Origin of the sequence: Polaromonas sp. AET17H-212, assembly GCF_002379085.1 — a bacterium.
Lineage (GTDB): Bacteria > Pseudomonadota > Gammaproteobacteria > Burkholderiales > Burkholderiaceae_C > Polaromonas.
This window is the reverse complement of sequence record NZ_NBZW01000013.1, coordinates 1-55,481: the sequence shown is the minus strand read 5'-3', so window position 1 is coordinate 55,481 and position 55,481 is coordinate 1. Positions and strand designations below refer to the sequence as shown.

The following is a 55,481-nucleotide window of genomic DNA, read 5'->3' as shown; positions in this document are numbered from 1 at the left end:
GAAGGCGGTCGACAAGTTCGAATACCGCCGCGGCTACAAGTTCTCGACCTATGCCACCTGGTGGATTCGCCAGGCGATCACGCGCTCGATCGCCGACCAGGCCCGCACCATCCGCATCCCGGTGCATATGATCGAGACCATCAACAAGATGAACCGCCTGTCACGCCAGCATTTGCAGGAGTTCGGCTTCGAGCCCGACGCCAGCATCCTGGCCGAGAAGATGGAAATTCCGGAAGACAAGATCCGCAAGATCATGAAGATCGCGAAAGAGCCGATCTCGATGGAAACGCCAATCGGTGACGACGACGATTCGCACCTCGGCGACTTCATCGAGGACAGCGCCAACACGGCACCGCTGGAAGCGGCAATGCAGGCCGGCCTGCGCGATGTGGTGAAAGACATCCTCGACAGCCTGACGCCGCGCGAAGCCAAGGTGCTGCGCATGCGTTTCGGCATCGAGATGAGCACCGACCACACGCTGGAAGAAGTCGGCAAGCAGTTCGACGTGACGCGCGAACGCATCCGCCAGATCGAAGCCAAGGCGCTGCGCAAGCTCAAGCACCCTTCGCGTTCGGACAAGCTGCGCAGCTTCATCGATACGCTGTAATCAGCAGCTGCATCAGCCAATGGCGCCTCCATCCCTTGTTGAAAGGGGTGGAGGCGCTTTTTTTGGACCGCTTACCGCTTCACGCCAAGCGTCATCCAGTATTCGCGTGGCACACAGATCCCGATCTCCGTTGGAAAGCCGTCGTGAAAGGCAATGAAGTCACGTCGCAACTCCGCGCGTTTGGCCTCGTCCAGGCTGGCAGCCAGCATCCTGGTCGGCCCATAGCCGACCGAAAAGGTGTTCCACGCGGCCTCCCCGCTGGGTTCCCGGTAATAGGACACGCCTTTCTCGAATTTCAAGTCGAAATTGCCTTCCAGCAATTCCCGAATCCGCTCGGTACGTCCCCACTCGAATGGCGAGGGCGGAGGCGGCGTCGGCGGTGCGGCCATGTACGGCTTCATCACCTGGAACATCTTGAACAGGTTGCTGTCGCTCAGCCAGGTGGTCAGCGCGATGCGGCCACCTTGGCGGGTAACGCGTGCCAATTCGGCGGCCGCGGCTTCGGGCCGGCTGGCAAACATGATGCCGCAGGTCGAGATGACAGCATCGAACTCACCGTCGGCAAAGGGAAGCGCCTCGGCGTCACCCAGCTGGTACTCAATGGTCAGCCCTTCGGCCTGGGCACGCTCTCTGGCGGCTGCGAGCAGGCCGGATGCAATGTCGGCGCCAATCACGTTGGCGCCGCGCTTGGCCACCTGCCGCGAGGTCATGCCCGAGCCAGTGGCCAGATCGAGAATGTGCTCGCCGGGCTTGGGCCCAAGCCGCAGGACGCAATGCGCGATGGAATCGGCGATACCGCTGCTGATCTGGTCGTAGTCCGCCCCGCCAGAACTCCAGACGGCGGCCGGGCGCTGGTTGTGGGCTTGAATCGATGTGTCCATAAAACCTCCAGTTTCTGCTTGCTGAGTTTCACGCTGCCGGGCCAGGCGGGCGCCCGTCAATTCACAGACCGGCCAGTGGGCTGGCTATTTTTTTCTCGGATCGTCTGCCGGATTGACATAGTTGATGCCCCACGGTCCCATGCCGTGAACCTGAACAATGGCTTCTTCCCTGGTCCACGCAAAGTGCTGGGTCCTGGGCGCCATGATCGCGACACTGCCCGCGGACAAGGGATTTGTTTTCGTCGTATCCAGCTTGTCGCCGGTACCCATGTTGAAGGTGCCGGACATCACCGTGACATGCTCAATGCCGGGATGCCAATGGGCGGGAAGCTTGTAATCGGCGGGAAACTTCAGGCGGAAGGTGATGGGCACCGCCTCGTTCAGGGGGCCTTCGATCACCGCAATTTTCACGCCCGGCGGCAACGATGGGACATCCGCCCACTTCAGTTCAGCGGGACTGACCATCATGTGATGCGCCGTCTCCGCCCGGCTTGCGGGCGCTCCCAGGCCGACACCGGCGACAGCAACGGATAGGGCAATAAGTATATTTTTCACTGTGCATTTCTCCTGATCGTGATGGAGCCCCTAAGAAATGGTCGTGCGAGCATCGGCTCCGACAAGCTCGCTTGACATGGTAGACACGGCAGTGCAGGCAGCAAGTCCCGCGCTGCATGCGGCAATAAGCAGACATTTCCTGAAAGCACCTGACATTTGTTTCTTTAAAAATGGTTGAAAAAACCAAACCTCTCCAAAAGCCGTGAGGTTCGGGTACTCATTGCGGTTTGCGGGCGCTCACCAGGCCTGTCAGGCCGGAGAGCAGATCACCGCTTTGCGGGTCAGTGAACCCGCGGTCGAGAAGAATGAACGGAATTTCTCCCTGTGCATGGCCGGTTGTGGTGTTGATGGTCTGTTGACTGCACCAGCAGAGCAATCCGTCGACCTGCCAACAGTGTCTGGCGCCTGCCCGGGCCATGCAATGAAACGCCTGTGAAACGTTGTGAAAAAAACGTGAAACTGTTAGGCTGTTACTGGGCGCCACACCCCTTCGTCACGGCCCTCCTTGTGATTGACACCATGTCGTCTTCCACGCACACATATCGCTTCGATCGCTTTGAAATTCGCCCCACCGAGCGGGCAATTTTGATTGACGGTCACGCCACCGCACTCGGTGCACGTGCTTTTGACATGCTGCTGACACTGATTGAGCACCGTGATCGTGTGGTCAGCGGAAAAGAGCTGATGGATGCCATCTGGCCAGGACTGGTGGTCGAAGAAAACAATCTTCGGCAACAGGTCTCGGCGTTACGCAAAATTCTCAGTCCGCAGGTCATCATCACGATCCCCGCGCGAGGCTACCGGTTTGGAATAGCGCTGGAGGGCGAAGCAACCAGCGTGAATGGAAGCGCTGGCCTTGAGCCTGCCACGCACTTGCCCCACGACCCAGCCCATCCAATGGCGGAAGGTCGGCCGACCATTGCAGTACTTCCGTTCGTCAATATGTCCGGAGACCCAGGCCAGGAATATTTCTCGGATGGAATCACGCAGGACATTGTCACCCGCTTGTCGAAATACCACTGGCTCAACGTCGTGGCCCGCAACACCACCCTGGCCTACAAGGGACTGACCATCGACGTACGTCGTACGGCCCGGGACCTTCGCGCCCACTACGTGGTCGCGGGCAGCGTGCGACGCGCCGGCACCCGGATCCGGGTGACGGCAGAGCTCATCGATGCTGGTACCGGAGATCACAAATGGGCCGAGCAATATGACCGTGAACTTGAGGATATGTTTGTCGTTCAGGACGAGATCACGGAAAACGTTGTTGCTCAATTGGAGCCGCAGATCGGCCTTGCTGAAAGACAAAAGGTAGCGCGCACGGAACCCACCGACCTGAAGGCCTGGGATTGCTACCACCTGGGAGTCGCACATTTCTTCAAGTTCACCGCGCAAAACAATCTGGAGGCGCAACGCCTGTTCCAGAAGAGCCGGGAGATGGATCCAGCTTTTGGCGAAGCCCAGGCCTGGTGGGCGTATGCCACGATTCTGGGAATGATCTACTGGGATACAGAGCCTGCGCGTGATCTGCTTGATGCCGCGCTGGCGGCAACGGAGCGGGCCCTCGAACTTGACGATCAGAACGCAGTCTTTTACATGCTCAAGGCGCGGGTTCAACTGGCGCGGCGCGAATACGACAGTGCGCTGATCGGAAACGAGATGGCCGTCAGCCTGAATCCAACCCTCGCGGCGGCGCATTGCGGCCTCGGCGACACCCTGGCTTACCTCGGTCGTTATGAGGAAGCCAGGGTCAGGTTCGAAAAGGCGCTTGAACTGAGCCCGCGTGATCCCCAGTTGTGGGCGTTCCTGACCTATGGCGCGCTGGCCATGATTTTCAAGCATGACTTTGAAACTGCGGTGAAATGGACCACCAAGGCCAGCGAAATCCCGAACCACCAATACTGGACGGCAGCCCACAAGGCTGTCGCGCTGGGTTACCTGGGTCGGCGTGAGGAGGCCCGCGCCTGCGCTGCCCAACTGGCTGTCGAGAATCAGGGCTTCACGCGTGCCTTTGCGGAGCGCAAGTTGTTCTACCTGAAACAGCCTGTGCATTTGCAGATGTATCTGGATGGCTTGACCATGGCCGGGGTTCGTTAAGCCCGACGCCAGCATCCTGGCCGAGAAGACGGCGATTCCGCAAGACAATATCCGCAAGATCATGAAGCCCATGAAGATCGCCAGAGAGCCGATCTCGATGGAAACGCCAATCGGTGACGACGACGATTCGCACCTCGGCGACTTCATCGAGGACAGCGCCAACACCACCCCGCCGGAAGCGGCGATGCAGGCCGGCCTGCGCGCACTGACCGACCTGCCATGAGCGCTGCACGACATGTCTGAACCCACCGACTTCCTCATCATCGGCGGCGGCATCGCTGCCGCCTCCGTCGGCTACTGGCTGGCGCCGCACGGCCGCGTCACCCTGCTCGAGCGCGAGCCGCAGCCGGGCTACCACTCCACCGGCCGCTCGGCCGCGCTGTTCATGGAGAGTTATGGCACGCCCCAGGTGCGCGCCCTCACCATGGCCAGCCGGGCTTTCCTGCAGTCACCGCCCGAGGGTTTTGCCGACCACCCGCTGCTGGGCCCGCGCGGCGCCATGATGGTGGCTACGCACGGACAGGATGCACTGCTCGCGGCGCACTGGGACATCCTGCGCGCCATGGCGCCGCATGCGCAGCTTCTCGACAGCGCAGGCGCCTGCGCCCGGGTACCCGTCCTGCGTCCCGGCAAGGTGCTGGGCGCGGTGTACGAACCCGACGCCGCCGACATGGACGTGCACGCCATCCACCAGGGTTATCTGCGCGGCTTGCGCCGCGCCGGCGGCCGCGTGGTGTGTGATGCAGAAGTGACCGCGCTGGCACGTATGGGCGGGCTGTGGCGGGCACAGGCGGGTGGCCAGGTGTACGAAGCGCCCGTGGTCCTCAATGCCGCTGGCGCCTGGGCCGACGTGGTCGCCGCCCTCGCCGGCCTGCCCGGCATCGGCCTCGAACCACGGCGGCGCTCGGCCTTCATCTTCGCGCCCCCGGAAGGCGTGAACACGAGCGGCTGGCCCCTGACCGCCGGCGTTGATGAGGACTGGTACTTCAAACCCGACGCCGGCATGCTGCTGGGCTCACCGGCCAATGCCGACCCGGTGGCGCCGCACGACGTGCAGCCCGAGGAAATGGACATCGCCCTGGCCATCCACCGCATCGAGGAGATGACCACGCTGTCCATCCGCCGGCCCACACGCACCTGGGCCGGGCTGCGCTCCTTCGTCGCCGACGGCGACCTGGTGGGCGGCTTCGAAGCGCACGCGCCGGGTTTCTTCTGGGTCGCGGCCCAGGGCGGCTACGGCATCCAGACCTCGGCCGCCATGGGCGAGACCTGCGCCGCGCTGGCGCGCGGCCTGCCCGTTCCCGGACACGTCGCCGCCTTTGGCCTCACGGCCGCCATGCTCAGCCCGTCCAGGTTGGGCAGGGCGGCCTGAACCACGCGCGGTCCAGCGGGGCCAGCGCTGGCCGGCGCTGCATCGGGCTCGGGTTTTCAAGAAAAAAGGCCGTCATCCATTGTGGAATATACGCCAAACGCTATCAATAAGATAGCAAACCCCGACCCCGGAATCCGCTCAGGCGGCAAACTCCTCGGTATCGACCTCGCCGGCACTCTGCGCGCTGTAGCGGTGACCGGTGACGGTGTCCTGGTTGACCAGCGCTTCCAGCCTGGCCAGCAGGCCGGCGTCCAACCGGACGTTCACCGCGCCGAGGTTGTCGTGCAGATGCGCGACGCTGGTGGTGCCGGGAATCGGAACGATGTGCGGCGCCTTGTGCAGCAACCAGGCCAGCGCGAGCTGGGCTGGCGTGCAGCCCGCCTCTAAGGCCAGCGCCTTGTAGGGCGGCAGCAGCTGGAGGTTGGCCGCGTAGTTGCCGGGCGCAAAACGCGGCATGGCGCTGCGGATGTCCTTGGGCTGGAGCGTGCCGACGTCGTGCAGCGCGTCACACAGAAAGCCGCGCGCCACCGGGCTGAAGGCGACAAAGGCCGCGCCCAGTTCGCGGCAGGCCTCGAGCACCGCGATCTCGGGGTTGCGCGTCCACAGTGAATACTCGGTCTGCACCGCCGCAATCGGGTGCACCGCATGGGCCTTGCGCAGCGTGGCGGCCGACACTTCGGACAGGCCGATGGCGCGCACCTTGCCCGCGCGCACCAGTTCCGCCATGGCGCCCACACTGTCCTCGATCGGCACCGTCTTGTCCCAGCGGTGCAGGTAGTAGAGGTCGATCACATCGGTCTGCAGGCGCTGGAGGCTGTCTTCGCAGTTCCTGCGGATGGCTTCGGGCCGGCCGTCGATCACGCGTTTGATACCGTCCTCGAACTGCACGCCGGCCATGCCGCCCTTGCTGGCCAGCGTGAAGCGGCTGCGGTGTCTGGACAGCACCTTGCCGACCAGGGTCTCGTTGGCCCCGAAACCGTAAAGCGCCGCCGTGTCGAACAGCGTGACGCCGGCATCGAGTGCGGCGAGCAGCAGACGTTCGCCCTGCTCCGCCGACGGCGGCGCACCGTAGGCGTGGCTCAGGTTCATGCAGCCCAGGCCAATGGCCGAGACGTCGAAGGGGCCGATGCGGCGGGTTGGCAAGGAGGTGGGCATGGTGTCAGTTCAGTTGCTGTTCCAGGTCGTGCAGCACCTGGTAACACGGCAATACCTTGGCGACACTGGAATTGGGCTCGCGGCCCTCGCGGATGGCGGCGAAGAACTCGCGGTCCTGCAGCTCGATGCCGTTCATGGAAACATCGACCTGGCTCACGTCGATTTTTTCTTCCTTGCCGTTGAACAGGTCATCGTAGCGCGCAATGTAGGTGGCACTGTCGCCGATGTAGCGGAAGAAGGTGCCCAGCGGCCCGTCGTTGTTGAAGGACAGGCTCAAGGTGCAGATCGCGCCATTGGCCGCCTTGAGCTGGATGCTCATGTCCATGGCAATGCCCAGCGCCGGGTGAATCGGGCCCTGGATGGCATTGGCTTTCACGATGGGGCTGCCGCACTGGTAGGCGAACAGGTCCACCGTATGGGCCGCGTGGTGCCACAGCAGGTGGTCGGTCCAGCTGCGCGGCTGGCCCAGTGCATTCATGTTGCTGCGGCGGAAGAAATAGGTCTGCACATCCATCTGCTGGATGTTGAAGCGGCCCGCCGCAATTTCCTTGTGCACATACTGGTGGCTGGGGTTGAAACGGCGCGTGTGGCCGCACATGGCGACCAGCCCGGTCTGCTTCTGCAGGGCGACCACGGCCTGCGCACCTTGGAGCGTGTCGGCCAGCGGGATCTCCACCTGCACGTGTTTGCCCGCCTTCATGCAGGCGATGGACTGCTCGGCATGCATCTGGGTCGGCGTGCACAGAATGACGGCGTCCACCTCCTTGAGCGCCAGGCTGTCGGCCAGATCGGTGCTGACGTGGGCGATGCCGTATTTGGCAGCAACTTCTTTGGTCTTTTCCAGGTCGCGGCTGATCAGCGAGACCACTTCGACACCGTCGATGTTCTTGATGCCGTCGAGGTGTTTGATGCCGAAGGCACCGGCGCCTGCGAGCGCGACTTTGATGGTTTTGGTCATGATTACTTTCCTTGGTGTCCGTTCGCCCTGAGCCTGTCGAAGGGCAAGGCTTCGACAGGCTCAGCCCGAACGGGGGTGTTACTTGTTTTCCAGAATCAGGTGGCCCACCGCGGTGTTGCTGGCGGGCACATGGTAAAAGCGGTGGGCAACCTTGGGCGCGGGGCCGCCGGCCACGTCGGACATGGCGCCGCGGGCGATTAGCCACATCACGAGCTCTATCCCTTCGGAACCGGCTTCGCGCACATAGTCGATGTGCGGCTTGCTGGCCAGGCCTTCCGGGTCGGTGATCAGCTGATCGAGGAAGGCGTTGTCGAATTCCTTGTTGATCAGGCCGGCGCGCGGGCCCTGCAGCTGGTGGCTCATGCCGCCCGTGCCCCAGATCTGCACATTCAGCGGCTTGTCAAAACTCTCGACGGCCTTGCGGATGGCCTTGCCCAGCTCGAAGCAGCGCCGGCCCGACGGCACCGGGTACTGCACCACGTTGACGGCAAACGGGATCACCGGACAGGGCCAGGCCTGCGGCTGGCCGCACATCAGCGACAGCGGCACGGTCAGGCCATGGTCCACGTCCATTTTGTTGACGATGGTCAGGTCGAAGTCCTGCTGAATCACCGACTGCGCAATGTGCGCAGCCAGCTCGGGGTGGCCGATGACCTTGGGCACAGGGCGCGGACCCCAGCCCTCGTCGGCCGGCGTGAACTCGGCGGCGGTGCCGATGGCGAAGGTCGGAATCATCTCCAGGCTGAACGCCGTGGCGTGGTCGTTGTAGACCAGGAAAATCACGTCGGGCGGGTTGTCCTTGAGCCACTGTTTGGAGTAGTCGTAACCCTTGAACACGGGCTGCCAGTAAGGCTCGCTGCTTTTACCCAGGTCGAGGGCCGCGCCGATGGCCGGCACGTGGGAGGTGTAAACGGATGCGGTGATTTTGGCCATGTTCAGGCACTCGCTTTCTGGCCGGCTTTGCCTTGGGGTTGGTGCTGGGCCTGCGCGGTCCCGTCTTCACCGACCACGCGGTTGCCCTCGACGGAGCGGCCGCCGGCAATCATCATGTCGCGGTATTCCTCTTCGGTCATGCCGGTCATGCTGCCTGCCATCTGCTGGAAGCTCTTGCCATCGGTCGCACCGATCTTGGCCAGGAAGTAGATGTTGCCGCCGGCCTTGATGCAGCGGTTCAGGTCGCGTGCCAGCACCGCCTGTTTCTGCTCCTCGGTCATGGGCCACTCGTCAAGGTAGGCGCGTTCATTGGCCTTGAAGCGCTCGCGGTTGGCGGCCTTCATCAGCGACATGCAGAACTGGTTCAGGTGGTAGCCCAGGCGGGATTGCTCGGCATCAAAAATGGTGGTGCCGGGGACGTCGAGGTAGGGTTTTTCGAGTGACATGATCAGTCTCCCCAGTAAAGCCGGGTCGGGTTGTCAACGAGCAGCTTGTGCTGCAAGGCGGGCGTGGTGGCGATATGGGGAATGTAGTCCACCAGCAGGCCATCGTCGGGCATGTGGTTTTTCAGGTTGGGGTGCGGCCAGTCGGTGCCCCAGAGCACACGGTCGGGAAAGGTCTCGACCAGGCGCCGGGCAAAAGGCACCACGTCGCGGTAAGCGTTCTGCTCGCCGTTCAGGGCCGGCGGGCCATTCACGCTGAGCCGCTCAGGACAGCTGACCTTGCTCCAGATGTTGCCGTGCTCGCGCATCATCTTGACGAACAGCTCGAACTCGGGGCCGTCCACCGGCTTGGTTACATCGGGCCGGCCCATGTGGTCCACCACCACCGTGGTCGGCAGCGCGGTGAAAAAGTCGTACAGCTCGGGCAGGTCCTGCGCCTCGAAATACACCACCACATGCCAGCCCAGCGGTGCAATCCGGTTGGCAATCTCCAGCAACACCTCGCGCGGCGTGAAGTCGGCCAGGCGTTTGACAAAATTGAAACGGGTGCCGCGCACGCCGGCTTCATGCATGTCCTGCAGCTCGGCGCCGGTGACGTTGCGGTTGACCGTGGCCACACCGCGCGCCTTGTTGTTCGAGTGCCGCAGGGCATCGACCAGCGCCCGGTTGTCGCTGCCGTGGCAGGTGGCCTGCACGATCACGTTTTTGTCAAAACCCAGGTGGTCGCGCAGGGCAAACAGCTGGTCCCTGGAGGCGTCGCACGGCGTGTACTTGCGCTCGGGCGCATAGGGGAACTGCGCACCCGGGCCGAACACATGGCAGTGCGCGTCCACCGCGCCGGCGGGCAGCTGGAAGCGGGGTTTGGACGGGCCGGCGTACCAGTCGAGCCAGCCGGGTGTCTTGGTGAATTCCATGGTCTTGTCCATCAGTCAGGCTTGATGTTGGCTTCGCGCACCAGTTTTTCGTAGCGCTGGCGTTCGGAGCGAATCAGGGCGGCAAACATCTCGGCGCTGCCGGGCAGCACCTCGCCGCCGACAGCCGTCATGCGGTCGCGCACTTCTTTGGTCTGCAGGGCTTTCTGCACCTCGGCGTGGAGCCGGGTCACGATGGGCTTGGGCGTGGCGGCCGGCGCCACCAGGCCGTACCAGACCGAGGCCTCAAAACCGGGGAAGCCCGACTCGGCGATGGTCGGCACCTCCGGAAAGATGGCCGAACGGTTGGTGCTCAGCACCGCCAGCACCTTGAGCTTGCCGCTCTTCACATGCGGCTGCACTTCCAGTGCATTGACAGCCACCAGCGGCAGCTGGCCGCCGATCACGTCGGTCAGCGCCTGCGAACCGCCACGGTAGGGAATGTGCAGCAGGGAGATGCCCGCCGCACGCTTGAAGAACTCCACCGCCATATGCGGCGTGGAGCCATTGCCCGGGCTGGCGAATGAAATGCTGCCCGGCTTGGCCCTGGCCGCGGCGATCAGCTGCTGGATGCTGGCATAAGGGGCGCTGGCATTGGCGGCAATCACCACCGGCACGCGGCCGATCAGTGACACCGCCACCAGGTCGCGCTCGGCATCGAAGGGTGCGGGCTGGTACAGCGCCATGTTGGCGGCCAGGGCATTGGCCGCCATCATCAGGGTATAGCCATCGGGCTCGGCCGCGATGACCGACTTGACGGCGATGTTGGTGCCGGCCCCGGGCTTGTTGTCCACCACAAAGGTCTGCCCCATGCTGACCGACATAGCCTGGCCCACGGTGCGGGCCACCGCATCGACCGCACCGCCGGCCGAATAGCCGACCACAACCTTGACGGGTTTGGCGGGATAGGGCTGGGCCGACGCCAGCAGCGGGAAGGCGCCGGCAAGCGCGGCCGCGACAAGCGCCATGGACAGCCTGCGCGACAAACAAAGGGTTGCAATGAACATGGGGATGACCGGGTTGAACAGGCAGTTAATAAAAAGCAGAAGGGGGAAAACGAAAAAGCGTTTCAGTCGATGTACTTGAGGCCGGCCTTGGCCAGCGGCTCCCGCATGTTGTACATGTCCAGGCCCAGCACGCCCGCGGCGAGTTTGGCGCGCTTTTCGCCCTCGAGGGCTTCACGGGCTTCGGCCGCGTCAGCCACCGTTTTCACCCATTCGGCCGGCACGACGACCACGCCGTCGTCGTCGGCCACCACGGCGTCGCCGGGGTTGACGTTCACACCCGCGCACACCACCGGAATGTTCACCGAGCCCAGCGTGGCCTTGATCGTGCCCTTGGCGCTGATGCCCTTGCTCCAGACCGGGAAGCCCATTTCCTCGAGCGTCTTGACGTCACGCACGCCGGCGTCGATCACCAGCGCCTGGGCGCCGCGTGCCATGAAGGACGTGGCCAGCAGATCGCCAAAGAAGCCGTCGCAATTGTCGGCGGTGAGGGCCGCCACCACGATGTCGCCGGGCTGGATCTGCTCGGCCACCACATGCAGCATCCAGTTGTCGCCGGGGTGCAGCAGCACGGTCACCGCGGTGCCCGACACCTGCGCGCCCCGGTAGATGGGACGCATGTAGGGCTTCATCAGTCCGACGCGGCCCATCGCCTCGTGCACGGTGGCGGCGCCCAGGCGGGTCAGCCGGGCGACGGCGGCCTGGTCGGCGCGCACGATGTTGCGTTTGACAATTCCCAGTGTGGTCATGATTCGTAGCTCCGTCAATTAAAGGCTTTTGGCCTTGAGGCGCGCGTCGAGGCGCGGAAACACACGGCGCACATTGGCCTCGTAGATCTGGTGGCGGTCTTCCGCGCTGAGGATCTTGCTGGCCTCGATGTAGCGCTTGGTGTCGTCGTAGTAGTTGCCGGTTTCGGGATCGATGCCGCGCACCGCACCAATCATCTCGGAGGCGAACAACACGTTTTTCACCGGGATCACCGTGTTCAGCAGGTCGATGCCCGGCTGGTGGTAGACGCAGGTGTCGAAGTAGATGTTGTTGAGCAGATGCTCGGACAGCAGCGGCTTTTTCAGCTCCTGCGCCAGGCCGCGGAAGCGCCCCCAGTGGTAGGGCACGGCGCCGCCGCCGTGGGGAATCAGGAAGCGCAGCGTCGGGAAGTCCTTGAACAGGTCCGAGGTCAGGCACTGCATGAAGGCCGTGGTGTCGGCGTTCAGGTAGTGCGCGCCGGTGGTGTGAAAGCAGGCGTTGCAGCTGGTACTCACATGGATCATCGCGGGGATGTCGTACTCGACCATCTTCTCGTAGATCGGGTACCAGTGTTTGTCGGACAGCGGCGGCGAGGTCCAGTGACCGCCCGACGGATCGGGGTTGAGGTTGATGCCGACATTGCCGTACTCTTTTACGCACTTTTCCAGCTCGGGGATGCAGGTGGCCGGATCGACGCCGGGCGACTGCGGCAACATCGCCACCGGCACGAAGTGGTCGGGAAAGAGCTGGCTGACGCGGTAGCAGAGTTCGTTGCAGATGGCCGCCCAGGTGGACGAGACATTGAAGTCACCGATGTGGTGGGCCATGAAGCTGGCGCGCGGCGAAAACAGCGTGATGTCGCTGCCGCGCTCTTTCATCAGGCGCAGCTGGTTGGTCTCGATCGACTCGCGCAACTCGTCGTCGCTGATCTTCAGCTCAGCCACCTTGGGCATCATGGCCGGGTCCTTGATGCCGGCGATCTGCCGGTTGCGCCACACTTCCAGCGCCTTGGGCGCGGTGGTGTAGTGGCCGTGGCAGTCGATGATCAATGATTTTTTCATAAAGGTCTCCTGTTCTCGTGTGGATGCAAGGGGTGTCGGTCAGGCGGCCGGGTCCATGCCCTGGCGGCGCTTGGCCTCGGCGGCCTGCGGCGTGTTCATGAAGGCCAGCATGGCGCGCACCGCTTCGGCGTGGCGGGTGCCGCTGCAGACGCCGGCCGAAAAAGTGGTGATGATCTGGATCGCCGGCGGCAAGGCGCCCATCACGGTGATGCCCTCCAGGTGCATCAGCTCGCTCAGTTGCTGAAAGCCCAGCTCGACCTCGCCGCGCGCCACCAGCGAGCCGACCGGCACGCCCGGCGGCGGTGTGACGATGCGGTTCTTGATCTCCTCGGCGATGCCCCAGCGCTCGAACAAGCCGGCCAGCGCCACGCCGCTGGGCCCGGTCGAGTAACTGATGCTGCGCGCGGCGCGCACGGCCTCGCGCAGCGCATCCTCCGTCGCAATGTCGGGCCTGGGCGCACCGGCGCGCACGGCCACGGCGACGCCCGAGCGGACCAGGTCCACCCTGCTGCCGGCCAGCACATGGCCGGAGGCGATCAGCTTGTCGATCGCGTCGGACGCCAGGATCACGACATCAAAGGCCTCGCCGGCCTGCACGCGGCGGGCCGCATCGACGCCGCCCACCGACTCGATGGCCACGCGGCAGCCCGATTGCTGCTCGAAGGCTGCCACCAGATCGGCCAGCACCAGGCGCGTGGCCATGGAGGAAATGCCCTTGATGTCGGTCGTCATGGCAGTCGGTCAGCGTGGGTGGTCATGCCTTTGATTGTGACGACGGCTCCGCCTCGCGCCAAGGCAGCGCGGTTTCTAGCTGATATAACATACCGGCATTGATCGCCGCCTGTTATATCCATTCAGGACAACCCGCTTCCCTTCCCGCCATGGACCTCAAGCAGCTTGAATATTTTGTGCGCGTGGCCGAACTCGGCAGCTTCACGCGCGCCTCCATTGCGCTGGACATTGCCCAGCCGGCGCTGAGCCGCCAGATCCGCCTGCTGGAGGTGGAGCTGCGGCAGAACCTGCTGACCCGCAACGGGCGCGGCGCCATCCCGACGGAAGCCGGCAAGCTGCTGCTCAAGCATGGGCGCGGCATCCTGCACCAGGTGGAGGTGGCCCGCGAAGAACTGGGCGCCGCACGCGGCGCCCTGGCCGGACGGGTGTCCATCGGCCTGCCGCCCAGCCTGTCCAAACTCATCACGGTGCCGCTCACCCGGGCTTTCCGCCAGCAGTTGCCGCACGCCCAGCTGACGCTGACCGAAGGCTTTTCCGTGCTCATGCACGAGGGCCTGCGCGTCGGCAACCTCGACATGGCCGTGCTCTACAACTCGGAGCGCTCGCCCGAGCTGGACATCACGACACTGCACACCGAAGAACTGGTGCTGATTTCCCCCCGGACCAGCAGCAAGCCCGGGGCTGCGAAAAAGGGCAAGGCAGGCAAGCGGCAGCCCATCAGCCTCGCCGAGGTGGCCGAGCTGCCGCTGATCCTGCCCAGCCGCCCGAACGCCTTCCGCATCCTGATTGAGAGCGAAATGATCACGATAGGCCGCAAGCCGCAGATCACGCTGGAGGTGGACGGCCTGAACGCCATCCTGAGCCTGGTCAAGGAGGGCATGGGCCATGCCGTCTTGCCCAGCTACACGCTGAGCAACGTCCATGATCCCGAGCCCTTCCTGCTGCGCAGCATCCACTCTCCGCGCATCATGAGCGAGCTGATGCTGGCGCGCTCCTCGCGCCGCGCCAGCACCGACACGCAGAAAATGGCGATCGAGGTGGTCAAGTCGGTGGTGGTCGAGGCCATCAAGCCTTACGCCTGACCTTGCCCAGACCCATGGCTCCTGGACAGGCGCCCGCAGTCTCCGGAATCCGTCGCTACGGCGCCTTCGGCACAGCGGCCAGCAGGCGGTCTGCGTAGTCCTGCCAGCGGGCGTCCTTGCCCAGGCCGGCAAACACGCCGGCCCTCGCCTGGTCGGCCACCCACTGCTGCTTGTCGGCAATGGCCGAGGCCATAAAGGGCGCGAAGCCGCCGCCGGCCTCGCGCACGGTGTTGGCCGCCTCGCGCATTTCCTCGGCACGGCGCTGGCCGTGCTGCACCACGCGGCTGAAAAAGTAGGCGCCCTGCTTTTCCCAGTCAATGCTGGGGAAGGTTTCAGCCAGCGTCGGCAACACATGGTCTTCCACGCCGTAGGCGCGGGCGGTGGTGTAACTCTCGATCACCAGCGCCTCCAGGCCCTTGATCATCACGCTGCGGCACATCTTGATGGCGCTGGCCACACCGAGCTGCTCGCTGACCGCCTTCGCATCCATGCCCCAGCCCGCCAGCACGCCGGCCAGTTCGGCTGCACGCGCGCCGCCCAGCAGCATGGGCACCCGGATGCCGTAGGGCGGCACCGAGGTCATCACACCGGCTTCGACATAGTGCCCGCCGGCGGCGTCTATCAGGGCCGCGGCCTGCTGCTTGCTGCCGGGTGACGCGGAATTCAGGTCCAGGAAAACCGTGCCGCGCCGGACATGGGCGGCGGCCGCCTGCGCCACGGCCAGCGTGTTGGACGCCGTGACCGCCGAGATGAGCAGGTCGGCCCGCCCGCACAGCTCCGCCATGGACGCACAGGCCGCCACACCGGCCTGCGCCGCATGGGCGCGCTGCGCCTCGCGCACAGCCGGCGCCTCGAAGGTCAGGTCCCAGGCGCTGATGCCCGCCACCTTGTCCTTGAGGCCGGCGGTGAAAACTTTGCCGACCTCGCCATAACCCACCATGCCGATATGTTCAAACTTCACGGATGCTTCTCCTGTGGTTGATGGGTCCGCCTTGTCGCCGACCCGATCGCTTCATGCGCTTCGTTACTGCGTCGGAATCCTGGCGCGCCGGATCACCTCGCCCCAGCGCCTGGTTTCACCGGCCAGCAGTTCGGCGGCCTGTTCGGGCGAGCTGCCGCGCGCTTCGACGTTCAATTCCGCCAGCTTCCTGCGGACCTCCGGCGCGTTGACGGCGGCCACCACCTCCCGGTTCAGCCGCGCGATCACGCCGGGCGGTGTTTTGGCCGGCGCGGCCAGCGCGTTCCAGCTGGAGGCCAGAAAAGTGGGCAGGCCGCTTTCCTTGGCCGTCGGCACCTCGGGCAGCACCGCGGCGCGCCTGTCGCCGGTGACGGCCAGCGCACGCAGGGCGCCGGCCCGGATCTGCGGCAGGATGGGGCCGAGGATTTCCACCGCGGCGTCGATCTGGCCGCCACGCAGGGCCGTGACCACCGCCGGCGTGCCGTTGAACGGAACAATCTGCACATCGGCGCCGGAGCTGATCTTGAACAGCTCGGCCGCCAGGTTTTGCGTGCTGCCGATGTTGATGCTGCCAAGGTTGAGCTTGCCGGGGTTGGCCCTGGCAAAAGCCAGCAGGTCGCCCAGGGTCCTGAATTTCGAATCGGCAGGCGTCACCACGGCGATGTCAAAAAAGCCCAGCGTGGAAACCGGCGCGAAGTCGCGCAGCGCATCAAACGGCAGCGACTTGAACAGGCCCGCACTGACCGCTGTGCCGTTGGACATCAGCAGCAGGGTGTGGCCGTCGGGCTCGGCCCGCGCCACCATCTCGCCGGCCGCCACGCCACCGGCGCCGGGCTTGTTGTCAACCACCACCGGCTGGCCCAGCGACTCGCTGAGTTTTTGCGCCACCGTGCGCGCCGTCAGGTCGGCCACGCCGCCGGCCCCAAAGGGCACAACGATGCGGATCGGCTTGCTGGGAAAGGTCTGGGCCGCAGCCGGCAGGGCCAGCACCAGGAAGGCCAGCAGGCTGCCGGCCAGGCGTTGAAAAATCATGGTGTCCTTGCGATCGTTGGCATCGCGCCATTTTGGTCCATCCGGCGGCGCGGCCGGAGCCGGCCACGGGTTGCGCCGGCAGGGCCATGCATCAAAAGTGCCTCCAGCCCTTGTCTACCGTACGCAACCAGCTATCAATTAAATAGCAGTCCATCCACCCCTCAGGGTCAACGTGCCACGCCCAGCAGTTGCTCGAGCAGTTGCGGCTGGTCGAGCAACTCGTCCGCCGTGCCGGCATGCACCACCGTGCCGCGGTCCAGCACCACCGCGCTGTCGGAGATTCTCAGGATCGCCTGCGGATGCTGCTCGACGATGATGGCCGACAGGCCCTCGTCCCGCGTCACGCGGCGAATCGCCAGCAGCAGCTCCTCGACAATGATGGGCGCCAGGCCTTCGAGCGGCTCGTCGAGCAGCAGCAGGCGCGGGTTGAGCACCAGCGCGCGGCCGACCGCCAGCATCTGCTGCTCGCCGCCCGACAGCTGCGTGCCCAGGTTGCCCTTGCGTTCGCCCAGGCGCGGGAACATCTCGTACACCCGGTCCGGCGTCCAGCGGCCCGGCCGCGCCACCGCGGTCAGGTTTTCATGCACCGTCAGCGACTTGAAAATGTTGCGCTCCTGCGGCACCCAGCCTATGCCGGCGGCTGCGCGTTCATGCGGCGCCATCTTGTGCAGCGCCTTGCCCGCCAGCGTGATGCTGCCGCCGTGCTGGCGCGTGGCGCCGGCCAGCGTGTTGATCAGCGTGGTCTTGCCGGTGCCGTTGCGCCCCAGCAGCGCCAGCGTCTTGCCTTCGTCCAGCGACAGCGAGACGCCCTGCAGCACCACCGCCTCGCCATAACCGGCGCTGAGCTTGTCAACCCGAAGCAGTTCAGTCATGCCGGGCCTCCCCTTTGGCATCTTCGCCATGACCCAGGTAGACCGCCTTGACTTCGGGATCGTTGGCAATCTGGTCCGGGTCGCCCTCGGTCAGCACCGTGCCGTTGACCAGCACCGTCATGCGTGTGGCAAAGCTGAACACCAGGTCCATGTCGTGTTCGATCAGCAGCACCGACACGTCGGCCGGCAAGGCCGCCACGGTTTGCAGCAGTTCCTCGCGTTCGCCGGCCGGCACCCCGGCCACCGGCTCGTCGAGCAGCAGCACGCGCGGCTCGCAGGCCAGCGCAATCGCAATTTCCAGCAGCCGGCGCTTGCCGTAGGCCAGCACGCGGGTCGGCTGGTCCATCACCTCGGTCAAATGAAACTGCTCCAGCAGCTGTGCACAGCGCTCGCTCACCGCGGCGTTGCGCCCCAGCGCCTGCCACCAGCGCAGGCCCAGGCCCTGGTGTTGCGACACCGTCAGCGCCAGCGTCTGCAGCGGGGTCAGGGAGTCGAACAGCTGGTTGATCTGGAAGGTGCGCACCATGCCGCGCTGCACACGCTGGTGCGGCGCCAGTTGCGTGATGTCTTCGCCGAGCAGGGTGATGCGCCCTTCGGTCGGCTGCAGCACACCCGTCAGCAGATTGATCAGCGTGGTTTTTCCGGCGCCGTTGGGACCGATCAGCGCGTGGCGCGCGCCTTGTTGCAAATTCAGCGTGACGTTGTTGGTCGCCGTGATGCCGCCAAAACGCATCACCAGGCCGCTGGCCTGAAGCACGGTCTGTGTCATGCGCCGCCCCGCTTCCGGAACCAGGTCCAGGGCCGCAGCAGGCGCTCGCGCCCGACCAGCACCAGCACCACCAGGAACAGGCCGATCCAGAAGGTCCAGTACTGGGGCGTGATGCTCGACAAGGTGTCCTGCATCAGCTTGAACACCACCGCGCCGACAATGCCGCCATAGAGCCAGCCGACACCGCCGACCACCAGCACCAGCATCACGTCGGCGGAGCGGTGAAAGTCGAACACGTCGAGCGAGGCAAAACCGGTGGTCTGCGCGAGCAAGGCCCCCGCCGCACCGGCCACACCGGCCGACACCGTGTAGACCAGCGCCAGCCTCGAATGCACCGGAATGCCGATGGCCATGGCGCGCAGGCGGTTGTCGCGAATCGCCATCAGCGTGGCGCCGAAGGGTGAATGCACCAGGCGCCGGGCCAGCACAAAAAACACCAGGCCGATACACAGCGAGTAATACGCCGCGGTGCGGCCGGACAGGTCGAACTCGAAGGTGCCGAGCAGCGGCCCCATGAGCACACCCTGCAGGCCGTCGGCGCCGCCGGTCAGCCAGTCCAGCCGGTTCGCCAGCTCCATCAGGATCAGGCCCATGCCCAGCGTGACCATCAGCCGCGTCAGGTCGCTGCCGCGCATGATGGTCAGGCTGCAGATCGCGCCGAGCAGGGTCGAGACGCCGATCGCAAAGGCCAGGCCGACCAGTGGATCGGGCATCACGTGTTTGGCAAACAGCGCCGCGGCATAGGCGCCCATGCCGAAAAACGCGGCATGGCCCAGCGAGACGATGCCGGTGTAGCCGAGGATCAGGTCCAGCGAAATGGCAAACAGCGCCACGATGGCGATCTCGTTGATGATCAGCGCGTGGCTGGACAGCAGCAGCGGCGAGGCAAAGGCCAGCAGCCACAGCACCGGCTCCCAAGGCTTGAGGCGCGAGCTGTGGAGCAGGGATTTTTGGGTCGCGTTGGTCATCACTTGCCCCCCTTGCGCACAAACAGGCCTTGCGGACGCCAGATCAGGATGACGATCATCAGGCTGTAGACGATGAAGGCGCCGAGCTTGGGCATGTAGTACTTGCCCGCCACGTCGGCAATGCCCAGCAGCAGCGCCGCCAGCAGCGGCCCGGTGATGGACGAGGTGCCGCCGACGGCGACCACGATCAAAAAGTAAATCATGAATTTCAGCGGAAAGGTCGGGTCCAGCCCCAGCACTTCGGCGCCCAGCGCGCCGCCCAGGCCGGCCAGGCCCGAGCCGACGGCAAAGGTGGAGAGAAACACCACATTGACATTGATGCCCAGGCCGGCGGCCACGCGCTGGTCATCGACCGAGGCGCGCAGGCGGCTGCCGAAACGGGTACGCGCCAGCACGTACTGCAGCGCAATCGTCAGCGCCGCACACACGGCAATGATGAACAGCCGGTAGTGCCCCATGCCCAGCACCCAGGCGCCGCTGCCAAGCTCGGTGCGGCCACGCAGCCAGTCGGGCAGCTGGATGATCTGCTGGGTCGAACCCATGAAGTAGTCCATGCTGGCCACGGCCATGAAGGTCAGGCCGATGGAAAACAGCACCTGGTCCAGGTGTGGCTTGGCGTACATGGGCCGGTACAGCGTGCGTTCCAGCAGCCCGCCCAGCAGCGCGGCGCCCAGGAAAGCCAGCGGCAGGCACAGCAGGAAAGGCACACCCAGGCGCTGCATCAGCAGCACCGTGATGTAGCCGCCGACCATGGCAAACGCGCCATGCGCGAGGTTGATGAAATTCATCAACCCCATGGTGACCGCCAGGCCGACCGCGAGCACAAACAGCAGCATGCCGTAGGCGATGCCGTCAAAAAGAATGGTCAACATGTTTTGGCCGGATAGTCAGAAGCTGCTTGAAGGAGGCCATTTCAGGAACGCCGCGGAACCGGCTTTGCCGGGCCGCAGGCGTTGCCCCCTGCAAGGGGGGAAACAGGCTACACGCAGTGAGCCTGGATGGGGGTGTACCACTACTTCGTCTTGCCCGGGTCCTTCACGTCCTTGATCGTTTCGAACTCGACGTTGTAGAGCTGGCCGCCGACTTTTTCGACCTTGCGGATATAGACGTTCTGCACGATGTCGCGGGTCTGCGCGTCGATGAACACCGGGCCACGCGGGCTCTCGAAGACCTGGCCCTTCATGGCGCCCAGCAAGGCCTCGCCGTCGCCTTTGCCCTTGGTGGTTTTCAGGGCTTCGTAAATCACGCGCATGCCGTCGTAACCGCCGACGGCCATGAAGTTGGGGCGCAGGCCCTTGTTGGCCTTGCTGAAGGCGTCGACAAACTTCTGGTTCAGCGCCGACTTGTGGGCCGCCGAGTAGTGGTGCGAAGTCACCACGCCCACCGCGACTTCGCCCATGTCGTTCAGGATGTCGTCATCGGTCACGTCACCGGTGGCAATCAGCTTGATGCCGGCCTTGTCCAGGCCGCGTTCGGCGAACTGCTTCATCAGCGCGGAGCCTGCGCCCGAGGGCACAAAGGCAAACACGGCGTCAGGCTTGGCGTCGCGTACTTTCTGCAGGAAAGGGGCGAAGTCGGGGTTGCGCAGCGGCACCCGCACGGCCTCGACCACGGTGCCGCCATTGAAGGTGAAGCGGTCCTTGAAGGTGCGCTCGGCGTCGATGCCGGGGCCGTAGTCGGAGACCAGGCTCACCACCTTCTTGATGCCGTTTTTTGGCGCCCAGTCGGCAATGCCGACGGTGACCTGCGGCAAGGTGAAGCTGGTGCGCACGATGTAGGGCGAAGCCTGCGTGATGCTGGAGGTGGCCGCCGCCATCACCACCATCGGTGTCTTGGACTGCGTGGCCAGCGGCGCGGTGGCAAAGGCCAGCGGCGTCAGGCCGAAGCCGGCCAGCACGTTGACCTTGTCATTGACGATCATTTCCTGCGCCAGGCGTTTGGTGACGTCGGGCGTGCCGGTGTCGTCCTTGATGATCAGCTCGATCTTCCTGCCGGCCACGTTGTCGCCGTTTTGTGCCATGTAGAGCTTGGCCGCCGCTTCAATCTGGCGCCCGGTCGAGGCGAAAGGACCGGTCATGGGAAGAATCAGGCCGACCTTGAAGGTGTTGGTCTGCGCCACAGCGCCGCCTGCAGCCAGGGCGGCAACAGCCAGGGCCAGCGTGCCGAGAAAGATTCGTTTGTGCATGGTCTCTCCAGAGGGTTCGAAAAAAGGGGGCATTCAACAGGTCACCGCGGACTATCCCCCTGCGCGGTCAGATGCGCAAGATGGATTTCCGCCTTGCAGCTATAGCAAATATGCATATCAAGGCCTGGGGGTTGCAGCGTTCAGCCGCGCTTGCGAATCAGCCGCACGCCGGGCATCCGCTCCAGGTCCTGGCTTTGCATGGCTTCGAGCAGGTTGCGCTGGGCGATGCGCGAGTGCTCGCGCATGATGGCTTCGGCACGTGCGCCTTCGCGCCGCTCGATGGCGTCCAGCACCTGGCGGTGCTGGTCCTGCGCCACGATCAGCATGTCACGCGCCTGCGGCGAGTTGGCCTGCGCCACGACAAAACCCGAGGGTGAGGCAAACGGCAGGCTGACGACGCGCTCGAGTTCACGCGTGATCACCGTGCTGCCGGCCATCTCGCTGAGCAGGTTGTGAAAGCGCTGGTTCAGCGTGACGTAACGCAGGAAAGACTCGTCATCCAGGGCCGGCTGGCTCAGCACGCCGTCGATCTGCCCGAGGCAGGCGCGCGCCTCGGCCAGCACCGCGGCGGCCACCCCGCGTTCGGCCGCCAGCCGCGCTGACAACCCTTCGAGCGTGCCGCGCAGTTCAATCGCCTCGGACACATCGCGCTCCGAAAACGTGCGCACCGCATAACCGCCGTTGACCAGCCCTTCCAGCAGCCCCTCCTGCTCCAGCCGCATCAGCGCCGCGCGGATCGGCGTGCGCGACACGCCCAACCTTTCCACAATGGCCAGCTCGGCAATACGCGCGCCGCTGGGCAGCTCGCCGGCCAGAATCATTTCGCGCAGCCGCAGCTGCGCCTTGACGGTCTGGGAGGCACCCGGCTCCTGCGCTTCGGCGGCGGCCAGGGAAATGGTTTTGTCGTTCATCTGGATCTCTTGATGTATACAGTCAACACCTCTTCAGGCTGACTTTCCGGTTATTGCGCGCGAATTTTGCTAAATTTCAAGGCCAATGTATACAACAAATCCATTTTTTTGCATAATCGCCGCCTGAGACGTCCAGCCGTTCCAGGCGGACAGCATCGCCAAAAACCTCTCCACATCCTTCCCTGCCCTCCACCCCTCTTCCTTCCGGACAAGCGTCATGTTTCCCAAAAACACCTGGTATGTTGCCTGCACCCCCGCCGAAATCGACGACAAGCCGCTGGGCCGGCAGATCTGCGGCGAGAGAATTGTTTTTTACCGCGGCCCCGAAGGCAAGGTCGCCGCGCTGGATGATTTCTGCCCGCACCGCGGCGCGGCGCTGTCCTTGGGAACCGTCTGCGAAGGCAAGCTGGTCTGCGGCTACCACGGGCTGGTGATGGAATGCGACGGCAAGGTGGCTTCCATGCCCGGCCAGCGCGTGCAGGGCTTTCCGCGCACGCGCAGCTTTCCGGTGGTGGAGCGCCATGGCTTCATCTGGGTCTGGACCGGCGACGCGGCGCTGGCCGATGAAAGCAGGATCCCCCACCTCGACTGGGCCGACAACCCCGAGTGGGCCTATGCCGGCGGCCTGTACCACATCCACTGCGACTACCGCCTGATGATCGACAACCTGATGGACCTGACGCACGAGACCTATGTGCACACCACCAGCATCGGCCAGAAGGAAATCGACGAAACCCCCGTCACCACCAAAACCGAGGGCGAGAGTGTGGTGACCAGCCGCTTCATGGAAAACGTCATGCCGCCGCCCTTCTGGCGCGCCAACCTGCGCGGCAACAACCTGGCCGACGACGTGCCGGTGGACCGCTGGCAGGTCTGCCGCTTCACGCCGCCCAGCCATATCATGATCGAGGTCGGCGTGGCGCACGCCGGCAAGGGCGGCTACCACGCCGACCCGAAAGACAAGGTCAGCAGCATCGTGGTGGACTTCATCACGCCGGAAACCGAAACCTCGATGTGGTATTTCTGGGGCATGGCGCGCAACTTCAACCCCAAGGACAAGGCGCTCACCGCGCAGATCCGCGAGGGCCAGGGCAAGGTGTTCGCCGAAGACACCGCGGTGCTGGAAGCGCAGCAGCGCAACCTCACGCTGTTCCCGCAACGCAAGCTGCTGATGCTCAACATCGACGCCGGCGGCGTGCAGTCGCGCCGCATCATCGATCGCCTCATCGCGCAGGAACAGGCACCTGTTCAAGCCCAGCAGCAGGCGGCCTGACCATGGACAGTCTTGAAGTCAAGGTCATCCGAAAAACCATTGAAGCCGAGGGCATCACCAGCTTCGAGTTGGCCCGCGCCGACGGTGCGCCGCTGCCGGCCTTCAGCGCAGGCTCGCATGTCGATGTGCAGATTCCCGGCGGGCTGACGCGCCAGTACTCGCTGTGCAACGAGGCCATCGAGCAGCACCGCTACCGCATCGCCGTGCTGCGCGACCCCGCGTCGCGCGGCGGCTCGGTCGCCATGCACGAGGCCGTGAACGAGGGCGACATGATCCGCATCAGTCCGCCGAAAAACCACTTTCCGCTGCAGCACGCACCGCGCACGCTGCTGCTGGCCGGCGGCATCGGCGTGACGCCGCTGCTGTGCATGGCACAGCGGCTGGCGGCCATCCACGCAGACTTCACCCTGCATTACTGCACCCGCTCGGCCGAACGCACTGCCTTCCGCCAGGAGATCCGCGACTCGGCCTTTGCCGACAGGGTGTTTTTCCACTTCGACGCCGGTCCGGCGGAACAGAAACTGGACCTGCCGGCCGCACTGGCCGGCGCCGCCCCCGAACACCAGCTGTATGTCTGCGGCCCCGCCGGTTTCATCGAGCATGTGGTCAGCACGGCCAAGGCCAGCGGCTGGCGCAGCGAGCAGATCCACCTCGAGTATTTCGGCGCGGCGCCGCAGGACACCGCAGGCGACACCGGCTTTGAGGTGAAGATCGCCAGCACCGGCAAAAGCTACACCGTGAGCGCGGCGCAGAACGTTGTGCAGGTGCTGAAAGACCACGGCATCGAGATCCTCACCTCCTGCGAGCAAGGCGTCTGCGGCACCTGCATCACGCGTGTGCTCGAGGGCGAGCCCGACCACCGCGACATGTACTTCACCGACGAGGAGAAGGCGAAGAACGACCAGTTCACGCCCTGCTGCTCGCGCGCCAAAAGCAAAACCCTGGTGCTGGACCTGTAGACCGGCAACCGGCGGCTGTGCCTTAGTATTTACCTTCACCTTCCCCTTCCGCCTGCCTGACTTCATCGACCTCAAAGGAAAAGAGACATGACCCAGCTCCCCGCCCGCTACGACCACGTTGGCAGTTTTCTGCGCCCCAAATACCTGCTGGAGGCCCGCGAGCAGAAGGCCAAAGGCGAGATCACGCCCGAGCAGCTGCGCAAGGTGGAAGACAAGGCCATCACCGAGATCGTCAAGTTCCAGGAAGACGTGGGCCTGAAAAGCATCACCGACGGCGAGTTCCGCCGCACCTACTTCCACATTGATTTTCTCGAGCAGATCGGCGGCGTGAAAACCGACATCCCGGTCACCGTCATCCGGCCCGACGGCACGCAGGAGTTGGCCCCGCCGGTGATGCGCGTGATCGACAAGGTGCGCCACGTGAAAGACATCCAGCTCGCCGACTTCCAGTACCTCAAAAGCCAGGTGAGCGCCGGCAACACGCCCAAGGTGACCATCCCCTCGCCCACCATGCTGCACTTCCGCGGCGGCCGCGCCGGCATCAGCCGCGAGCACTACCCCGAGCTCGACCCCGAGTTCTACCAGGACGTGGCCAATGCCTATGGCGACGAGTTGCGCAGCCTGGCCGCTGCCGGTTGCACCTATGTGCAGATGGACGACACCAACCTGGCCTACCTGTGCGACGAAAAAATGCGCGAAGCCGCCCGCCAGCGCGGTGATGACCCCAACGAGCTGCCGCACCGCTACGCCAAGTTCATCAACCTGGTGGTCGCCCAGAAACCGCCCGGCATGCTGCTGGCCATGCACCTGTGCCGCGGCAACTTCAAAAGCACCCACGCCGCCAGCGGCAACTACGAGCCGGTGGCCGAGGCGCTGCTGAAAGAGATGAACCTCGACGCCTACTTCATGGAGTACGACGACATTCGCAGCGGCGACTTCAAACCCCTGCGCTACCTGCCCAAAGGCAAAACCGTGGTGCTGGGCCTGGTGACCACCAAGTTCGGCACGCTGGAAGACAAGGACGAGCTGAAGCACCGCATCGAACAAGCCGCCAAATACGCCCCGCTGGAGCAACTGGCCCTGTCACCGCAGTGCGGCTTCAGCAGCACCGTGCACGGCAACGACATCGCGGTGGAGGCGCAGCGCGCCAAGCTGCGTCTGGTGATCGAGACGGCGCAGGAGGTGTGGGGTTCGGTCTGACCGGTTCGCCGACTGCCCGATAAAGAAAAGCCGCTGGCAACTGCCGGCGGCTTTTTTTATGTCAAATCGGCCTCTAGCCCAGGTAAAACAAGCATGAGCAGCTATTGTTTTAGTAGCATTTCGACTCAATCTCAAGGCACATTCCGCCCCCAGGCTACAGCGTCTGTCACATCTGTACCTCAAGACCAAGTCCAGCGAGCTTGTCTCACACCGTGAGCTGCTGCAGCCGGGCTCGCACCAACGGCTCCCTGTCAGGTTGACTGAGCAAGCCGGCCAACGCGTTGTTGAAATCGGGGTTGGCAAGCAGTTTGTCGACGCAATCCATCACATGCTGGCGCACATCCATTGCAGCCGTTGATAGTTCTTGCTCCAGCTCTGCCCGCCCTTCAATCACGACGAGTATGTCTTCCAGGTCGTGGCTGGTGTACACATCATTGCGGCCCCTGTCCTTGAAAGCCTCAAATTTGGATGCCAGAAAATACGGCGCAGACAAATGGCGCAGCACCAGCCCCGGAGCCACCTCGGTTTGTACCGCAGCGTCAAACCCTGCGCGATACCAGCGGTTGGCAAAGCCAAGCACCCTTTCGTCCAGGGGCACCAGGTCCAACTGCATGCGCTGCCAGAACCAGCGGAATGGCGGCGTGTTGTCCTCCATCGTCTGCTTGAAGCCCCGTTGCAACAGTTCATCGCCCAATGCGTGGTAACCCGCCAGCGTGGCCACCTCCACAATGCCATCGACATCTTCTGTAGGCCGCACGTCCAGCAGATTGGGGCCAGGCAGCAAAAGACCCGTGGCACATCCACCCACAAACACCACCCGCTCACACAGCGGCCCCAGCGCTTGGGCCATGCCTATCAACAAACCAAGGTTGGGATTAGCCACGCACAGGCCCTTTCAACGGCTTTGGCGCGGATGGGTCAATCAGAGCCTGCAGCCGCTCCATGGCCATGCCGCGCTCGCGCGCGCGGCCTACGCGCAGGGCGTCAAACAGGGCCAGCATTTCATACAGCCTGGCGTCTTGCATGGCCGCAAACGGCACGCTGGGGTGCAGTGGCTCTATGCCAATGCCACGCATGGTGCCATTGGGGTGCGGCCACACGTAATCCTCAGACCCCGGCGCGAATACGCCCGCAAATGCCGGGGCGCTGTGGCTTGTGGGCACACCGATCGTGGAAGGCGTCTTGTCGGCTGCAAAAGCGTATTTGGCGCCATGCAGCGCAAACTCAGCCAGCTGGCGCGCGTGGGGGCGCACCGGGTTATCGGCAGGAGCATCTTCGCCGCTGACCCGCTTGCGCCGGGCCACGCGGTAAATGGCGGCTGGCTCGTGCACCGCCAGCGCGGCCACCTCCGGCGCAAGAGCTTCGTGGTTCTGCACCAGCAGCCCCGCCTGCAAACCACGCTTGATGCAGGCGTGCGCCTCAGAGGCGCTCAACCCCAGCTCTTGGGCCAGCCGCGCATATGTCCAGCGCTGATCGCCCCAAGCCACCAGCTTCAGGGCCACTACAAAGTCTTGAGGCTTGAGCTGCATTAAATTCTATATTCGTGAATTTCAAATTCAGAATGTAAATGATTTACTTGCCCTTGGCAAGTTCACTTCGAAAAATAACCCTCGCCCAATAAACACGGGCACAAGCAGCTATGCATTTAATAGCAAACCATGCGCCGCACGCACGCCCACAGCCCCGCCGGGGCTTCCCGTAGCGGCGGTACGGGCCAGCAAGGCCTGGACGATACTCGGAGCCCATGCTGAACACCCCGAACACCCTGATCACCCGCTTGGCTGCGCACCTGCGCAACAACTGGAAAAGCCATCTGGTTCAACTGGCCCTGCTGGTGGCCATCGTGGTTGCGGTGCAGGCCTGGCAGACGCGGCATGTGCCGGCCGGGCCGGCGCCCGATCTGGCCATCAGCGTCCTGCAGCCCGACGGCACGACGCGCAGCACCACGCTGGCCCAGTGGCGCCAGGCCCACCCCGGCCAGCCGGTCGCCCTGCACTTCTGGGCCGAGTGGTGCCCGATCTGCCGCGCCGAAGAGAACAGCGTCACCCGGCTGGCTCAGGACTGGCCGGTGCTCACGGTAGCCATGCAGTCCGGCCCCGCCGACAAGGTCAGGCAGGTACAGCAACAGCGCCAGTTGCCCTGGCAAACCGCCGTCGATGCGCGTGGCGACCTGACGCGCGCCTTCGGCTTCCAGTCGGTGCCCTCTTTTGTGGTGATTGACGGGCAAGGCCGGCTGCGCAGCGCCAGCGCCGGCTACACCACCGAGCTGGGCATGCGCCTGCGCCTGTGGTGGGTCAGGCTGTTCTGAGCCTGGCCTCGCCAGGGCCGATTTTCGCTCTCAACGCTGCAAGCCAAACCGGCTCCCGGCCCTTATACCCATTGCTCAGGCAGCTATCAAATCAGGAGTAACGCGCGCCCTCAGCCACCCTGCTTCGGGTCGGTGAGCTCCGTGTATTTCTGGCTCGAGCCGCGGGCACTGTCCACCGGGTACTTGCCGGCATTAACGACCAGCTTCAGCCGCGCCGCTTCCAGCAGGTCAATCTGCAGCTTGTCGCAGAGCTGCAGCAGGTACAGCAAAACATCGGCGGCCTCGGCGGCCACCTCGGCCTTTTTGGGTGCGGCCAAGGTGCGGCTCTGTTCTTCCGTCAGCCACTGGAAGTGCTCCAGCAGCTCCGCCGCTTCCACCGACAGGGCCGACGCCAGGTTCTTGGGCGAGTGAAACTGCTCCCAGTCGCGCGCCTGGGCGAAGTCGCGCAGGGACTGGGTCAGGGAGGGGAGATCGTTGTTCATGTCTTGGTATTTCCGGGCCGATGGGCAGGGTCGAATCCTCTCAACAAGGATCAAGCGCATGTTATGCGCTTCAGCACCTGCAGGCCTGTTCCATGCCTTTGAATGGCCGCATTCAGCGAAATTATTCATACAAATAAAACGGCTGTAGCCCAATAAACACGACAGCCAGCAGCTATCCAAACACTAGCGATCGGCAGCCTTCGCCGACAAGTCTGCGGTAAAACCACTCTGCCGGTTGGCCGCTTTGGGCTGGGCCATCAAGGCGCGAATGACATCAATTACTTCGATTAGGGAATTGTCGTGGTGTGAAACGCGCCGCTCCAGCGCGGTCAGTTTGTCCGCGAGCGCTTTGTGGTCCAGCAGCGCTGCACACAATTGCACAAAGACGCGCACCACGTAGACGTTCTGCGTTGCATGTTGGTTTTCTCCATGGATGAAACTCCCATAGTTGAAGTTGGACGCAACTTACATTACTCCCGGTAGACGGATGACGCGCTCAACGCAGCGTACTATGGGCTGTCCAAAAAAATAGCGCGCCAACTAACTACTTTTTAGAACGGTATAGCCTGAGGTATTGAACACGGCTATCGCAAGCGCTCGAATTCGGTCTTTTACGGGACAAGCACAAGGCATACTCACAAAACGCAGCGTAATACCAGCAACTTTTGAAAGAAGTACGTATGGCTTGGCCTGGAGAAAAATTGTTAATCCGCCTTTGGGACACAGTGGAAAAGAGTGGCGTCGGGCTTGCTCAGCCGTGGCAGCTTGCCCGTGTAGCAAAAGCTGAAGCCGCTGCGGTAGGTCACAGAATGGTTGTAATAGCCGCTGCTGAGCAGCGAATCGCGTTTCTCCGCAATCGCAGCGCTGCTCCACCCCAGGAGACCATGTTATTGGGGAATGGTGAATCAAAGTCGGAATTAGATAAGGTAGAGCCAAGTTTTGACTTTGATCTATTTTCTCGCCAAGTGACTAAAGCTCAAACGCTCGAATATCTGCAAAAAGAGGTCAATATTGAAAAAGCCATCGCGCATGCAGAAAGCGTGCTGCAAAACGACTCCAGTGAACCGCCAAACCTAGAGGTAGGACCAGATTGGTTTTTTCGCTGGCGAGATTCGGCTAGCGGCGTGTCTTCCGAGTCGCTCCAACAGCTATGGGGGAATGTCCTTGCCGGTGAGATACGAAGCCCTGGTTCGTTCACTTACAGAACTCTCGATTTTTTGCGAAGCCTTTCCCAAGACGAGGCAAAGCTGATTGAAGCGCTAACATGCACTGTAATAGAGCGCATCAGAATAATTTATGGAAAGTCGTGGCAACCATTGGCGGAGCCCGAGAAAATCCCTAATCAGCTTGGTCCTCCTGAACTCGCTCTTCTTGAAGAACTGGGAGTAGTGGGTGGTTTTTCGTCAATGGGCTATATCGACCAGGCGGAGCCATTTCACACAACAGATGGTCGAAATATTCATCTATTGACATGCGCAAACCGCGGCTTGTTGCTCACAACAGATGACCCAAAAAAAGTAACCGGCCTTGGCTTTTATAGGCTCACCAAATTAGGTGAAAGCCTTATGCAACTGGTACGTGTTGTACCAAATGAAGCCTATCTTTGGAGTCTAGGTGAGTTGCTTGCGCGGGATGGGTTCAAAGTTGAACTTGTCGATGTTATTCACAATTCGAATGGCACCCGAAATGTTAAAAATAGCGTACCAGTACCGTCCCCGGTTTCCGTAACGCCACAAACGTCCTATGGTGGGGACCCGCTCGTTCCCTAGTCACGGGACGGCCGGATCCATCGACGAACTAGCGTGTATTTGATAGCGAAGGTCGTAATCAGTGGTGTGGCGCACCCGCGGGCGATACGATTAACCAAGGCCACTCATCTTTGGATCACTTTGAGGCCGTCAAATCATCTGTTTAAGCTCGCCGCAGAGCCACCCCAAGCCCCCGCGCCACCGCAGGCCGCGCCATCATCCCCCGGTACCACCGCTGCACATGCGGGAAATCCGCCAGATCAATCTTGTGCCGCTCATGCCGCCAGGCCCAGCCGACGATGGCGAAGTCGGCGATTGAAATTTCTTCGCCTGCAAAGAAGGCATGGTCGGCCAGGCGGCGGTCCATCACCCCGTAGAGGCGTTTTGTTTCGGCCATGAAGCGCTCCAGGCCGTAGCGGCGGTCGGCTTCGTTGGTCAGTCCGGCGAAGTGGTGCACCTGGCCGGGCATGGGGCCGAAGCCGCCCACCTGGAACATCAGCCATTCCATCACGGGCACGCGGGCGCGCAGGTCCTGCGGCCAGAACTTGCCGGTCTTTTCGCCCAGGTAATACAGGATGGCGCCGGACTCGAAGACGCTGATGGGCTGGCCGCCCGGGCCGTCGGGGTCGATGATGGCGGGGATCTTGTTGTTGGGGCTGATCTTCAGGAACTCTGGCGCGGTCTGCTCGCCCTTGGTGATGTCCACCACGTGCACCTCGTAGGGCAGGCCCATTTCTTCGAGGGCGATGCTGATCTTGCGGCCGTTGGGGGTGTCGAAAGCGTAGAGCTGGATGGTCATGGGGTCTTGTGTGGTTGGGTGGGTGCGTTCGGTGGGAGGCAGTCTGCCACAGGATGGTGGATGGTGCCTGGGGCGCGGGTGCGGGTGGGGCGTCGAGCTGACAGATACGGCGGTTGGCACGCGCAGCCGGCGCGGCGATACTGGCGCCATGACACGCTGCCTCCCCGCCCTTGCCGCCTGCTGCATCGCCCTGCTGCTGGCCCTTGTCAGCAGCTTGAGCTTCGCCGCGCCGCCGGCCAACGACACGCTGCGCATCGGCTCCAAACGGTTCACCGAGTCCTACATCCTCGCGCAGGTGCTGGCGCAGACGGCTGCGCCGCACACGCCCACGCCGCCTTCGGTGCTGCAGGGCCTGGGCAACACCGCCATTGTTTATGAGGCGCTGCGCTCGGGCAGCATCGACCTGTACCCGGAGTACGTGGGCACCATCAGCCAGGAGATCCTCAAGGGTGATGCGGGCATGACAACGGCGGCCATGAACGCCGCGCTGGCGCCGCTGGGCCTGGGTGTGGCGGTGCCGCTGGGCTTCAACGACGGCTATGCGCTGGCCATGCGCGAGGACACGGCGCAGCGCCTGGGCATCACGTCATTGAGCGATCTGGTGAAACACCCTACCTTGAGACTGGGCCTGTCGAACGAATTCATCGGCCGGGCCGACGGCTGGCGCGGGCTGGCGCAGCGTTATGGCGCGCCGCAGGTGCCGGTGGCGCTGGACCACGGGCTGGCGTATGACGCGATTGCGCAAAAGCAGGTGGACGTGATCGACATCTACACCACCGACGCGAAGATTGGCCACTTGGGCCTGCGCGTGCTGAAGGACGACAAGGCCTACTTCCCGCGCTACGACGCGGTGCTGCTGTACCGGCTGGACGTGCCCACGCGTTTTCCGCAGGCCTGGGCGGCGCTGCAAAAGCTCAGCGGCAGCATCGATGAAAACGCGATGATCGCGATGAATGCGCGGGCCGAGCTGCAGGGCGTGGCGTTTGACGTGATCGCCCGCGACCACCTGGCGGCCAAGGCCGGCGGCACACCCGCCGCAAGCAACACCACAAAAGACCCGAGCCAGCGCGGCTTCTGGGCCAAGCTTTTCGGCCCCGACCTGGCGCGGCTGACGCGCCAGCACCTGGCGCTGACCTTCATCTCGGTCGCGCTGGCGGCGCTGATCGGCATTCCGCTGGCGGTGTGGGTGTTTCCGCACCCGCGCCTGCGCGCGCTGGTGCTGGGCGCCACCGGGCTGATGCAGACCGTGCCTTCGCTGGCGCTGCTGGCCATGCTGATCTCGCTGATGGGCGTGATCGGCACGCTGCCGGCGCTGATGGCGCTGATGCTTTACGCACTGCTGCCCATCATGCGCAACACGGTGGCGGGGCTGAACGAGGTGTCGCCCGGCCTGCGCCTGGCCGGGCAGGCGCTGGGCATGACCTCTGGCCAGCGCATGCGCTTGGTCGAGCTGCCGCTGGCGCTGCCGACCATCGTGGCCGGCGTGCGCACGGCCACCGCCATTGCCATCGGCACGGCAACAATTGCGGCTTTCATTGGCGCGGGCGGGTATGGCGAACGCATCGTCACCGGGCTGGCGCTGAACGACGGCGAGCTGCTGCTGGCAGGCGCCCTGCCCGCCACCTTGCTGGCGCTGCTGAGCGAAGCGCTGTTCGAAGGGGTGGACTGGCTGATGCGACGACGCCGCGCAGGTTGAGGCGATGCAGTTTTTTACAAGCCAAAATAGCCTCCAACCCAATACCTTCGGACGCAAGCAGCTATCAAATCAGGAGCGACGCAGCGCTCCCGGGCCACTTACTGCGGCACCACCCCGGCACTTTTGACGACGCGGGCGTAACGCTTGAGCTCGCTGGCGAAGAACTCTTTCGCCGCTTCGGGCGTGGACACCTTGATGATGTTGCCCTGCTTGGCCATGGCTTCCTTCACCTCGGGCGTGGCGAAAGCCGTGGAGAAGGCGGCGTGGATGCGGCTGACGTTCTCGGCGCTCATGCCCTTGGGGCCCACGGCGGCAAACCAGCCTTCGACCACGTAGAACGGCAGGCCCGCCTCGGCCGAGGTCGGAATGTCGGGTGCGGCCGGGCTGCGCGCCAGCGAGGCAATACACAGGGCGCGCAGGTTGCCCGCCTTGACCTGGCCCGCCACCGCCGGCAGCGCACCCACGCCCCAGTCCACCTGGCCGCCGACGATGTCCTGCATCATCGGGCCGAAGCCGCGGTAGGGAATGTGGGTGGAAAACGTGCGCGTCAGGTCCTTGAAGATCTCGGCCGCCAGATGCAGGATGGTGCCGTTGCCCGACGAGGCGTAGTTGTACTTGCCGGGGCTGGCCTTGAGCAGGGCAATGAATTCCTTGAGGTCCTTGACCGGCAGCTTCGAATTGACCACCAGCACCATGGGGGTGGCGCCCAGCACGGCAATCGGGGTGATGTCGTTGAGCGGGTCGAAGGGCACGGACTTGAGCACGCTCGGGTAGATCACGTGGTTGTTGGAGACCACGCTCAGCGTCTGGCCGTCGGGCGGCGACTTGATCATGGCCGAGGTGCCGACCAGGCCGCCGGCGCCGGGCTGGTTCTCGATCACCACCGTCTGGCCCAGCGCTTTGGACAGCGCCGCGCTGGAGGCGCGGACGATGGTGTCCACCCCCGAGCCGGCGCTGATGGGCAGAATGAAACGTACCACCTTGTCGGACTGGGCATGGGCGGCACCGCCCAGCGACAGGCCTGCGGCGCCCAGGCCGAGGCCGCCCAGGGCGGCCAGGGCGTTGCGGCGTGACAGCATGTGTTGTTCTACGGTTTTCATCATTTGTCTCCTTCTTTGGTTTTGCAATTCACTCACTCTTCAACGGCGGTTCAGGCCACCACGGCCTGGTCCCGCAGCGCGTCGATCTCGGCGCCAGCCAGGCCCAGGCCTTCCAGCAGCTCGCGCGTGTGTTCGCCCAGGCGCGGCGGGTGCAGGCGCACGCCCAGGCGCTGGCCGCCCATGGTGATGGGAAACAGCGTGGTCTTGACGCTCTCGCCGGCTTTCGGGCCGTCGGGCAGGCGCACGTCGGCCAGGCCGCCGGTGGCCAGCAGGTGTTCGTCGTCCAGCAGGTCTTCGGGCCGGCGGATGGGCGCAAACGGCAGGCCGGCTTGTTCCATGATGGCCGACAGCTCGGCGGCGCTGCGCCCGGCAATGCGTTCGGCAATCGTCTTGAGCAGGCGCGGGCGCAGGGCCACGCGCAGGTTGTTGGTGGCGAGTTCGGGCTCGGCTTTCAGGTCGGGGAAACCAAGCACGTCGCAAAAGGTCTGCCACTGCGCGTCGCTGACCGCCGCCAGGAAAATCTGCTCGCCGTCTTTCACCGTGAACACGTCGTACACCGCCCAGGGGTTGTCGCGTGCGGGCATGGGCGCCGGGTGTTTGCCCGTCATGGCGAACTGCAGCATGTGCTGGCCCATGAGGAAAACATTGTTTTCGTACAGCGCCGACTGCACTTCCATGCCCTTGCCGCTGATGCCGCGCTGGATCAGCGCGCCCAGCGCACCAATGGCGCCGAACAGCCCGCCCATGATGTCGTTGACGCTGGTGCCGGCGCGCAGCGGGTCGCCGGGCCGGCCCGTCATGTAGGCCAGGCCGCCCATCATCTGCACCACCTCGTCGAGCGCGGTGCGGTGGTCGTACGGGCCGGGCAGAAAACCCTTGTGGCTCACATAGATCACGCGCGGGTTGACCTGGCTCAGCGCGGCGTAGTCGAGGCCGTACTTGGCCATGGTGCCGGGCTTGAAGTTCTCGGCCACCACGTCGGCGCCGGCGCAGAGCTTGCGCGCCAGCGCGGCGCCGGCCTCGCTGTGCAGGTCGATGCCTATGCTTTTCTTGTTGCGGTTGAACATGGGGAAAAAGCCGGAGCCCGCGCCCAGCAGGCGGCGCGTGCGGTCGCCGTCGATGGGTTCGATCTTGATGACCTCGGCGCCCATGTCGGCCAGCACCATGCCGCAGGTCGGACCCATCACCATGTGGGTGAACTCGATGACGCGCAGGCCGGTCAGGGGTTGCGGTGCGGGGCGGTCAGTGCTTGTCATCGGGAATCCGGTTGGGTTGAAACGGGGATCAGGCCAGCGCGGCCGCGGTATCGGCGGCCTTCATGGTGTTGGGCAGGCCCGCGCGCCACAAGGTGCCGTGCAGGGTCTCGCCGCGGAGCCAGCCGGCAAGCTTTTCGCGCAGCGCGATCAGCTGGTCGAAGTCCTGCCCGGTGGCCACCCCCATGCTGGCCAGCAGGTAAGCCAGATCTTCGGTGGCCACGTTGCCGCTGGCGCCGGGCGCATGCGGGCAACCGCCTATGCCGCCCAGACAGGCGTCGAAACGCGTGATGCCCATCTGCAGCGCGGCATACACGTTGGCCAGGCCGAGGCCGCGGGTGTCATGGAAGTGGCCGCAGTTGAGCTTGTCGCCGGCGACCGGCAGCGTGAGCGCAAACAGCTCCTGCACCATGGCCGGGTCGGCATACCCCACGGTGTCGGCCAGGCTCACGCGGTCCACGCCGGTGTCGAGCACGGCCTTGACGAGGCGCAGCACCTCGGCGGGCGCCACCCTCCCCTGCAGCGTGCAGCCGAAGGCGGTGCTGATGCCGACCTCGATCAGCGTGGACGAACCGGCCGCGTCGCGCGCCGCGCGTATGCGGGCAATCTCGGTCACCACCTCGTCGGGTGTCTTGCGCAGGTTGGCCAGGCTGTGGGCGTGGCTGGCCGACAGCGGCACCAGCATCAGGTCGGCATTGCAGTCGATGGCGCGCTCGGCGCCCTTGAAGTTGGGCACCAGCACCGACACGGCCAGCCCCGGCAGGGTTTTGGCAAAGGCCACCAGCTCGGCGGTGTCGGCCAGTTGCGGCAGCAGGCGTGCCGGCACAAAGGAGCCGACCTCGATCTCGCGCTGGCCGGCGTCGTACGCGCCGCGCAGCCATTCGAGTTTTTGCGCGGTGGGCATCACCTGGGCAATGCTTTGCAGGCCGTCGCGCAGGCCCATCTCGCGAATGATGGCGTGCTGCGGCAACACGGCGCGCGTGACGATGGGTGCAGCCAAGGTTTGTCTCCTGTTGTGGGTCGGATCCGTTGGCCTGCAGTTTAAAATTTCCAGAAAGAAATTTCTTCTCTATTTTGGAACGTGTAAGTTTCCAAAATGGAATATCAAGGCACATCACCATGCGCGACCTGGACCTCACCACCCTGCGGCTGTTTGTTTCCGTCTGCGAAACCGGCAACATCGCGCGCGCCGGCGAAAAGGCCAGCATCGTCGGCTCGGCCATCAGCAAGCGGCTGGCGCAGCTGGAGCAGACCGTGGGTACGCCCATCCTGACACGCAAGCGCCATGGCGTGGAACCCACCGCCGCCGGGCAGACCCTGCTGGAACACGCGCGCGCCATGCTGGCCAGCGCGGCGCGCATCGAACGCGACATGGAGGCCTATGCGGCAGGTGTACGCGGGCAGGTGCGTATCCTGGCCTCGGCCTCGGCCATGGCCGAGTCGCTGGCCGACGACGTGGCGTCTTTCCTGCAACTGCCGGCGCACGCCAACATCCAGGTGGACATGGAAGAACGCGTGAGCCCGGAGGTGGTGCGCGGCGTGCGCGACGGCACGGCCTCGCTGGGCATCTGCTGGGACGCGGTGGACCTGGGGCCGCTGCAGTCACGCCCCTACCGCAGCGACCACCTGTGCATGGTGGTGCCCAAACAGCACGCGCTGGCCCAACGCCAAAGCCTGCGCTTCGAGGACACGCTGGACTACGAACATGTGAGCATGCCGGTGGCCAGCGCGGTACAGGTGATGCTGCAGCGCGCCGCGGCGCGGCTGGGGCGCAGCGTGAGCCAGCGGGTGATCGTTGCCAACTTCGAGGCCGCGCTGCGCGTGGTGCGCGCCGGGCTGGCGATCAGCCTGGTGCCGCGCGAGGTGGCCGAGATCTACGCCGAAGCCTACGGCCTGACCATGGTGCCCATGGCCGAGCCCTGGGCGCAGCGGCGCTTCATCATCTGTTATCGCGATGCCGCGGCGCTGTCACCCTCGGCCCAGTTGCTGGCCGAGCACCTGGCGGCGCACGGCCAGCGCACCTGATGGGGCGCTGCGCGCTGTTTACATGCAAAATCGGCCTCCGGCCCAATAAACACGAGCGCCAGCAGCTATTGAATCAATAGCAGCTTATCAGTCCAGCTTGATGCCGGCCTGGGCCACCACCTCGGCCCAGCGCTTGCGCTCCTGGTTGAAGAACCTGTCCTGCTCGGCGGACGACATGGTCACCACCTCGGCGCCCTGCCCGCTGAGCCGGGCGCGTATCTCCGGGCTGCGGATGATCTTGATGAGCTCGGCATTCAGGCGGTTGACGATGGGCGCGGGCGTGCCGGCAGCCACCAGCACACCCTGCCAGGTGCCGGACTCGAAGCCGGCGATGCCCTGCTCCTGCAGCGTCGGCACATTGCCGATCAGCGGCATGCGCGTGGCCTTGGACACGCCGAGGATCTTGAGCTTGCCGCTCTGCACAAAAGGCAAGGTGGCCAGCATGCCGTTCATCAGCACCTGGGTCTGGCCGGCGATGGTGTCGTTCACCGCCTGGGAGCCGCCCTTGTAGGGGATGTACTGCCATTTCGCCTGGCTGGCCCGCTCGACCGACACACCGGCCAGGTGCGGCGCACTGCCCATGGCGGTGACGGCGAAGTTGAGCTGCGTCTTTTGCGACAGCGCCACCAGCTCCTTGAGGTTGTTGGCCGGCACCGAGGGGTGCACCACCAACAGGTGCGGCGAGTAGGCCAGCATGGTCACGCCGCGCAGGTCCTTGCTCGGGTCGAAAGGCAGCTTGGTGTAGACCGAGGGGCTGATGGCCAGCGCGCCGGTGTCGCACAGCAGCAGCGTGTAGCCGTCGGGCGCGGACTTGGCAACCAGGTCGGCGCCGAGGTTGCCGTTGGCGCCCGCGCGGTTTTCCACAATGACGGGCTGCTTGAGCGCTTCGGACAGCGCCTGGCTGATGGAGCGGCCGATGATGTCCGACGAGCCGCCCGGTGGGTACGGCACGATCAGGCGGATCGGTTTGGCCGGCCAAGCCTGGGTTTGCGCCTGGACGCCGGAAGCGGCCAGGCCCAGGGCCACGGACGATGCGAGAACCTTGCGGCGATTGATGGTCATGTCTTGTCTCCTGAAAAATCTTGTTGAAAACTGCCCGGGCGTATGCCGTGGCCTTATGCCTTGGCGACTTCGTGGTTGGCCATCAGCTCCAGTGCACGCACCAGCGCCGAGTGGTCCAGGTCCTGCATGCCGTTGGCGCTGCAGACCTGCATGAGTTGCGCGGCGCTGGCGGTTTGCGGCAGCGCCACACCGAGGGTGCGCGCACCGCTGAGCGCCAGGCCCAGGTCTTTCTGGTGCAGGCCGATGCGAAAACCCGGGTTGAAGGTGCGCTTGATCATGCGTTCGCCATGCACTTCCAGGATGCGCGAGGCGGCAAAACCGCCCATCAGCGCCTGGCGCACCTTGGCCGGGTCGGCGCCGGCCTTGCTGGCAAACAGCAGGGCTTCGCCGACGGCGGCAATGTTGAGCGCCACGATGATCTGGTTGGCGACCTTGCAGGTCTGGCCGTCGCCGTTGCCGCCGACCAGCGTGATGTTTTTGCCCATCAGCTCAAACAGCGGCTTGACGCGTTCAAACGCGGCGTCCGGCCCGCCGACCATGATGGTCAGGCTGGCGGCCTTGGCGCCGACTTCGCCACCGGAGACCGGCGCGTCGAGGTAGTCGCAGCCGAGGGCATTGATCCTGGCCGCGAAGTCCTTGGTGTCCATCGGCGAGATCGAACTCATGTCGACCACCGTCTTGCCTTTTCCGTTGCTCTTCAGACCGGCAGCGACCCCCTTGTCGCCGAACAGCACTTTCTGCACATCAGGCGTGTCGGGCAGCATCATGAAAATGATGTCGGCCTTTTCCGCCACTTCCTGCGCCGAGGCGCAGGCCACGGCCTGGCCGGTCAGCAGCTCGGCGCGCACCTTGCTGCGCGTGGCCAGGAAGACCTCGTGACCGGCCTTGATGAGGTGTGCGGCCATGGGTGCGCCCATGATGCCCAGACCGATAAAACCCAGCTTGCTCATTTCAAATACTCCTTTATTCGTTAAAAAGATCTGCGGCCCATGCGCCACGATTCAGAGGGCGTAGGCATGGATCCCGGATCGAGTGCGGGATGACAGGCAAAGCTAGTCGAGGTACTTGTCACGCAGGGCCTGCGTGGCCGAGCGGAACACGCCCAGGTCGCTGCCGACGGCCACAAAGGTGGCGCCCATGGCGATGTAGCGGCGTGCGTCGGCCTCCACCGGCGCGAGGATGCCAATGGGTTTGCCGCAGGCTTTGGCGTCCGCAAAAATCGACGCCATGGCTGCCTGCACTTCCGGGTGGCCGGCGTTGCCCAGGTGGCCCAGGCCGGCGGCCAGGTCGGAGGGGCCGACAAAAATGCCGTCCACGCCGTCGAGCGTCGCAATGTCGCGCGCCGCCGCCACGCCGGCGCGGCTTTCAATCTGCACCATCACGCAGATGTGTTCGTTGATCGACTTGAAGTAGTCGGGCACCGAGCCGTAGCGGTTGCTGCGCTGGGACACCGACACGCCGCGTATGCCCTGGGGCGGGTAACGGGTCGCGGACACGGCGCGTTTCGCTTCGTCCACACTTTCGACAAAGGGCACGAGGAAGTTGTAGAAGCCGGCGTCGAGCAGGCGCTTGAGCTCCACCACGTTGTTGGAAGACGGCCGCACCACGGGTGCACTGGCGCTGTCTTTCAGCGCCATCAGTTGCGGGATGAAGGTGGCGATATCGTTGGGCGAATGTTCGCCGTCGAGCAGGATCCAGTCGAAGCCGGCCACGCCCAGCACCTCCGTGGTGATGGCATTGGACAGCGAGGACCAGCAGCCGATCAGTTTCTTGCCGGCCCGCAGGTCGCGCTTGAAGCTGTTGGGGAAGGACTGATAGGGAGTAACTTGGGTCATGAGGAGTTCGCTTTTTTAAGAAGTTGGGGTACGGGGTGATACAGGGGTAAGAGGATCAGGTCAGGTCACCGGTGCCGGGTTGAACAGCACCAGCGCGTTGTGCAGCTTCCAGTGTTCGGCCCAGGTTTTCTTGCGGCCGCTGGCGACGTCGAGCATCAGGTGAAACAGCTCCCAGCCCACGTCTTCGATGCTGGCCTGCCCGTCGGCGATGCGGCCGGCGTTGACGTCCATCAGGTCGTGCCAGCGCCGGGCCAGGTCGCTGCGCGTGGCGACCTTGATCACCGGGCACTCGGCCAGGCCGTAAGGCGTGCCGCGTCCGGTAGTGAACACATGCAGGTTCATGCCGGCGGCCAGCTGCAGCGTGCCGCAGATGAAGTCGCTGGCCGGCGTGGCGGTGTAGATCAGGCCCTTTTGTTTGAGTTTTTCACCGGGCGCGAGCACGCCGCTGATGGGCGCGCTGCCCGACTTGACGATGGAGCCCATGGCTTTTTCGACAATGTTGGACAGGCCGCCCTGCTTGTTGCCGGGCGTGGTGTTGGCGCTGCGGTCGACCTGGCCTTTGTGCAGGTAGGCGTCGTACCAGGCCATCTCGCGGATCATCGCTTCGGCCACTTCCGGCGTGCTGGCGCGTGAGGTCAGCTGGTCGATGCCGTCGCGCACCTCGGTGGTTTCGGAAAACATCACCGTGGCGCCGGCGCGCACCAGCAGGTCGGTGCAAAAGCCCACCGCCGGGTTGGCCGTGACGCCCGAGAAAGCGTCGCTGCCGCCGCACTGCACACCGACCACCAGTTCGCTGGCGGGCACGGTTTCGCGCCGGCGCGCATCGAGCTTTTCCAGGTGCAGCACCGCGGCTTGCATGATGGAATCGATCATGGACATGAAGCCCACATGGTTCTCGGACTGCAGGCAGACCACGTCGAGCGGTGCCTCGGCATTCACGCCGACGTCGGCCACATTGCGCTCGTCAACGATCTGGATGGTGCCCGGCGGCAGCAGGCGCTCGGGCTGCAGCTTCTCGCAGCCCAGGCTCACCACCATGACCTCGCCGCCGAAGTTGGGGTTCAGGCTGATGTTGCGCAAGGTGCGTATCGGAATGATGGCGTCGGGCGCGTCGATGGCGACGCCGCAGCCGTAGGTGTGCTCCAGGCCCACCACGTCATCGACGTTGGGGAATTTCGGCAGCAGCTCGGCCTTGATGCGTTGGACCGCAAACTCAACCACGCCGGCCACACACTGCACCGTGGTCGTGATGGCGAGGATGTTGCGGGTGCCGACCGAACCGTCGGCATTGCGGTAACCCTCGAAGCTGTAGCCTTCCAGCGGCGCCGGTGTCGGCGGCTTCACGGTCGCCATCGGCAGCCCTTCGAGTCCGCGCGCGGCCGGCATCTGCAGCAGGCGCTCATGCACCCAGCTGCCGGCCGCAATGTCCTTGAGCGCATGACCAATGACGACGTTGTAGCGCAGCACCGCGCTGCCCTGCGGCAGGTCCACCAGCGCGAGCTTGTGGCCCTGCGACACGCGCTCGCGCAGGCTCAAACCGTCGGCAAAGGTCGCACCGGGCGGCAGGCCGCCGTCGTTGGCGACGATGGCCACGTTGTCGCACGCATGCATGCGGATGTAGAGCGGATCGGCCATGTTTGAACTCACTTGTACAGCGACGGCAGCCACAGCGAGAACGCCGGCACGTAGGTCACGAGCAGCAGGCAGACGCCGAGTGCGCCGTAGAACGGGGCGATGGAGCGCATCACCTGGCCGACCGAGATCTCGCCGATCGCGCAGCCGACGAACTGCACCGAGCCGACCGGCGGCGTGTTCAGGCCGAGCGCGCAGTTGATCAGCATCACGATGCCGAACTGGATCGGGTCCATGCCGAACTGCATCGCGATCGGCATGAAGATCGGCGTGCAGATCAGAATGGTCGCCGCCATGTCAAGGAAGGTGCCGAGGATGAACAGCAGCACGTTGATCATCAGGAAGATGACCCAGGGCTCGGAGCTCACCGACTTCATCAGATCGCCCGTCAGCTGCGGCACCTCGTAAAGCGCCATGAAGTAGCCGAAGGCGGCCGAGATGCCGATCAGCAGCAGCACCACGCCGGTCGTCTTGCAGGCCTTGGCGCAGGCCTTCAGGAAGTTGTGCCAGGTCAGCGAACGGTAGACCAGCGTCGTGATCAGCAGCGCCCAGGCGACCGCAATGGACGCCGACTCGGTGGCGGTGAACACGCCCGACAGGATGCCGGCGAGGATGATCACCACCACCAGCAGGCCCGGCAGCGAGGCGCCGAAGGCACGCAGGACCTCTGCCCAGCCGGGGAAAGCGCCGTGCGTCGGGTAGCCGCGCCTGACGGCCACGTAGTAGGCTGCGCCCAGGTTGCACAGGGTCAGGATCAGCGCCGGCACCAGGCCCGCGAGGATCAGGCTCATCACGCTGACCGAAGCGATGCCCGAGGTGGCGAGCGTGAAGATGATCATGTTGTGCGAGGTCGGCATGATGGCGCCGACCAGCGCGGCGTGCGTGGTGACATTGACCGCGTAGTCGGCGTCGTAGCCTTCCTTTTTCATGAGCGGAATCATCACCGAACCCATCGCCGACACGTCGGCCAGCGGCGAGCCGGCGACGCCGCCGAACAGCGTGCAACCGATCACATTGCTCATGCCGAGGCCACCGCGTACATGACCGACCAGGCTGTTGGCGAAGCGCACGATGCGGTCGGCGATGCCGCCGTAGAGCATCAACTCGCCGGCGAAGACAAAGAAGGGGATGGCGAGGAAGGAGAACACCTGCATGCCTCCGACCATTTTCTGGAACACCACCGCGACCGGCAGGCCGGCAACGACGATGGTGGCCACCGACGACAGGCCGATCGCGAAGGCGACCGGCACACCGAGCAGCAGCAGCAGCGTGAAGCTCAGGGCAAGTACAGTCAATTCCATGCCGGCTCCACTTTCTGACCTCGCAGCAAGGCGATCACATGTTCAATGGAAAACAGCACGATGAGCACGCCGGCAATCACGAGCGGCAGGTAGTCGACTCCGTCCGGTACCGGCAGCATGGGCTTCTTCTCGTCCCATTTGGCGAGCATCCACAAGCCGCCGCCGTAGACCATCAGCGCGCCAAAGCTGCCGACGAGAAAGTGAATCAGGATTTCGATGCGGCGCTGCCATTTTTCGGGCAGCAGCACCACCAGGGACTCGAGGCCGATGTGGCCGGCGTCGCGCACGCCGACCGCCAGGCCGAATGCGGTGACGAACAGCACCAGCAGCAGGGCCAGTGCTTCGGCCCAGGTCGGCGTGTCATTGAAGACGTAACGGCCTATGACCTGCCACTGGACACACAGGATCACCGCGATCAGCCCGATCACGGCCAGGATCAGGCTGAGCTTGGACAACGCCGCGCAAAATTTCGTGTACATGTTTTTCTCTTCCGCTTGTCGCGACGCTCACCCGCCCTCGCCCCTGCGGAGGAGGGTCAGGGCCTGATCGGCAGGCTTATTTGGTGTCCTGAACCGCCTTGACCAGGCGCTTCATGTCCGGCGTGATCATGAACTTGTCATAGACCGGGCCCATCACGGCCTGGAAGGACTTCTTGTCCACCTCGATGATCTGCGCGCCGGCGGCCTTGACGTTCGCGAGCGACTTGGCCTCCTGTTCGTCCCACTTCTGGCGCTCGAAGGCCACCGACTCCTTGGCCGCGGCGCGAATCATGTCCTGCTCGGCTTTGGGCAGCTTGTCGTACACGACCTTGGACATGACCAGGATCTCGGGCGCCATCGAGTGCTCGGTCTTCGAGTAAATCTTCACTGCTTCGACATGCTTGGCCGTGTCGAAGGACGGGATGTTGTTCTCGGCGGCATCGATCAGGCCGGTCTTCAGGCCGGTGTAGACCTCGCCGTAGGGCATGGGCGTGGCGTTGGCGCCCATGGCACTGACCAGCGCGACCCAGAGGTCGGATTGCTGGACGCGGATCTTCAGGCCCTTGGCATCGGCCACGGTACGGATCGGCTTCTTGGCATAAATCGAGCGGGCACCGCTGTCGTAAAACGCCAGGCCGATGAAGCCCGCAGACTCGCAGCTCTTGAGGATCTCGTCACCGACCGGGCCGTCGAGCGATTTGCGCATGTGCGCGATGGAGCTGAACAGAAAGGGCATGGTCGGCACCTGCGTCAGCGGGCAGATCGCGTTCATCGGTCCGACATTGACGCGCGTGAAGTCGAGCGCGCCTATCTTGACTTGGTCTATGGTCTCCTTCTCGCTGCCCAGCGCCTGCTTGTTGAAGACCTTGATCTTGTGCTTGCCGCCGCTCTTCTTCTCGAGCAGTTCGCTCATGTGCTTGACGGCGGCGACCGTGGGGTAGTCGTCGGCATTGTGCGTGTCGGCCGAGCGGAACTCCGTGGCAAAGCCTGCCAGGGGTGTCAACGCCAGTACCGTGGCCATGCCGAACAATGTTTTTTTGATTCTCATGTCGTCCTCTATCTGGTGGATGGTTGGGAAACTTTTAATGCAGACACGCGGCTTCAGGCAGCCCGCGCACGCCGGGGTGCAGCGCAAACAGGCCGCCGGCCAGCGGCTGGTCAGATAAATCGACGCCTTCGGGGCGTATCGATGTCACGAACAAGGTGTCGAGGCCGGGGCCGCCAAAGGCGCACATGGCCGGCTTCCTGACCGGCACGGCCAGCGACCGGTCCAGCTTGCCTTCAGGCGTGAAGCGGTGCACCAGACCGGCGTCGTTGCCGCAACTCCAGTAGCAGCCGTCTTCGTCGACCGCCGCACCGTCGGGCCGGCCCGGCAGCGCATGCATGTCAACAAACACCCGGCGCCGCGAGGGCGTGCCCGTGGCGGTGTCGTAGTCGAAGGCCCAGATCATCTGCACCGAGGGGTGCGAGTCCGACAGGTACATGGTGCGGCCATCGGGGCTGAAGGCCAGGCCATTGGGGGTGATCAGACCGCTCAGGATCTTTTTCAATCCGCTCTGTTTTTCATAGCTGTAAACGCAACCGGTACGGGCGCCCAGCGACATATCGCGCATCATGGTGCCGGCCACAAAGCGGCCCTGCCGGTCGCAGCGGCCATCGTTGAAACGCATGCCGTCCTGCTCGTGCCGGACCTCGGCCAGGCGTTTGGCCTCGAGCCGGCCGTCCTCATGCAGGCGCAATTCGAACACCCCGCTTTCCAGGCCCGCCACCCAATGCGTGTCGGGGCCGCAGGAGGCGATGCAGGCCAGCATCTCGGGCGCCAGCCAGGTGGTGACCTGGCCGGTCGCGGCCTGCCAGCGGCAGAGCTGGCGCGCCGGGATGTCCACCCAGTAGAGCGCCTGCCCGGCCACATGCCAGACCGGGCTCTCGCCGGTTGCATTGCGGCAGTCCACCAGGAGTTCGGCGCCGTTGCTCATGGCATCAATCGGCAAACGGGCCGGCTTTGACAAAACCGCCGCCCTGGAACTGCACCGCCGGGTCGTCGAGGTCAGGCGCCGGTGTGCGGGCGTACACCGCCTCGCGGAAGATGTCCGAGCTGTCCTGCGGCCGGTAGCCGATGTGGCGGGCGCGGCTGTTGTCCCACCAGGTGACCGCGTTGTCGGACATGCCGAACACAATGCTGTGGCCCAGCACCGGTGTGGTCAGGCAGGCGGTGATCAGCCGGTGCAGGTCGTCAAAACTCAGCCAGGTCGCCAGCATGCGCCGGTCTTTCGGCTCGGGAAAGGAGGAGCCAATGCGTACACAGGCCGTTTCAATGCCGTAGCGGTCAAAGTAAAAGCGCGACAGGTCTTCGCCAAACGCCTTGCTGACGCCGTACAGGCCATCCGGGCGCGCGGGCGCATCGGCGTTGATGGTTTCGCTCTGGCGGTAAAAGCCGGTGACGTGGTTGGAGCTGGCAAACACCACACGCTGGACGCCGTGTTTGCGCGCCGCTTCGTACAAGTTATAGAGGCCCAGGATGTTGGCCTGCAGGATGGGGCCAAACGGCCCTTCGACCGACACGCCGCCCAGATGCACGATGGCCTGCACGCCCTGGACCATGGCGTCGACGGCCGCGGCATCGGCCAGATCGGCCAGCACCACCTCTTCACCCGCGCCGGCCGCGCCGAAGGCGACCCGGTCCGACAGGCGCAGCAGGCTGCAGTTGGCTTTCAGGCGCTCACGCAGGGCCTGGCCCAGGCCACCGGCGGCGCCGGTCAGCAGCAGTTTTTCATGGGCCCGGATGGTCATGCTGTCTCTGGTTGAAAATGGGTGGGTGGCAAACGCTGGACTTTTGCATCAGGTTTGCTAAAGTGGCTTCAATTCAATAAGATATCAGTTATACGTTGTCTGATGACCAAGAATTTTTCATGAGGCAGCAGCCCCTGTCAAGTGTTTTCTGGTCCGATCAAGGCAAACCCCTACCCGAGCAAACCCGATGGAATCGAACGTAACGGCCACCCTTCTTGATGGCGCACCGCGTGTGCGCCGCCCTCGCGGCCTGGTCACCGAAATTGTTGAAAGCCTGGCGGCCAGCATCCGCGCGGGGCAGCTCCAGCCCGGCGACAAGTTGCCCACCGAGGCCGAAATCATGGCCCGCTTCGACGTGAGCCGGACGGTGGTGCGCGAGTCGATTTCCAAACTGCAGGCCTCCGGCCTGGTGGAGACGCGCCACGGCATCGGCACCTTTGTGATCGAGAACCGCGACGCCGGCAACTTCAAGATTGCCGCAGCCGACTTCGCCACGGTGGCCGATGTCATTTCGGTGCTGGAGCTGCGCATCAGCCTGGAAACCGAAGCCGCCGGCCTCGCCGCCCAGAGGAGAACCACGGAAAACCTCGAGGCCATGGCCACGGCCCTGCGAGCTTTCCAGGACTCGATCCACGCGGACTCCGATGCCGTTCCGCCCGACTTCCAGTTCCACATGGAGGTGGCCCGCGCCACTGGCAACCGCCACTTTGCGGACCTCATGACCTACCTGGGCACCATGATCATTCCGCGCACCCGCGTGAACACGCCGCAGAGCGCGCCCGAAGGCCGGCTGAGTTATCTGCAGCGCGTCAACAGCGAGCATGAAAACATCTACAACGCCATTCGCAGCCAGGATGCCGAAGCCGCCCGGGCCGCCATGCGCACCCACCTCTCGAACAGCCGGGAGCGGCTGCGCAGGGGCCAGGCCTTCGAGCCCGCAAACCCACCGGCAACCAGCTGAGCCGCGCTGGGCCGGCACGCCGGCCGGGGCAGAATCAGGGAATTCCCCGAGCGCATTCAGCCTTCCATGTTGTACGATGACTGATCTTTAAACCGCTGGTTGTCCTATTTCCTGCCTTTATGCCTGACGCCCATTCTCCCGCCCCGGCAGCTTCACAAACGCCGCACATCACCCGCCTGCAAGTCATTCCGGTCGCCGGCCATGACAGCATGCTGCTCAACCTGAGTGGCGCGCACAGTCCGTTTTTCACCCGCAACCTGCTGCTGCTGACCGACAGCGCGGGCCGCACGGGTGTGGGCGAAGTGCCGGGCGGCGAAAAAATCCGCGGCACGCTGGAGGACGCCCGTGCCTTGGTCGAAGGCCAGTCCCTGGGCCACTGGAACCAGATTCTGAACAGCCTGCGCACGCAATTTGCCGGACGCGACAGCGGGGGCCGCGGCAACCAGACCTTTGACCTGCGCGTTGCCATCCACGCGGTGACCGCCGTGGAAAGCGCCCTGCTCGATCTGCTGGGCCAGTTTCTCGGTGTGCCGGTCGCCGCCCTGCTGGGCGAGGGCCAGCAACGCGATTCCGTCGCCATGCTGGGTTACCTGTTTTACATTGCCGACCGCCGGCAAACCAAGCTGGCCTACCGGAGCGAGCCGGACGCAGACGACGACTGGCTGCGGCTGCGCCATGAACCCGCGATGGATGCCCGGGCCGTGGTCCGGCTGGCCGAAGCGGCGCACCAGCGTTATGGCTTCAAGGACTTCAAGCTCAAGGGGGGCGTGCTGCGCGGCGAGGAAGAAATCGAGGCCATCGTCGCGCTGTCAGAGCGTTTCCCCGATGCGCGCATCACGCTGGACCCGAACGGTGGCTGGCTGCTGAAAGACGCGGTGCGTCTGTGCCGCGACCGGCAGCGGGAACTCGCCTATGCCGAGGACCCCTGCGGCGCCGAAGGTGTTTTCTCGGGCCGTGAAGTGATGGCGGAATTTCGCCGCGCCACCGGCTTGAAAACAGCGACCAACATGGTCGCGACCGACTGGCGCGAACTTGCGCACGCCGTCACCTTGCAGGCGGTCGACATTCCGCTGGCCGACCCGCACTTCTGGACCATGCAGGGCTCGGTGCGGGTGGCGCAGCTGTGCCAGACCTGGGGCCTGACCTGGGGCTCGCATTCGAACAACCACTTCGATGTGTCGCTGGCCATGTTCACCCACGTGGCGGCTGCGGCACCGGGCCAGGTCACCGCAATCGACACCCACTGGATCTGGCAGGACGGCCAGCGCCTGACAAAACAGCCTTTGCAGATCGTGGACGGCAGCGTGGCTGTTCCCACAGTCCCCGGCCTGGGCGTGGAACTCGACATGGCAGAGGTTGAAAAAGCCCACCAGCTTTACCTGCAGCACGGCCTGGGCGCACGCGACGATGCCATCGCCATGCAGTACCTGGTGCCGAACTGGACCTTCAACGCCAAGATGCCCTGCATGGTCCGGTAGTTTTCCGCTCTGAATTCCGCACTGATTTTCATCACCATAAAAAGGAGACAAACATGAAACGCCGCTCATTGCTTCAAACCGCGCTGGCCTCGGCCGCACTTCTGCCGCTTCTCGGCTCCGCCGCCGCCTGGGCCCAGGACAAATGGCCGTCCAAACCCATCAGCTACATCGTGCCCTTCCCGGCCGGCGGCACCACCGACATCCTCGGTCGGCTGATCGGCCAGAAGCTGGGCGCAGCGCTCGGCACGACCATCGTGATTGAAAACAAGGGCGGTGCCGGCGGCAGTGTCGGTTCGGAAGTGGCCGCGCGTGCACCAGCCGACGGCTACACCCTGCTGGGCGGCACCATCAGCTCACACGCCATCAATGTGAGCCTGTACCCCAAGCTCGGCTACGACCCGATCAAGTCCTTTTCACCGGTGGTACTGATCGGCTCGAACCCGGTGGTGCTGATCGTCAAGGCGGACAGTCCCTACAAGACCTTGCAGGACGTGTTGGCTGCGGCGAAAGCCAAGCCGAAAACCATCTCCTCGGCATCGGCCGGCAACGGCACCTCGCAGCACATGACGCTGGAACTGCTGGGCTTCAAGTCGGGCACGCAGTTCGTGCATGTACCGTACAAGGGCAGCGGCCCGGCCATCCAGGACGTGATCGGCGGCCAGGTCGACATGATGTTTGACACCACGGTGGTGGCCGGCCCGCACATCCAGAGCGGCAAGGTACGCGCCATCGCGGTGAGTTCGGCCAAACGCCTGGAGTCGCTGCCCAACGTGCCAACCATTGCCGAGTCCGGCGTGCCCGGCTTCGAGGTGGTGTCCTGGCAGGGCATTTTTGTGCCGGCCGGTGTACCCAAACCCATCATTGACCGGCTGCACGCGGAGATCATGAAGATCCTGCAGACCCCCGAAATGCAGGACCGGCTCAAAAGCCTGGGCATGCAGCCTTCCAGCATGACGCCTGACCAGGTGGCTGCCTTCCAGAAGGCTGAAGTCGAAAAATGGGCGCAAGTCATCAAGGCCGCCGGCATCAAGCTTGAGTAAACCGATTCAGCTACGCTTGGGGTCATGAACCCCTCGCCCACACCGCTGCATTTCTACTTCGACTTCATCTCGCCCTTCGGCTACTTTGCGTCACTGCGCATCGAGCCGCTGGCGGCGCAGCATGGCCGCACCGTCGAGTGGCACGCGATGCTGCTGGGCGTCTCGGTGCTCAAGGTGATGGGGCTCAAGCCCTTGCTCGACACGCCGCTCAAGGGCGACTACATCCGCCGCGAGGCGAAACGCTACATGCGCCGCCACGGCCTGCAGCTCAACCGTGATTTGGACGCCCCGGTGATGGACCCGCGCGCTGCGGGCCGCGCCTTTTACTGGGTCAAGCAGCACCAGCCCGCCCTCGCCGCGCCGCTGGCCCACGCGATCTACCACGCCTACTGGGCAGAAGGCCGGGATCTGTCCACCGCGGAGGCGGTTGCGGCCATCGGCCTGCCCGCGGGCCTGGAGGCACAGCGCCTGCGCGAAGGCATCGAGAGCGAGGAAGCCAGACAGTTACTGCGCAGCGCCGTCGAAGCCTCGCTGCAAGCCGGCATTTTCGGCTCGCCCACCGTGATGGTGGATGGCGAGCCCTTCTGGGGTGTGGAAAACCTGGGGCTGGTGGACCAGTGGCTGGCCAGCGGCGGTTGGTAAGAACGCGCTCCAAGCGCTCAGGCTCCAGCAAAAACAAACGCCACCGGAACCGCGATCGCGGCCAGGCGCTCGCGCAGCCGGCGCTCCAGCGCCTCATCACGTGCCGACGCCATGGCCACCACGGCAGACAGGCTGCCGCCGCGCTCTTCGCCCCGCACGGTGGCGCCGTCGATGTCTGCCAGCATCTCGGCCAGCTTGACCTCGATGGCACGCAGGCGCAGCGCCGGCTTGTAGATCTTGCCGATCGCCGTCACCGGCATCACGTCGATGATGGTCACGCGTTTGGGCGCCGCAGGCCGCTCGTACACATGCGGCACCACCTCGGCCAGCAGCGTGGCCGGGTCGCAGTGCATGCCGGGCCTGAGCGTGACAAAGGCCACGGGCAACTCGCCGGCATAGGCGTCGGGCTCACTGACCACGGCGCACAGGGCCACCGCCGGGTGCGCCAGGAAAGCATCTTCGACCAGGCCGGGGTCGATGTTGTGCGAGCCGCGGATGATCACGTCCTTGGCGCGGCCGGTCAGGTGGATGTAGCCCTGGGCATCGATGTGGCCGAGATCACCGGAGACGAGCCACGGGCCCTCGAACATGCCGGTGTTGCGCGCAGCCTCGGTGTAGCCCGGGCTCACATGCGGGCCGCGCAGCACGATGACGCCGGTGTCACCGGCCGCACAGGTCTCGCCCAGTTGCGCGACGCCGTCGCGCCAGGGCACGGCACGTACCTCGGTGTAGGGCAGGCGCAGGCCGGTCGAGCCGGGCACACGCGGCGCCGCCAGCGGCTCGATGGAGACCAGACCCGCGCACTCGGTCATGCCCAGGATGTTGCGCACCGCAATCCCCGGCTGGCGTTCAAACTGCGCGGCCAGTTCCGCGGGCAGCGGCGAGCCGCCGGTATAGGCAACCTGAATCGACGAGATGTCCGCATCGACCGGCAGGTTGGCCAGCGTCGCGAGAATGGTCGGCACGCAGGCCAGTGCGGTCACGCGTTCGCGTTCGCAGAACTTCCAGTAGTTCCTGGTGAAGGCAGGGTTGCGCATGCCGCTGAGTGTGGGCAGAACCTGGGTCGCACCGATGGCGAGCATGGACAGGCCGTAGACAAAAGCCCCGGCCACATGGAACAGCGGAAAGCCGTTGAGCTCCACCGTGTGTTCGTCGAAGCCGTAAAACTGATGGGCAAACCAGCCGGTGTGCGCCTCGTTGCCGTGGGTATGCTGCGCAAGTTTGGGGGAGCCGGTCGTGCCGCCGGTATGGAAGCAGGCGGCAATGCGCTCCGGCGTGAGTTGCGGATCAAACGCCAACACGTCGCTTGCCTGCGCCAGCCGATCCTGGAACACGGGCACGTCCGGCGCGGCGTGGTCACCGACGCGAATCTGCAGCACCGGCAGGCGCCGGATCGCCAGCACTTTCTCGACCATGGGCCAGAGCGCAAGCTCGTCATTGGGACCCAGCGCGACAATGACTTTGGCGCCGGACGCCTCGAGCAGGGCCGCAATGTGCTCGGGCTGCAGCAGGTAGTTGATCGGACAGGCCTTGCCCGCCAATTGCGCGCCCCAGAGTGCGAACTGCGTCTCGGGAATGTTGGGCGCCAGGATGGCCACGGCATCGTCAGGCCCGACGCCCATGGCACGAAACAGGTTGGCCGCCCGGTGGATCTGCGCCAGCAGCTCGGCGTAGCTCACGGTCACGGCCGGTTGCTGCAGGTCGCCACTAGGCAGGTAGCGAAATGCGTCACGGCTGGCAAAACGCTGCGCCGCCTGGGCGATCAGGCCGTAGGTGGTGCGCGCCGGGATCGCCTGCTCGTAGGGCGTGCGCTCCAGCGCCTCGATGTCAGCCAGCCCCCGGAAGGCGGTCGTGCTCATGCGGCGGCCGTTTGCCCCAGGCCCAGCAGCCGCATCGCGTTGCCTTTCAGGATGCCGGGCATCACTTCCGGCTTGAAACCGGCGTCTTCAAAATCCTTCATCCAGCGGTCCGGCGTGATGAGCGGGTAGTCGCTGCCGAACAGGATGCGGTCCTTGAGCAGGGTGTTGGCGTACTGCACCAGCTGCTTGGGGAAATATTTCGGGCTCCAGCCCGACAGGTCGATCCAGACGTTGGGTTTGTGCGTCGCCACGCTGAGCGCCTCGTCCTGCCAGGGGAAGCTCGGGTGCGCCATGACGATCTGCATGTCCGGGAAATCGATGGCCACGTCGTCGAGGTGCATCGGGTTGGAGTATTCGAGCCGCAGCCCGCCGCCGCAGCGCATGCCGCTGCCGATGCCGCTGTGCCCGGTGTGGAAGATCGCCGGCATCTTGTATTCGTTGATGACCTCGTAAATCGGCCAGGCCATCCTGTCGTAAGGGTGGTAGCCCTGCACCGTGGGGTGGAACTTGAAGCCCTTGATGCCGTGCTCCTCGATCAGCCGGCGTGCCTCGCGGGCGCCCATCTTCCCCTTGTGCGGGTCAATGCTGGCAAACGCCATCATCATGTCGCTGTTCTTCTTTGCAGCTTCGGCGATTTCCTCGTTGGGAATGCGGCGCCGGCCCATCTGCGTCTCGGCGTCCACCGTGAACATGATCAGCCCGATCTTGCGCTCGCGGTAGTAGGCCACGGTTTCCTCGATCTCTTGCCTGACTCATAATCCTTTGGTCCACAGTTCAAGTCTGTGACGCCCTACCATCCCACATAAAGCTTCCGGCGGAAGTGAGCGTATACAAACGTTGCGCCAAAACGGCGCCCAGTTGCCACTTCGTTGCCGTTCTTGCCGCGAAAGGGTAGAGCGATGAAATCAGCTGAGCTATTTCGATCTTTTCCTATTCGCCGACTGGGCGGATTCGATTTGATTATGAGTCGTTCCAAATCGTTATCGGAGTTGTCTCAAGACGAACTAAAAGAGTTTGCCATACGTCTTGAGGCCGACGATTACACCTTTCAGCGTTACCACGGCATTCCACAGCTTCGTGTTTGGGAGGCATTGGCGCTGCATCACTACCTGGACCCTGCGATGTTGGGGCTCAACAGGAAAGGCCGATTGGCCGAATTAAAGCGAGCGGCATACAAGCTGCTGCCTTCAAGCGTCCGGCTGCTGAACTTTGTTGCTTCGGTGCCGCCTCTGCTGCAAGACATTGATCAGGGAAAGCTGGTCTGCGTCAAAGCAACAGACGACCTTTTGCAAAGCTTCACAACGCCGGAGCGATTCAAGACCTACGTGGCGAACCAGCGACTTGGTGTTTATCCGCAGCGGGCATCTCCCCGGAAGAGTGAGGCATTCGATCCGGCGTCATTGCCGCCCGAACTCCGCGATATGTGGGAAGGCAGGGAGCTCTGGAAGACGATTGACCAAGGAGGAAAAGTTGTCCCAGGACGCCGTTCGACCGAGCCAGACTTAGTGCAATTTTTTGTTGGCCGGGACTATTCACTCCACCAAAGTGAAGTTTTAGCGTCAATTCTTCGGCCATCCTATGCCCGCCACATTGGACGTCCCCCTAAAGCGGGATGATAGTGGGTGCTATTTGCTTGGCAAGGACAAATACGAAAGGGTGAAACCCTTTCGTCCCTTCGGAGAAATAACTGTTGAACTTTTCATTTTCTCACCCCTGACGCAGCATGTGGCCTCACTTAGGGCTTACATCCATGGCGAGCATCATGACGAAAAAAGAGGAGTCCGCAGACCTCTCTCTGTTACGCGAAGGTCAGATCCTTCAGTTGATCCCAGTGTCCCGATCAACCTTTAGACGGTGGATCAAGGCGGGGAAATTTCCCGCCGGCTTCAAGATAACAGAGAGAATCACCATGTGGCGTAGCTACGTTGTTTTCGATTGGATAAAAACCCAAAAAATTGGCGGGGGGTGCACCAATGAAATTGACCCGTGAGCAGCTCTACAAATGGGTATGGAATTATCCGGTGACGAGAGTTGCCGAGAAACTCGGAATCTCTGACTCCAGCTTGGCCAGAAAATGCAGAGCGCACAACGTGCCTACACCTGGTAGGGGTTACTGGCGGCGGGTAGAACAGGGCATACCTGTCCAGCGCCTGCCACTTCCGAATCCAGATCAAGGTTCTACCGAGGTATCCGTAAGAGTGAGCGAGGCGCGCGCGGCAGAGTTGGATCAATTGCTGCTGCCATTTGTCGAATCATTGATTGGTCAGACCGCGAAAGTCAATTCGAGTGACGGGCTGGATTTACCAGAAGCATTGGAAGTTTTTGAGGGCCACCAAGTCGCGCCTACACTCGATTTTGCTAGCGGTATTGCAAGTCCGCAGATTGGCTTGACCGAAGAGACATACCAGGCCATGGCAGATCCCGCCGATATCATTGCGCTAGCGGCACTTCATGAAAAAACTGAATCCGCGAGGCGCTTTATAGAGGCTGTGAGAGAGGCCAGCCATGATTGCGATGCAGCAACGAAGGCGGTGTTCATTTTATGGGCCGATGCCGCCAGAGCTACCATCTTTGAATCTGATCCTACCACCTGTGTCCTCAAAGAGTGCCGATGTGTGGCGTCCGGGAGAGTCAATCCTGAATGGTGGATCACTATGCAGAAGGGAAAGCGCGAGCATCACTGACTCATGTGCTGCCAAATTGGAATGCTGGGCATTGGCAAGTATTCCGCAGATGACTTTAATTCCTGCTTTCTTTTGGTTCTAATACTGGCAGGGTCCGCATCTTGAGTCGAACACGCAGTTCCCCGACGTTCCATAATGTCACTCTGCCGATTCGAGTGGGCTGCGGTAGGTGACCTGATTTGCACCAACGCCAGACGGTTGCCGGCGAGATTGCGAAGAGGGCAGAGACAACGGGAAGCCTGACGCCCGCAGATGAAGGAAGACTATCAAAGTTCGCGAAGGCCGATCGATCGGTATCCCTCATATTCCTGACCTCCTATGTCATTACCAGCGGCGTACAGTTTCTGCATTTGCCGGAGCTAATCCATCGTGGGTGCGTCGGGGGCGCATACGCCTGGGACGTATTGTGTCTAGGGTACGCTCGGCGCTCAGAAGGTCATAAAAATCTTCCGCGCGAACCGTACGCGGATCTGCAGGCCGAATTCTGAACAGAGTAAGCGTCCGGCCACCCCCTTCTTGAATTCGGCCGTATAAGCGGCAAGGATGGTGTCCACCAAGGAATTTAGGTGGACACCATGAAAGACTCCAAGAAGATCGTGCGCCGGCGTCATAGCGCCGAACTCAAGGCGCAGGTTCTGGGCG

Annotated in this window: 56 protein-coding genes and 2 pseudogenes (1 of these 58 running past the window's edge); 19 read left to right on the top strand and 39 right to left on the bottom strand. The window is 64.0% G+C overall.

What is annotated here, in order from left to right; translation table 11 throughout:
• Positions 1-607 carry the final stretch of an RNA polymerase sigma factor RpoD gene (gene rpoD / locus B7G53_RS11855; protein ID WP_255249984.1) on the top strand. It extends 1,583 nt beyond the left edge of the window, so 607 of the gene's 2,190 nt are visible here — the last part of the coding sequence; its start codon lies off the left edge, out of view; it ends in the stop codon at positions 605-607.
• Positions 608-678: 71 nt separating this feature from the next.
• Here the strand turns inward: rpoD and B7G53_RS11850 are convergent, their stop codons facing one another.
• The gene (locus B7G53_RS11850) at positions 679-1,488 is read right to left on the bottom strand and encodes a class I SAM-dependent methyltransferase (protein ID WP_096667851.1); all 810 of its coding nucleotides are present in this window, start codon (positions 1,486-1,488) and stop codon (positions 679-681) included.
• A gap of 84 nt (positions 1,489-1,572) precedes the next feature.
• Positions 1,573-2,043: a cupin domain-containing protein gene (locus B7G53_RS11845; RefSeq protein WP_096667849.1), complete on the bottom strand. Its 471-nt coding sequence runs from the start codon at positions 2,041-2,043 to the stop codon at positions 1,573-1,575.
• A 519-nt stretch (positions 2,044-2,562) separates the two neighbouring features.
• Here B7G53_RS11845 and B7G53_RS11840 point away from each other — a divergent pair.
• The 3 genes and pseudogenes from B7G53_RS11840 (at position 2,563) to B7G53_RS11830 (ending at position 5,512) form a co-directional block, all read left to right on the top strand.
• Positions 2,563-4,140 carry a winged helix-turn-helix domain-containing tetratricopeptide repeat protein gene (locus B7G53_RS11840; protein ID WP_141396327.1) on the top strand — a complete coding sequence of 526 codons (1,578 nt, stop codon included), beginning with the start codon at positions 2,563-2,565 and terminating at the stop codon, positions 4,138-4,140.
• Positions 4,139-4,342: pseudogene (locus tag B7G53_RS11835) on the top strand (sigma-70 domain-containing protein); the annotation flags it as partial. The gene B7G53_RS11840 and the pseudogene B7G53_RS11835, both read left to right, overlap by 2 nt.
• Positions 4,343-4,375: 33 nt before the next feature.
• Positions 4,376-5,512 carry an NAD(P)/FAD-dependent oxidoreductase gene (locus B7G53_RS11830; RefSeq protein ID WP_096667846.1) on the top strand — a complete coding sequence of 379 codons (1,137 nt, stop codon included), beginning with the start codon at positions 4,376-4,378 and terminating at the stop codon, positions 5,510-5,512.
• 138 nt (positions 5,513-5,650) lie between these two features.
• Here B7G53_RS11830 and B7G53_RS11825 read toward each other — a convergent pair whose 3' ends face one another.
• The 9 genes from B7G53_RS11825 to B7G53_RS11785 all read right to left on the bottom strand — a co-directional run bounded on the left by B7G53_RS11825 (position 5,651) and on the right by B7G53_RS11785 (position 13,456).
• Positions 5,651-6,667, bottom strand: a complete 1,017-nt coding sequence (locus B7G53_RS11825; protein ID WP_441338981.1) for an aldo/keto reductase — start codon at positions 6,665-6,667, stop codon at positions 5,651-5,653.
• Positions 6,668-6,671: 4 nt separating this feature from the next.
• Complete coding sequence (locus B7G53_RS11820) at positions 6,672-7,625, bottom strand: Gfo/Idh/MocA family oxidoreductase (protein ID WP_176491349.1); 954 nt, start codon at positions 7,623-7,625, stop codon at positions 6,672-6,674.
• Positions 7,626-7,703: 78 nt separating this feature from the next.
• Entirely contained in the window at positions 7,704-8,558 is an 855-nt protein-coding gene (locus B7G53_RS11815; protein WP_096667843.1) for a class III extradiol dioxygenase subunit beta, read from the bottom strand.
• Between the two features lie 2 nt (positions 8,559-8,560).
• Complete coding sequence (ligA, locus tag B7G53_RS11810) at positions 8,561-9,004, bottom strand: protocatechuate 4,5-dioxygenase subunit alpha (RefSeq protein WP_096667841.1); 444 nt, start codon at positions 9,002-9,004, stop codon at positions 8,561-8,563.
• A 2-nt stretch (positions 9,005-9,006) separates the two neighbouring features.
• Positions 9,007-9,915, bottom strand: a complete 909-nt coding sequence (locus tag B7G53_RS11805; RefSeq protein ID WP_096667973.1) for an amidohydrolase family protein — start codon at positions 9,913-9,915, stop codon at positions 9,007-9,009.
• Between the two features lie 11 nt (positions 9,916-9,926).
• Complete coding sequence (locus B7G53_RS11800) at positions 9,927-10,919, bottom strand: tripartite tricarboxylate transporter substrate binding protein (protein ID WP_096667839.1); 993 nt, start codon at positions 10,917-10,919, stop codon at positions 9,927-9,929.
• Positions 10,920-10,981: 62 nt separating this feature from the next.
• The gene (gene ligK, locus B7G53_RS11795; protein ID WP_096667837.1) at positions 10,982-11,665 is read right to left on the bottom strand and encodes a 4-carboxy-4-hydroxy-2-oxoadipate aldolase/oxaloacetate decarboxylase; all 684 of its coding nucleotides are present in this window, start codon (positions 11,663-11,665) and stop codon (positions 10,982-10,984) included.
• Between the two features lie 18 nt (positions 11,666-11,683).
• The gene (locus B7G53_RS11790) at positions 11,684-12,712 is read right to left on the bottom strand and encodes an amidohydrolase family protein (RefSeq protein WP_096667971.1); all 1,029 of its coding nucleotides are present in this window, start codon (positions 12,710-12,712) and stop codon (positions 11,684-11,686) included.
• Between the two features lie 51 nt (positions 12,713-12,763).
• A complete protein-coding gene (locus B7G53_RS11785; RefSeq protein ID WP_255249983.1) occupies positions 12,764-13,456 on the bottom strand; it encodes a substrate-binding domain-containing protein in 693 nt (230 codons plus the stop codon).
• A 149-nt stretch (positions 13,457-13,605) separates the two neighbouring features.
• On the opposite strand from B7G53_RS11785, the gene B7G53_RS11780 reads away from it, so the two are divergent.
• A complete protein-coding gene (locus tag B7G53_RS11780; protein WP_096667835.1) occupies positions 13,606-14,538 on the top strand; it encodes a LysR substrate-binding domain-containing protein in 933 nt (310 codons plus the stop codon).
• Between the two features lie 55 nt (positions 14,539-14,593).
• On the opposite strand, the gene B7G53_RS11775 is transcribed toward B7G53_RS11780, so the two are convergent.
• The 8 genes from B7G53_RS11775 to B7G53_RS11740 form a co-directional block, all read right to left on the bottom strand.
• Positions 14,594-15,499 carry an NAD(P)-dependent oxidoreductase gene (locus B7G53_RS11775; RefSeq protein WP_096667833.1) on the bottom strand — a complete coding sequence of 302 codons (906 nt, stop codon included), beginning with the start codon at positions 15,497-15,499 and terminating at the stop codon, positions 14,594-14,596.
• Between the two features lie 63 nt (positions 15,500-15,562).
• On the bottom strand, positions 15,563-16,528 hold the full coding sequence (locus tag B7G53_RS11770) for a Bug family tripartite tricarboxylate transporter substrate binding protein (protein ID WP_096667831.1): 966 nt from the start codon (positions 16,526-16,528) through the stop codon (positions 15,563-15,565).
• Positions 16,529-16,695: 167 nt separating this feature from the next.
• Positions 16,696-17,400, bottom strand: coding sequence for an ABC transporter ATP-binding protein (locus B7G53_RS11765; RefSeq protein WP_096667828.1), 705 nt, complete (start codon positions 17,398-17,400; stop codon positions 16,696-16,698).
• The gene (locus tag B7G53_RS11760; RefSeq protein WP_096667826.1) at positions 17,393-18,169 is read right to left on the bottom strand and encodes an ABC transporter ATP-binding protein; all 777 of its coding nucleotides are present in this window, start codon (positions 18,167-18,169) and stop codon (positions 17,393-17,395) included. Before B7G53_RS11760 ends, B7G53_RS11765 begins: the two co-directional genes overlap by 8 nt.
• Positions 18,166-19,137 carry a branched-chain amino acid ABC transporter permease gene (locus tag B7G53_RS11755; RefSeq protein ID WP_096667824.1) on the bottom strand — a complete coding sequence of 324 codons (972 nt, stop codon included), beginning with the start codon at positions 19,135-19,137 and terminating at the stop codon, positions 18,166-18,168. Before B7G53_RS11755 ends, B7G53_RS11760 begins: the two co-directional genes overlap by 4 nt.
• On the bottom strand, positions 19,137-20,009 hold the full coding sequence (locus B7G53_RS11750) for a branched-chain amino acid ABC transporter permease (protein ID WP_096667822.1): 873 nt from the start codon (positions 20,007-20,009) through the stop codon (positions 19,137-19,139). Before B7G53_RS11750 ends, B7G53_RS11755 begins: the two co-directional genes overlap by 1 nt.
• Positions 20,010-20,149: 140 nt before the next feature.
• Entirely contained in the window at positions 20,150-21,322 is a 1,173-nt protein-coding gene (locus B7G53_RS11745) for an ABC transporter substrate-binding protein (RefSeq protein WP_096667820.1), read from the bottom strand.
• A 140-nt stretch (positions 21,323-21,462) separates the two neighbouring features.
• Positions 21,463-22,233 carry a GntR family transcriptional regulator gene (locus tag B7G53_RS11740; protein WP_096667818.1) on the bottom strand — a complete coding sequence of 257 codons (771 nt, stop codon included), beginning with the start codon at positions 22,231-22,233 and terminating at the stop codon, positions 21,463-21,465.
• Between the two features lie 217 nt (positions 22,234-22,450).
• On the opposite strand from B7G53_RS11740, the gene B7G53_RS11735 reads away from it, so the two are divergent.
• The 3 genes from B7G53_RS11735 (at position 22,451) to B7G53_RS11725 (ending at position 25,665) form a co-directional block, all read left to right on the top strand.
• Positions 22,451-23,506 carry an aromatic ring-hydroxylating dioxygenase subunit alpha gene (locus B7G53_RS11735; RefSeq protein WP_096667816.1) on the top strand — a complete coding sequence of 352 codons (1,056 nt, stop codon included), beginning with the start codon at positions 22,451-22,453 and terminating at the stop codon, positions 23,504-23,506.
• 2 nt (positions 23,507-23,508) lie between these two features.
• Positions 23,509-24,465, top strand: coding sequence for a PDR/VanB family oxidoreductase (locus B7G53_RS11730; RefSeq protein ID WP_096667814.1), 957 nt, complete (start codon positions 23,509-23,511; stop codon positions 24,463-24,465).
• 87 nt (positions 24,466-24,552) lie between these two features.
• Positions 24,553-25,665, top strand: coding sequence for a 5-methyltetrahydropteroyltriglutamate--homocysteine S-methyltransferase (locus B7G53_RS11725; RefSeq protein ID WP_096667812.1), 1,113 nt, complete (start codon positions 24,553-24,555; stop codon positions 25,663-25,665).
• Between the two features lie 205 nt (positions 25,666-25,870).
• Here B7G53_RS11725 and B7G53_RS11720 read toward each other — a convergent pair whose 3' ends face one another.
• Both B7G53_RS11720 and B7G53_RS11715 read right to left on the bottom strand, forming a co-directional pair.
• Entirely contained in the window at positions 25,871-26,548 is a 678-nt protein-coding gene (locus tag B7G53_RS11720; RefSeq protein WP_141396326.1) for a hypothetical protein, read from the bottom strand.
• Positions 26,541-27,194 (bottom strand): hypothetical protein, encoded by a 654-nt coding sequence (locus B7G53_RS11715; RefSeq protein WP_096667808.1) that lies wholly within the window; start codon positions 27,192-27,194, stop codon positions 26,541-26,543. The genes B7G53_RS11720 and B7G53_RS11715 overlap by 8 nt, the downstream gene beginning before the upstream one ends.
• A 215-nt stretch (positions 27,195-27,409) precedes the next feature.
• Between B7G53_RS11715 and B7G53_RS11710 the strand changes: the two genes are divergently transcribed.
• Complete coding sequence (locus B7G53_RS11710; RefSeq protein WP_255249982.1) at positions 27,410-27,973, top strand: redoxin domain-containing protein; 564 nt, start codon at positions 27,410-27,412, stop codon at positions 27,971-27,973.
• A 110-nt stretch (positions 27,974-28,083) separates the two neighbouring features.
• Here B7G53_RS11710 and B7G53_RS11705 read toward each other — a convergent pair whose 3' ends face one another.
• Positions 28,084-28,455, bottom strand: a complete 372-nt coding sequence (locus tag B7G53_RS11705; RefSeq protein ID WP_096667806.1) for a nucleotide pyrophosphohydrolase — start codon at positions 28,453-28,455, stop codon at positions 28,084-28,086.
• Positions 28,456-28,638: 183 nt separating this feature from the next.
• Complete coding sequence (locus B7G53_RS11700; RefSeq protein ID WP_096667804.1) at positions 28,639-28,851, bottom strand: hypothetical protein; 213 nt, start codon at positions 28,849-28,851, stop codon at positions 28,639-28,641.
• Between the two features lie 269 nt (positions 28,852-29,120).
• Here B7G53_RS11700 and B7G53_RS11695 point away from each other — a divergent pair, with 269 nt between their 5' ends.
• On the top strand, positions 29,121-30,224 hold the full coding sequence (locus B7G53_RS11695) for a DUF2806 domain-containing protein (RefSeq protein ID WP_176491348.1): 1,104 nt from the start codon (positions 29,121-29,123) through the stop codon (positions 30,222-30,224).
• A 142-nt stretch (positions 30,225-30,366) separates the two neighbouring features.
• On the opposite strand, the gene B7G53_RS11690 is transcribed toward B7G53_RS11695, so the two are convergent.
• The gene (locus tag B7G53_RS11690; RefSeq protein ID WP_096667800.1) at positions 30,367-31,002 is read right to left on the bottom strand and encodes a glutathione S-transferase family protein; all 636 of its coding nucleotides are present in this window, start codon (positions 31,000-31,002) and stop codon (positions 30,367-30,369) included.
• Positions 31,003-31,150: 148 nt separating this feature from the next.
• Between B7G53_RS11690 and B7G53_RS11685 the strand changes: the two genes are divergently transcribed.
• On the top strand, positions 31,151-32,698 hold the full coding sequence (locus B7G53_RS11685; protein ID WP_096667798.1) for a glycine betaine ABC transporter substrate-binding protein: 1,548 nt from the start codon (positions 31,151-31,153) through the stop codon (positions 32,696-32,698).
• A 98-nt stretch (positions 32,699-32,796) separates the two neighbouring features.
• Here the strand turns inward: B7G53_RS11685 and B7G53_RS11680 are convergent, their stop codons facing one another.
• Genes B7G53_RS11680 through B7G53_RS11670 form a run of 3 tightly spaced genes read right to left on the bottom strand, consistent with a single transcriptional unit; the run spans position 32,797 to position 35,994 of the window.
• On the bottom strand, positions 32,797-33,798 hold the full coding sequence (locus B7G53_RS11680; RefSeq protein ID WP_369680280.1) for a Bug family tripartite tricarboxylate transporter substrate binding protein: 1,002 nt from the start codon (positions 33,796-33,798) through the stop codon (positions 32,797-32,799).
• A 50-nt stretch (positions 33,799-33,848) separates the two neighbouring features.
• Positions 33,849-35,054, bottom strand: a complete 1,206-nt coding sequence (locus tag B7G53_RS11675) for a CaiB/BaiF CoA transferase family protein (protein WP_096667794.1) — start codon at positions 35,052-35,054, stop codon at positions 33,849-33,851.
• A 28-nt stretch (positions 35,055-35,082) separates the two neighbouring features.
• Complete coding sequence (locus B7G53_RS11670) at positions 35,083-35,994, bottom strand: hydroxymethylglutaryl-CoA lyase (protein ID WP_096667965.1); 912 nt, start codon at positions 35,992-35,994, stop codon at positions 35,083-35,085.
• A 176-nt stretch (positions 35,995-36,170) separates the two neighbouring features.
• Here B7G53_RS11670 and B7G53_RS11665 point away from each other — a divergent pair, with 176 nt between their 5' ends.
• Complete coding sequence (locus tag B7G53_RS11665) at positions 36,171-37,076, top strand: LysR family transcriptional regulator (RefSeq protein ID WP_096667792.1); 906 nt, start codon at positions 36,171-36,173, stop codon at positions 37,074-37,076.
• Positions 37,077-37,163: 87 nt separating this feature from the next.
• Here B7G53_RS11665 and B7G53_RS11660 read toward each other — a convergent pair whose 3' ends face one another.
• The 9 genes from B7G53_RS11660 to B7G53_RS11620 form a co-directional block, all read right to left on the bottom strand.
• Complete coding sequence (locus B7G53_RS11660) at positions 37,164-38,138, bottom strand: Bug family tripartite tricarboxylate transporter substrate binding protein (RefSeq protein ID WP_096667790.1); 975 nt, start codon at positions 38,136-38,138, stop codon at positions 37,164-37,166.
• Between the two features lie 53 nt (positions 38,139-38,191).
• Positions 38,192-39,088, bottom strand: coding sequence for a 2-hydroxy-3-oxopropionate reductase (gene glxR / locus B7G53_RS11655; protein WP_096667788.1), 897 nt, complete (start codon positions 39,086-39,088; stop codon positions 38,192-38,194).
• A 102-nt stretch (positions 39,089-39,190) separates the two neighbouring features.
• Complete coding sequence (gene garL, locus B7G53_RS11650; RefSeq protein ID WP_096667786.1) at positions 39,191-39,973, bottom strand: 2-dehydro-3-deoxyglucarate aldolase; 783 nt, start codon at positions 39,971-39,973, stop codon at positions 39,191-39,193.
• 60 nt (positions 39,974-40,033) lie between these two features.
• On the bottom strand, positions 40,034-41,608 hold the full coding sequence (garD, locus tag B7G53_RS11645; protein WP_096667784.1) for a galactarate dehydratase: 1,575 nt from the start codon (positions 41,606-41,608) through the stop codon (positions 40,034-40,036).
• Positions 41,609-41,616: 8 nt separating this feature from the next.
• A complete protein-coding gene (locus B7G53_RS11640) occupies positions 41,617-42,906 on the bottom strand; it encodes a TRAP transporter large permease (protein WP_096667782.1) in 1,290 nt (429 codons plus the stop codon).
• Positions 42,897-43,385 carry a TRAP transporter small permease gene (locus B7G53_RS11635; RefSeq protein ID WP_096667780.1) on the bottom strand — a complete coding sequence of 163 codons (489 nt, stop codon included), beginning with the start codon at positions 43,383-43,385 and terminating at the stop codon, positions 42,897-42,899. The genes B7G53_RS11640 and B7G53_RS11635 overlap by 10 nt, the downstream gene beginning before the upstream one ends.
• A 76-nt stretch (positions 43,386-43,461) precedes the next feature.
• Positions 43,462-44,433 carry a TRAP transporter substrate-binding protein gene (locus tag B7G53_RS11630; RefSeq protein WP_096667778.1) on the bottom strand — a complete coding sequence of 324 codons (972 nt, stop codon included), beginning with the start codon at positions 44,431-44,433 and terminating at the stop codon, positions 43,462-43,464.
• A gap of 34 nt (positions 44,434-44,467) precedes the next feature.
• Complete coding sequence (locus tag B7G53_RS11625; RefSeq protein ID WP_096667776.1) at positions 44,468-45,361, bottom strand: SMP-30/gluconolactonase/LRE family protein; 894 nt, start codon at positions 45,359-45,361, stop codon at positions 44,468-44,470.
• 4 nt (positions 45,362-45,365) lie between these two features.
• Positions 45,366-46,175, bottom strand: a complete 810-nt coding sequence (locus B7G53_RS11620; RefSeq protein WP_096667774.1) for an NAD-dependent epimerase/dehydratase family protein — start codon at positions 46,173-46,175, stop codon at positions 45,366-45,368.
• Positions 46,176-46,362: 187 nt separating this feature from the next.
• Between B7G53_RS11620 and B7G53_RS11615 the strand changes: the two genes are divergently transcribed.
• From B7G53_RS11615 to B7G53_RS11600, 4 genes are all read left to right on the top strand, one after another.
• On the top strand, positions 46,363-47,136 hold the full coding sequence (locus B7G53_RS11615) for a FadR/GntR family transcriptional regulator (protein WP_096667772.1): 774 nt from the start codon (positions 46,363-46,365) through the stop codon (positions 47,134-47,136).
• 119 nt (positions 47,137-47,255) lie between these two features.
• On the top strand, positions 47,256-48,614 hold the full coding sequence (gudD, locus tag B7G53_RS11610; RefSeq protein ID WP_096667770.1) for a glucarate dehydratase: 1,359 nt from the start codon (positions 47,256-47,258) through the stop codon (positions 48,612-48,614).
• A gap of 53 nt (positions 48,615-48,667) precedes the next feature.
• On the top strand, positions 48,668-49,654 hold the full coding sequence (locus B7G53_RS11605) for a Bug family tripartite tricarboxylate transporter substrate binding protein (RefSeq protein WP_096667768.1): 987 nt from the start codon (positions 48,668-48,670) through the stop codon (positions 49,652-49,654).
• Positions 49,655-49,678: 24 nt separating this feature from the next.
• Positions 49,679-50,296, top strand: coding sequence for a 2-hydroxychromene-2-carboxylate isomerase (locus B7G53_RS11600; RefSeq protein ID WP_096667766.1), 618 nt, complete (start codon positions 49,679-49,681; stop codon positions 50,294-50,296).
• 17 nt (positions 50,297-50,313) lie between these two features.
• Here the strand turns inward: B7G53_RS11600 and B7G53_RS11595 are convergent, their stop codons facing one another.
• Both B7G53_RS11595 and B7G53_RS11590 read right to left on the bottom strand, forming a co-directional pair.
• Positions 50,314-52,155 carry an AMP-binding protein gene (locus B7G53_RS11595; RefSeq protein WP_096667764.1) on the bottom strand — a complete coding sequence of 614 codons (1,842 nt, stop codon included), beginning with the start codon at positions 52,153-52,155 and terminating at the stop codon, positions 50,314-50,316.
• Positions 52,152-52,904, bottom strand: a pseudogene (locus B7G53_RS11590) (amidohydrolase family protein); the annotation flags it as partial. The pseudogene B7G53_RS11590 and the gene B7G53_RS11595, both read right to left, overlap by 4 nt.
• Before the next feature lie 150 nt (positions 52,905-53,054).
• Between B7G53_RS11590 and B7G53_RS11585 the strand changes: the two are divergent.
• From B7G53_RS11585 to B7G53_RS11575, 3 genes are all read left to right on the top strand, one after another.
• Positions 53,055-53,771: a hypothetical protein gene (locus B7G53_RS11585; protein ID WP_096667762.1), complete on the top strand. Its 717-nt coding sequence runs from the start codon at positions 53,055-53,057 to the stop codon at positions 53,769-53,771.
• 107 nt (positions 53,772-53,878) lie between these two features.
• Positions 53,879-54,145, top strand: coding sequence for a helix-turn-helix transcriptional regulator (locus B7G53_RS23380; protein WP_096667760.1), 267 nt, complete (start codon positions 53,879-53,881; stop codon positions 54,143-54,145).
• Positions 54,129-54,839, top strand: a complete 711-nt coding sequence (locus B7G53_RS11575) for a hypothetical protein (RefSeq protein ID WP_096667758.1) — start codon at positions 54,129-54,131, stop codon at positions 54,837-54,839. Before B7G53_RS23380 ends, B7G53_RS11575 begins: the two co-directional genes overlap by 17 nt.
• Before the next feature lie 428 nt (positions 54,840-55,267).
• Here the strand turns inward: B7G53_RS11575 and B7G53_RS22850 are convergent.
• Positions 55,268-55,481 (bottom strand): hypothetical protein (locus tag B7G53_RS22850; protein ID WP_176491346.1); only part of this gene is annotated, 214 nt, incomplete at its 5' end.

Coding starts and splice junctions, on each gene's coding strand:
- B7G53_RS11710 (WP_255249982.1), top strand. CDS start 27,410: ATGCTGAACACCCCGAACACCCTGATCACCCGCTTGGCTGCGCACCTG.
- B7G53_RS11740 (WP_096667818.1), bottom strand. CDS start 22,233: ATGAACGACAAAACCATTTCCCTGGCCGCCGCCGAAGCGCAGGAGCCG.
- ligA (WP_096667841.1), bottom strand. CDS start 9,004: ATGTCACTCGAAAAACCCTACCTCGACGTCCCCGGCACCACCATTTTT.
- B7G53_RS11690 (WP_096667800.1), bottom strand. CDS start 31,002: ATGACCATCCAGCTCTACGCTTTCGACACCCCCAACGGCCGCAAGATC.
- B7G53_RS11705 (WP_096667806.1), bottom strand. CDS start 28,455: ATGAACAACGATCTCCCCTCCCTGACCCAGTCCCTGCGCGACTTCGCC.
- B7G53_RS11640 (WP_096667782.1), bottom strand. CDS start 42,906: ATGGAATTGACTGTACTTGCCCTGAGCTTCACGCTGCTGCTGCTGCTC.
- B7G53_RS11755 (WP_096667824.1), bottom strand. CDS start 19,137: ATGACCAACGCGACCCAAAAATCCCTGCTCCACAGCTCGCGCCTCAAG.
- B7G53_RS11760 (WP_096667826.1), bottom strand. CDS start 18,169: ATGACACAGACCGTGCTTCAGGCCAGCGGCCTGGTGATGCGTTTTGGC.
- B7G53_RS11635 (WP_096667780.1), bottom strand. CDS start 43,385: ATGTACACGAAATTTTGCGCGGCGTTGTCCAAGCTCAGCCTGATCCTG.
- B7G53_RS11680 (WP_369680280.1), bottom strand. CDS start 33,798: ATGAAAACCGTAGAACAACACATGCTGTCACGCCGCAACGCCCTGGCC.
- B7G53_RS11750 (WP_096667822.1), bottom strand. CDS start 20,009: ATGTTGACCATTCTTTTTGACGGCATCGCCTACGGCATGCTGCTGTTT.
- B7G53_RS11660 (WP_096667790.1), bottom strand. CDS start 38,138: ATGACCATCAATCGCCGCAAGGTTCTCGCATCGTCCGTGGCCCTGGGC.
- B7G53_RS11800 (WP_096667839.1), bottom strand. CDS start 10,919: ATGTTCATTGCAACCCTTTGTTTGTCGCGCAGGCTGTCCATGGCGCTT.
- B7G53_RS11830 (WP_096667846.1), top strand. CDS start 4,376: ATGTCTGAACCCACCGACTTCCTCATCATCGGCGGCGGCATCGCTGCC.
- B7G53_RS11605 (WP_096667768.1), top strand. CDS start 48,668: ATGAAACGCCGCTCATTGCTTCAAACCGCGCTGGCCTCGGCCGCACTT.
- B7G53_RS11820 (WP_176491349.1), bottom strand. CDS start 7,625: ATGACCAAAACCATCAAAGTCGCGCTCGCAGGCGCCGGTGCCTTCGGC.
- B7G53_RS11630 (WP_096667778.1), bottom strand. CDS start 44,433: ATGAGAATCAAAAAAACATTGTTCGGCATGGCCACGGTACTGGCGTTG.
- B7G53_RS11785 (WP_255249983.1), bottom strand. CDS start 13,456: ATGACGACCGACATCAAGGGCATTTCCTCCATGGCCACGCGCCTGGTG.
- B7G53_RS11685 (WP_096667798.1), top strand. CDS start 31,151: ATGACACGCTGCCTCCCCGCCCTTGCCGCCTGCTGCATCGCCCTGCTG.
- glxR (WP_096667788.1), bottom strand. CDS start 39,088: ATGAGCAAGCTGGGTTTTATCGGTCTGGGCATCATGGGCGCACCCATG.
- B7G53_RS11770 (WP_096667831.1), bottom strand. CDS start 16,528: ATGATTTTTCAACGCCTGGCCGGCAGCCTGCTGGCCTTCCTGGTGCTG.
- B7G53_RS11745 (WP_096667820.1), bottom strand. CDS start 21,322: ATGCACAAACGAATCTTTCTCGGCACGCTGGCCCTGGCTGTTGCCGCC.
- B7G53_RS11715 (WP_096667808.1), bottom strand. CDS start 27,194: ATGCAGCTCAAGCCTCAAGACTTTGTAGTGGCCCTGAAGCTGGTGGCT.
- B7G53_RS11625 (WP_096667776.1), bottom strand. CDS start 45,361: ATGAGCAACGGCGCCGAACTCCTGGTGGACTGCCGCAATGCAACCGGC.
- B7G53_RS11765 (WP_096667828.1), bottom strand. CDS start 17,400: ATGACTGAACTGCTTCGGGTTGACAAGCTCAGCGCCGGTTATGGCGAG.
- B7G53_RS11585 (WP_096667762.1), top strand. CDS start 53,055: ATGAAATCAGCTGAGCTATTTCGATCTTTTCCTATTCGCCGACTGGGC.
- B7G53_RS11815 (WP_096667843.1), bottom strand. CDS start 8,558: ATGGCCAAAATCACCGCATCCGTTTACACCTCCCACGTGCCGGCCATC.
- B7G53_RS11825 (WP_441338981.1), bottom strand. CDS start 6,667: ATGCCCACCTCCTTGCCAACCCGCCGCATCGGCCCCTTCGACGTCTCG.
- B7G53_RS11725 (WP_096667812.1), top strand. CDS start 24,553: ATGACCCAGCTCCCCGCCCGCTACGACCACGTTGGCAGTTTTCTGCGC.
- B7G53_RS11805 (WP_096667973.1), bottom strand. CDS start 9,915: ATGGAATTCACCAAGACACCCGGCTGGCTCGACTGGTACGCCGGCCCG.
- B7G53_RS11575 (WP_096667758.1), top strand. CDS start 54,129: ATGAAATTGACCCGTGAGCAGCTCTACAAATGGGTATGGAATTATCCG.
- B7G53_RS11615 (WP_096667772.1), top strand. CDS start 46,363: ATGGAATCGAACGTAACGGCCACCCTTCTTGATGGCGCACCGCGTGTG.
- B7G53_RS11620 (WP_096667774.1), bottom strand. CDS start 46,175: ATGACCATCCGGGCCCATGAAAAACTGCTGCTGACCGGCGCCGCCGGT.
- B7G53_RS11840 (WP_141396327.1), top strand. CDS start 2,563: ATGTCGTCTTCCACGCACACATATCGCTTCGATCGCTTTGAAATTCGC.
- B7G53_RS11670 (WP_096667965.1), bottom strand. CDS start 35,994: ATGGGCCTGCGCGACGGCCTGCAAAGCATTGCCCAGGTGATGCCCACC.
- B7G53_RS11675 (WP_096667794.1), bottom strand. CDS start 35,054: ATGACAAGCACTGACCGCCCCGCACCGCAACCCCTGACCGGCCTGCGC.
- garL (WP_096667786.1), bottom strand. CDS start 39,973: ATGACCCAAGTTACTCCCTATCAGTCCTTCCCCAACAGCTTCAAGCGC.
- garD (WP_096667784.1), bottom strand. CDS start 41,608: ATGGCCGATCCGCTCTACATCCGCATGCATGCGTGCGACAACGTGGCC.
- B7G53_RS23380 (WP_096667760.1), top strand. CDS start 53,879: ATGTGGCCTCACTTAGGGCTTACATCCATGGCGAGCATCATGACGAAA.
- B7G53_RS11735 (WP_096667816.1), top strand. CDS start 22,451: ATGTTTCCCAAAAACACCTGGTATGTTGCCTGCACCCCCGCCGAAATC.
- B7G53_RS11595 (WP_096667764.1), bottom strand. CDS start 52,155: ATGAGCACGACCGCCTTCCGGGGGCTGGCTGACATCGAGGCGCTGGAG.
- B7G53_RS11600 (WP_096667766.1), top strand. CDS start 49,679: ATGAACCCCTCGCCCACACCGCTGCATTTCTACTTCGACTTCATCTCG.
- B7G53_RS11850 (WP_096667851.1), bottom strand. CDS start 1,488: ATGGACACATCGATTCAAGCCCACAACCAGCGCCCGGCCGCCGTCTGG.
- B7G53_RS11780 (WP_096667835.1), top strand. CDS start 13,606: ATGGACCTCAAGCAGCTTGAATATTTTGTGCGCGTGGCCGAACTCGGC.
- gudD (WP_096667770.1), top strand. CDS start 47,256: ATGCCTGACGCCCATTCTCCCGCCCCGGCAGCTTCACAAACGCCGCAC.
- B7G53_RS11665 (WP_096667792.1), top strand. CDS start 36,171: ATGCGCGACCTGGACCTCACCACCCTGCGGCTGTTTGTTTCCGTCTGC.
- B7G53_RS11730 (WP_096667814.1), top strand. CDS start 23,509: ATGGACAGTCTTGAAGTCAAGGTCATCCGAAAAACCATTGAAGCCGAG.
- ligK (WP_096667837.1), bottom strand. CDS start 11,665: ATGACCACACTGGGAATTGTCAAACGCAACATCGTGCGCGCCGACCAG.